At 67.4% G+C, this 56,454-nt stretch carries 56 protein-coding genes, 1 tRNA gene, 1 pseudogene and 1 riboswitch (2 of these 59 running past the window's edge); of the genes and pseudogenes, 36 read left to right on the top strand and 22 right to left on the bottom strand.

Annotation, left to right across the window (positions count from 1 at the left end):
- The 6 genes in view from VIM54_RS06300 to VIM54_RS06275 are tightly spaced (at most 21 nt apart) and all read left to right on the top strand, a layout consistent with a single transcriptional unit that may run on beyond the window.
- Positions 1–528: the 3' portion of a PHP domain-containing protein gene (locus VIM54_RS06300; RefSeq protein WP_331899928.1), read on the top strand. Its footprint begins 243 nt before the window's first position; the window shows 528 of its 771 coding nt (coding positions 244–771); the start codon falls outside the window, past its left edge; the stop codon is at positions 526–528.
- Positions 529–541: 13 nt separating this feature from the next.
- On the top strand, positions 542–2,035 hold the full coding sequence (locus tag VIM54_RS06295) for a glycosyltransferase (protein WP_331899927.1): 1,494 nt from the start codon (positions 542–544) through the stop codon (positions 2,033–2,035).
- The gene (locus VIM54_RS06290; RefSeq protein ID WP_331899911.1) at positions 2,032–2,238 is read left to right on the top strand and encodes a hypothetical protein; all 207 of its coding nucleotides are present in this window, start codon (positions 2,032–2,034) and stop codon (positions 2,236–2,238) included. Before VIM54_RS06295 ends, VIM54_RS06290 begins: the two co-directional genes overlap by 4 nt.
- A complete protein-coding gene (locus VIM54_RS06285; protein ID WP_331899910.1) occupies positions 2,235–2,615 on the top strand; it encodes a response regulator in 381 nt (126 codons plus the stop codon). Before VIM54_RS06290 ends, VIM54_RS06285 begins: the two co-directional genes overlap by 4 nt.
- Positions 2,600–3,001, top strand: coding sequence for a response regulator transcription factor (locus VIM54_RS06280; RefSeq protein WP_331899909.1), 402 nt, complete (start codon positions 2,600–2,602; stop codon positions 2,999–3,001). Before VIM54_RS06285 ends, VIM54_RS06280 begins: the two co-directional genes overlap by 16 nt.
- Positions 3,002–3,022: 21 nt before the next feature.
- On the top strand, positions 3,023–4,792 hold the full coding sequence (locus tag VIM54_RS06275; RefSeq protein ID WP_331899908.1) for a sensor histidine kinase: 1,770 nt from the start codon (positions 3,023–3,025) through the stop codon (positions 4,790–4,792).
- A 61-nt stretch (positions 4,793–4,853) separates the two neighbouring features.
- On the opposite strand, the gene VIM54_RS06270 is transcribed toward VIM54_RS06275, so the two are convergent.
- Positions 4,854–6,050, bottom strand: a complete 1,197-nt coding sequence (locus VIM54_RS06270) for an aminotransferase class I/II-fold pyridoxal phosphate-dependent enzyme (RefSeq protein ID WP_331899907.1) — start codon at positions 6,048–6,050, stop codon at positions 4,854–4,856.
- Between the two features lie 177 nt (positions 6,051–6,227).
- Here VIM54_RS06270 and VIM54_RS06265 point away from each other — a divergent pair, with 177 nt between their 5' ends.
- From VIM54_RS06265 to VIM54_RS06250, 4 genes are all read left to right on the top strand, one after another.
- A complete protein-coding gene (locus VIM54_RS06265; protein ID WP_331899906.1) occupies positions 6,228–6,770 on the top strand; it encodes a hypothetical protein in 543 nt (180 codons plus the stop codon).
- A 299-nt stretch (positions 6,771–7,069) separates the two neighbouring features.
- Positions 7,070–7,561 carry a PKD domain-containing protein gene (locus VIM54_RS06260; protein WP_331899905.1) on the top strand — a complete coding sequence of 164 codons (492 nt, stop codon included), beginning with the start codon at positions 7,070–7,072 and terminating at the stop codon, positions 7,559–7,561.
- Between the two features lie 106 nt (positions 7,562–7,667).
- Complete coding sequence (locus VIM54_RS06255; RefSeq protein ID WP_331899904.1) at positions 7,668–9,137, top strand: S1C family serine protease; 1,470 nt, start codon at positions 7,668–7,670, stop codon at positions 9,135–9,137.
- Between the two features lie 106 nt (positions 9,138–9,243).
- Positions 9,244–10,293, top strand: a complete 1,050-nt coding sequence (locus VIM54_RS06250; protein ID WP_331899903.1) for a glycosyltransferase family 2 protein — start codon at positions 9,244–9,246, stop codon at positions 10,291–10,293.
- A gap of 10 nt (positions 10,294–10,303) precedes the next feature.
- Here the strand turns inward: VIM54_RS06250 and VIM54_RS06245 are convergent, their stop codons facing one another.
- The 3 genes from VIM54_RS06245 to VIM54_RS06235 all read right to left on the bottom strand — a co-directional run bounded on the left by VIM54_RS06245 (position 10,304) and on the right by VIM54_RS06235 (position 18,384).
- Entirely contained in the window at positions 10,304–11,830 is a 1,527-nt protein-coding gene (locus tag VIM54_RS06245) for a CDP-glycerol glycerophosphotransferase family protein (RefSeq protein ID WP_331899902.1), read from the bottom strand.
- Positions 11,827–13,092 (bottom strand): CDP-glycerol glycerophosphotransferase family protein, encoded by a 1,266-nt coding sequence (locus tag VIM54_RS06240; protein WP_331899901.1) that lies wholly within the window; start codon positions 13,090–13,092, stop codon positions 11,827–11,829. The genes VIM54_RS06245 and VIM54_RS06240 overlap by 4 nt, the downstream gene beginning before the upstream one ends.
- 579 nt (positions 13,093–13,671) lie before the next feature.
- The gene (locus tag VIM54_RS06235; RefSeq protein ID WP_331899900.1) at positions 13,672–18,384 is read right to left on the bottom strand and encodes a DEAD/DEAH box helicase; all 4,713 of its coding nucleotides are present in this window, start codon (positions 18,382–18,384) and stop codon (positions 13,672–13,674) included.
- A 128-nt stretch (positions 18,385–18,512) separates the two neighbouring features.
- Between VIM54_RS06235 and VIM54_RS06230 the strand changes: the two genes are divergently transcribed.
- Positions 18,513–18,821 (top strand): helix-turn-helix transcriptional regulator, encoded by a 309-nt coding sequence (locus VIM54_RS06230; RefSeq protein ID WP_331899899.1) that lies wholly within the window; start codon positions 18,513–18,515, stop codon positions 18,819–18,821.
- 17 nt (positions 18,822–18,838) lie between these two features.
- Here VIM54_RS06230 and VIM54_RS06225 read toward each other — a convergent pair whose 3' ends face one another.
- The 6 genes from VIM54_RS06225 to VIM54_RS06200 form a co-directional block, all read right to left on the bottom strand.
- Positions 18,839–19,135, bottom strand: a complete 297-nt coding sequence (locus tag VIM54_RS06225; RefSeq protein WP_331899898.1) for a hypothetical protein — start codon at positions 19,133–19,135, stop codon at positions 18,839–18,841.
- A gap of 77 nt (positions 19,136–19,212) precedes the next feature.
- Positions 19,213–20,061 (bottom strand): hypothetical protein, encoded by an 849-nt coding sequence (locus VIM54_RS06220; RefSeq protein WP_331899897.1) that lies wholly within the window; start codon positions 20,059–20,061, stop codon positions 19,213–19,215.
- Positions 20,058–20,831, bottom strand: a complete 774-nt coding sequence (locus tag VIM54_RS06215) for an ABC transporter ATP-binding protein (protein ID WP_331899896.1) — start codon at positions 20,829–20,831, stop codon at positions 20,058–20,060. Before VIM54_RS06215 ends, VIM54_RS06220 begins: the two co-directional genes overlap by 4 nt.
- A gap of 1 nt (position 20,832) precedes the next feature.
- Positions 20,833–21,645: an ABC transporter permease gene (locus VIM54_RS06210; protein WP_331899895.1), complete on the bottom strand. Its 813-nt coding sequence runs from the start codon at positions 21,643–21,645 to the stop codon at positions 20,833–20,835.
- Positions 21,646–21,687: 42 nt separating this feature from the next.
- Complete coding sequence (locus tag VIM54_RS06205; protein WP_331899894.1) at positions 21,688–22,380, bottom strand: phosphocholine cytidylyltransferase family protein; 693 nt, start codon at positions 22,378–22,380, stop codon at positions 21,688–21,690.
- Positions 22,381–22,747: 367 nt separating this feature from the next.
- Complete coding sequence (locus VIM54_RS06200; RefSeq protein ID WP_331899893.1) at positions 22,748–23,440, bottom strand: hypothetical protein; 693 nt, start codon at positions 23,438–23,440, stop codon at positions 22,748–22,750.
- Between VIM54_RS06200 and VIM54_RS06195 the strand changes: the two genes are divergently transcribed.
- The 3 genes from VIM54_RS06195 to VIM54_RS06185 are packed head-to-tail and all read left to right on the top strand — an operon-like array spanning position 23,427 to position 26,230.
- Entirely contained in the window at positions 23,427–24,410 is a 984-nt protein-coding gene (locus tag VIM54_RS06195) for an ABC transporter ATP-binding protein (RefSeq protein ID WP_414673182.1), read from the top strand. The genes VIM54_RS06200 and VIM54_RS06195 overlap by 14 nt on opposite strands.
- Positions 24,386–25,957, top strand: coding sequence for a hypothetical protein (locus VIM54_RS06190; protein ID WP_331899892.1), 1,572 nt, complete (start codon positions 24,386–24,388; stop codon positions 25,955–25,957). Before VIM54_RS06195 ends, VIM54_RS06190 begins: the two co-directional genes overlap by 25 nt.
- A gap of 9 nt (positions 25,958–25,966) precedes the next feature.
- A complete protein-coding gene (locus VIM54_RS06185) occupies positions 25,967–26,230 on the top strand; it encodes a DUF3039 domain-containing protein (RefSeq protein ID WP_331899891.1) in 264 nt (87 codons plus the stop codon).
- Between the two features lie 24 nt (positions 26,231–26,254).
- On the opposite strand, the gene VIM54_RS06180 is transcribed toward VIM54_RS06185, so the two are convergent.
- Positions 26,255–27,511, bottom strand: a complete 1,257-nt coding sequence (locus VIM54_RS06180; RefSeq protein ID WP_414673184.1) for a nicotinate phosphoribosyltransferase — start codon at positions 27,509–27,511, stop codon at positions 26,255–26,257.
- Between the two features lie 147 nt (positions 27,512–27,658).
- Between VIM54_RS06180 and murI the strand changes: the two genes are divergently transcribed.
- From murI to VIM54_RS06155, 5 genes are read left to right on the top strand one after another with little or no spacing between them, the layout of a single operon-like run.
- A complete protein-coding gene (murI, locus tag VIM54_RS06175; RefSeq protein WP_331899889.1) occupies positions 27,659–28,522 on the top strand; it encodes a glutamate racemase in 864 nt (287 codons plus the stop codon).
- The gene (gene rph / locus VIM54_RS06170; RefSeq protein ID WP_331899888.1) at positions 28,519–29,277 is read left to right on the top strand and encodes a ribonuclease PH; all 759 of its coding nucleotides are present in this window, start codon (positions 28,519–28,521) and stop codon (positions 29,275–29,277) included. The genes murI and rph overlap by 4 nt, the downstream gene beginning before the upstream one ends.
- Complete coding sequence (locus VIM54_RS06165) at positions 29,274–29,960, top strand: non-canonical purine NTP pyrophosphatase (protein WP_331899887.1); 687 nt, start codon at positions 29,274–29,276, stop codon at positions 29,958–29,960. Before rph ends, VIM54_RS06165 begins: the two co-directional genes overlap by 4 nt.
- A gap of 36 nt (positions 29,961–29,996) precedes the next feature.
- Positions 29,997–31,223 carry an Nramp family divalent metal transporter gene (locus tag VIM54_RS06160; protein ID WP_331899886.1) on the top strand — a complete coding sequence of 409 codons (1,227 nt, stop codon included), beginning with the start codon at positions 29,997–29,999 and terminating at the stop codon, positions 31,221–31,223.
- Positions 31,224–31,267: 44 nt separating this feature from the next.
- The gene (locus tag VIM54_RS06155) at positions 31,268–31,819 is read left to right on the top strand and encodes a HEAT repeat domain-containing protein (RefSeq protein ID WP_331899885.1); all 552 of its coding nucleotides are present in this window, start codon (positions 31,268–31,270) and stop codon (positions 31,817–31,819) included.
- A gap of 9 nt (positions 31,820–31,828) precedes the next feature.
- On the opposite strand, the gene VIM54_RS06150 is transcribed toward VIM54_RS06155, so the two are convergent.
- Positions 31,829–32,551 carry a DedA family protein gene (locus VIM54_RS06150; protein WP_331899884.1) on the bottom strand — a complete coding sequence of 241 codons (723 nt, stop codon included), beginning with the start codon at positions 32,549–32,551 and terminating at the stop codon, positions 31,829–31,831.
- 246 nt (positions 32,552–32,797) lie between these two features.
- Between VIM54_RS06150 and VIM54_RS06145 the strand changes: the two genes are divergently transcribed.
- A complete protein-coding gene (locus VIM54_RS06145) occupies positions 32,798–33,067 on the top strand; it encodes a hypothetical protein (protein ID WP_331899883.1) in 270 nt (89 codons plus the stop codon).
- Between the two features lie 157 nt (positions 33,068–33,224).
- On the opposite strand, the gene moeB is transcribed toward VIM54_RS06145, so the two are convergent.
- The 4 genes from moeB to thiO are packed head-to-tail and all read right to left on the bottom strand — an operon-like array spanning position 33,225 to position 36,673.
- Positions 33,225–34,409: a molybdopterin-synthase adenylyltransferase MoeB gene (gene moeB, locus VIM54_RS06140; RefSeq protein WP_331899882.1), complete on the bottom strand. Its 1,185-nt coding sequence runs from the start codon at positions 34,407–34,409 to the stop codon at positions 33,225–33,227.
- Positions 34,406–35,197 (bottom strand): thiazole synthase, encoded by a 792-nt coding sequence (locus VIM54_RS06135; RefSeq protein WP_331899881.1) that lies wholly within the window; start codon positions 35,195–35,197, stop codon positions 34,406–34,408. The genes moeB and VIM54_RS06135 overlap by 4 nt, the downstream gene beginning before the upstream one ends.
- 2 nt (positions 35,198–35,199) lie before the next feature.
- The gene (gene thiS, locus VIM54_RS06130; protein WP_331899880.1) at positions 35,200–35,454 is read right to left on the bottom strand and encodes a sulfur carrier protein ThiS; all 255 of its coding nucleotides are present in this window, start codon (positions 35,452–35,454) and stop codon (positions 35,200–35,202) included.
- On the bottom strand, positions 35,447–36,673 hold the full coding sequence (gene thiO / locus VIM54_RS06125) for a glycine oxidase ThiO (RefSeq protein ID WP_331899879.1): 1,227 nt from the start codon (positions 36,671–36,673) through the stop codon (positions 35,447–35,449). Before thiO ends, thiS begins: the two co-directional genes overlap by 8 nt.
- A gap of 173 nt (positions 36,674–36,846) precedes the next feature.
- Here thiO and thiE point away from each other — a divergent pair, with 173 nt between their 5' ends.
- Positions 36,847–37,491 carry a thiamine phosphate synthase gene (gene thiE, locus VIM54_RS06120; protein ID WP_331899878.1) on the top strand — a complete coding sequence of 215 codons (645 nt, stop codon included), beginning with the start codon at positions 36,847–36,849 and terminating at the stop codon, positions 37,489–37,491.
- A 10-nt stretch (positions 37,492–37,501) separates the two neighbouring features.
- Here thiE and VIM54_RS06115 read toward each other — a convergent pair whose 3' ends face one another.
- The 3 genes from VIM54_RS06115 to VIM54_RS06105 all read right to left on the bottom strand — a co-directional run bounded on the left by VIM54_RS06115 (position 37,502) and on the right by VIM54_RS06105 (position 41,221).
- On the bottom strand, positions 37,502–39,103 hold the full coding sequence (locus VIM54_RS06115; RefSeq protein WP_414673181.1) for a bifunctional hydroxymethylpyrimidine kinase/phosphomethylpyrimidine kinase: 1,602 nt from the start codon (positions 39,101–39,103) through the stop codon (positions 37,502–37,504).
- Between the two features lie 9 nt (positions 39,104–39,112).
- On the bottom strand, positions 39,113–40,846 hold the full coding sequence (gene thiC / locus VIM54_RS06110) for a phosphomethylpyrimidine synthase ThiC (protein WP_331899876.1): 1,734 nt from the start codon (positions 40,844–40,846) through the stop codon (positions 39,113–39,115).
- Positions 40,844–40,951: riboswitch (TPP riboswitch) on the bottom strand. Its footprint overlaps the gene before it by 3 nt.
- Before the next feature lie 188 nt (positions 40,952–41,139).
- Positions 41,140–41,221: transfer RNA gene (locus VIM54_RS06105), tRNA-Leu, on the bottom strand.
- 138 nt (positions 41,222–41,359) lie between these two features.
- On the opposite strand from VIM54_RS06105, the gene VIM54_RS06100 reads away from it, so the two are divergent.
- The 4 genes from VIM54_RS06100 to VIM54_RS06085 are packed head-to-tail and all read left to right on the top strand — an operon-like array spanning position 41,360 to position 46,558.
- Positions 41,360–41,974, top strand: coding sequence for a sigma-70 family RNA polymerase sigma factor (locus VIM54_RS06100; protein ID WP_331899875.1), 615 nt, complete (start codon positions 41,360–41,362; stop codon positions 41,972–41,974).
- Positions 41,971–42,483 (top strand): hypothetical protein, encoded by a 513-nt coding sequence (locus VIM54_RS06095; protein ID WP_331899874.1) that lies wholly within the window; start codon positions 41,971–41,973, stop codon positions 42,481–42,483. The genes VIM54_RS06100 and VIM54_RS06095 overlap by 4 nt, the downstream gene beginning before the upstream one ends.
- A 10-nt stretch (positions 42,484–42,493) precedes the next feature.
- Positions 42,494–44,092 (top strand): S8 family serine peptidase, encoded by a 1,599-nt coding sequence (locus VIM54_RS06090; RefSeq protein WP_331899873.1) that lies wholly within the window; start codon positions 42,494–42,496, stop codon positions 44,090–44,092.
- Between the two features lie 6 nt (positions 44,093–44,098).
- A complete protein-coding gene (locus VIM54_RS06085; protein WP_331899872.1) occupies positions 44,099–46,558 on the top strand; it encodes a CHAT domain-containing protein in 2,460 nt (819 codons plus the stop codon).
- A gap of 13 nt (positions 46,559–46,571) precedes the next feature.
- Here VIM54_RS06085 and VIM54_RS06080 read toward each other — a convergent pair whose 3' ends face one another.
- Positions 46,572–47,774: an MFS transporter gene (locus VIM54_RS06080; protein ID WP_331899871.1), complete on the bottom strand. Its 1,203-nt coding sequence runs from the start codon at positions 47,772–47,774 to the stop codon at positions 46,572–46,574.
- A gap of 164 nt (positions 47,775–47,938) precedes the next feature.
- Between VIM54_RS06080 and VIM54_RS06075 the strand changes: the two genes are divergently transcribed.
- The 10 genes from VIM54_RS06075 (at position 47,939) to VIM54_RS06030 (ending at position 55,888) form a co-directional block, all read left to right on the top strand.
- A complete protein-coding gene (locus VIM54_RS06075) occupies positions 47,939–49,144 on the top strand; it encodes an acylneuraminate cytidylyltransferase (RefSeq protein WP_331899870.1) in 1,206 nt (401 codons plus the stop codon).
- Complete coding sequence (locus tag VIM54_RS06070; RefSeq protein WP_331899869.1) at positions 49,114–49,983, top strand: N-acetylneuraminate synthase family protein; 870 nt, start codon at positions 49,114–49,116, stop codon at positions 49,981–49,983. Before VIM54_RS06075 ends, VIM54_RS06070 begins: the two co-directional genes overlap by 31 nt.
- Positions 49,984–49,996: 13 nt before the next feature.
- On the top strand, positions 49,997–51,250 hold the full coding sequence (locus VIM54_RS06065) for a DUF6716 putative glycosyltransferase (protein WP_331899868.1): 1,254 nt from the start codon (positions 49,997–49,999) through the stop codon (positions 51,248–51,250).
- A gap of 110 nt (positions 51,251–51,360) precedes the next feature.
- Positions 51,361–52,593: a CpaF family protein gene (locus VIM54_RS06060; RefSeq protein WP_331899867.1), complete on the top strand. Its 1,233-nt coding sequence runs from the start codon at positions 51,361–51,363 to the stop codon at positions 52,591–52,593.
- Positions 52,590–53,450, top strand: a complete 861-nt coding sequence (locus VIM54_RS06055; protein ID WP_331899866.1) for a type II secretion system F family protein — start codon at positions 52,590–52,592, stop codon at positions 53,448–53,450. Before VIM54_RS06060 ends, VIM54_RS06055 begins: the two co-directional genes overlap by 4 nt.
- Positions 53,438–54,385, top strand: coding sequence for a type II secretion system F family protein (locus VIM54_RS06050; RefSeq protein ID WP_331899865.1), 948 nt, complete (start codon positions 53,438–53,440; stop codon positions 54,383–54,385). The genes VIM54_RS06055 and VIM54_RS06050 overlap by 13 nt, the downstream gene beginning before the upstream one ends.
- A gap of 25 nt (positions 54,386–54,410) precedes the next feature.
- On the top strand, positions 54,411–54,587 hold the full coding sequence (locus tag VIM54_RS06045) for a hypothetical protein (RefSeq protein ID WP_331899864.1): 177 nt from the start codon (positions 54,411–54,413) through the stop codon (positions 54,585–54,587).
- A gap of 5 nt (positions 54,588–54,592) precedes the next feature.
- Positions 54,593–54,994, top strand: coding sequence for a TadE/TadG family type IV pilus assembly protein (locus tag VIM54_RS06040; protein ID WP_331899863.1), 402 nt, complete (start codon positions 54,593–54,595; stop codon positions 54,992–54,994).
- On the top strand, positions 54,966–55,448 hold the full coding sequence (locus tag VIM54_RS06035) for a hypothetical protein (RefSeq protein WP_331899862.1): 483 nt from the start codon (positions 54,966–54,968) through the stop codon (positions 55,446–55,448). Before VIM54_RS06040 ends, VIM54_RS06035 begins: the two co-directional genes overlap by 29 nt.
- A complete protein-coding gene (locus tag VIM54_RS06030) occupies positions 55,445–55,888 on the top strand; it encodes a pilus assembly protein TadG-related protein (RefSeq protein ID WP_331899861.1) in 444 nt (147 codons plus the stop codon). The genes VIM54_RS06035 and VIM54_RS06030 overlap by 4 nt, the downstream gene beginning before the upstream one ends.
- Positions 55,889–55,930: 42 nt before the next feature.
- On the opposite strand, the gene VIM54_RS06025 is transcribed toward VIM54_RS06030, so the two are convergent.
- Positions 55,931–56,143, bottom strand: a complete 213-nt coding sequence (locus tag VIM54_RS06025) for a hypothetical protein (RefSeq protein WP_414673180.1) — start codon at positions 56,141–56,143, stop codon at positions 55,931–55,933.
- A 16-nt stretch (positions 56,144–56,159) separates the two neighbouring features.
- Here VIM54_RS06025 and VIM54_RS06020 point away from each other — a divergent pair.
- Positions 56,160–56,378, top strand: a pseudogene (locus tag VIM54_RS06020) (helix-turn-helix domain-containing protein); the annotation flags it as partial.
- Here VIM54_RS06020 and VIM54_RS06015 read toward each other — a convergent pair.
- Positions 56,375–56,454, bottom strand: partial view of an MFS transporter gene (locus tag VIM54_RS06015; RefSeq protein WP_331899860.1) — the final stretch only. The gene runs 1,387 nt beyond the window's last position; 80 of the gene's 1,467 nt are visible here — the last part of the coding sequence; the start codon falls outside the window, past its right edge; its stop codon occupies positions 56,375–56,377. The pseudogene VIM54_RS06020 and the gene VIM54_RS06015 overlap by 4 nt on opposite strands.

The raw sequence follows: 56,454 nt of genomic DNA, 5'->3' as shown, positions 1-56,454 counted from the left end.
GGTCTCATCGTGCACACCGGCGTCGAGGCGAAGATCCTCGACAGCGCGGGCACCCTGGACATCCCGGGCGACCTCGTCTTCGGACCGGGCGGCATCGACACCGTGCTCATCGCCGATCACCAGTTTCCGGGAACGGACGGCCCGTGGTCCCCGCGGGCGACGAGGGAGCGGTTGGATGCCGGGCTGTCGACCGGGGACGCCGTCGACCTGCTCGTGGGCGCCCTCGTCTCGGCGATGGCCCGCGTGCCGTTCGCGCAGCTCGCCCACTGCTTCTCGATCCTGCCGAAGATCGGCCTGAGCGAGGACGACCTCGGCGACGAGCACCTCGCGGCGTGGGCCTCCGCGGCCGCCGACACCGGCACCATCATCGAGATCAACGAGAAGTGGTCCTGTCCCGGCCCCCGCGCGATCCGCGCCGCCCGCGCGGCCGGCGCGCGTCTCGTCGCCTCCACCGACAGCCACGTCGCGAGCGATGTCGGACGCTACGACAGGGTCGTCGCACTCCTCCGAGAGGCACAATCATCATGAACGGATGGGCATCATGAACGACTGGGCGACCATCGGTCTGCGCACGCTCGAGGTCGTGCTGCTCGTGCTCGTCGCGACGGGCGCGCTTCCCGTGCTCGCCGCCGCGTACTCGTTTCTCGCCATCCCGCTGCACGCCGTCAAGAACCACTACGGCAAGGCGGCCCCGTACCTGCCTCGCGTCGCGATTGTCGTGCCGGCCTGGAACGAGGGCGCGGTCATCGGAGCCTCGATCGATCGGCTCATGGCACTCGAATACCCACGGGAGTCGCTTCGCGTCTACGTGGTGGATGACGCGAGCACCGACGAGACCCCGCGGGTGGTTCGCGCCAAGGCCGAGCAATATCCGGGCTCCGTCGTGCACCTGCGACGGGAGAAGGGCGGGGAGGGCAAGGCGCACACGCTCAACCACGGCATCCGCGTGATCCTCGAAGACGACTGGATGCAGGCCTTGCTCATCATGGACGCCGACGTGATCTACCTGCCGGACTCGCTTCGGCGCATGACGCGGCATCTCGCCGACCCGAGGGTCGGCGCGGTGTCCGCATACATCCGCGAGGGCAGCGCAGACAAGAACTACCTCACCAGGTTCATCGGCCTCGAGTACGTGCTCTCGCAGCCGGCTGCGCGTCGCGCGCAGAACGTGCTCGGCGCGCAGGCCTGCCTCGCGGGCGGGGCGCAACTGCACTCGCGGGAGAACCTGCTCGCGATCGGCGGCCAGATCGACACGTCCTCCCTCGCGGAGGACACCATCACCACCTTCGAGACGCAGCTGCGCGGCCGAACCGTCGTGTTCGAGCCGCTCGCCGTCGTTCTCGCGGAGGAGCCGGGGAGCATCGACGCGCTCTGGAAGCAGCGGCTGCGCTGGGCGCGCGGAAACGTCACGGTCACCTCCCGCTACAAGAGGGTGTGGTTCAGGCCGTCGCGCGAGCACAAGCTCGGCACGATCTCCTTCGGCGTGGTGTGGTTCAGCCTGTGGCTCCTGCCCGTGGCCATGATCCTGTCCTCGGCCGGCCTGCTCGGCCTCCTCGTGCTGGGCAGCGACCTCGCCACCATCGTCTTCCGCGCGCTCTGGATTTCCGCCGCTTGCACCTACGTGTTCACGCTCACCCTCGGGGCGCAGCTCGACTCCGTGCTCGCGCGAAACGCCTGGCGCGAGGTGCTCACCTTTCCGGGCATCATCTCGATGATCGTCATGCTCACGGCGTTCTTCCCCCGGCTCGTGGAGGTGCAGATCCCGGCCCTTCTCGGTCTCACGGTCACGCCCACCGGTCTCTTCTGGCTCACCGCGGCCATCTACATCTGGATTCCGTTCTCCATGGCCGGCGCGTGGCTCGCCCGCAAGGTCGAGCCGACACCGATCGGGCGATTCCTCTCGCCGCTGCTGATCTACCTGGTCGGCTACGGCTCGCTCCTCTGCGCCATCACCTTCGACTCGTACATCAAGGAGTTGAGGCACGCCGAAGCCCGATGGGACAAGACGGAGAAGACGGGGAGGGTGCTCGCATGACCACGGATTCGACCGGCGGGCACGGCAGACGCGGGCGCACCGAGCCGATCGTTCCCGCCGACCCCCGCAACCCGGGCGACGCCTTTCTCCAGCAGGAAATCGAGCAGAATCGCCGCTCGGAACGATGGCTCATCCCCAAGGCAATTCTGGCGCTCGCGGTCGTCGCGGCGCTCATCGTGCTTCGAGAGGTCTTCTTCGTATGAGCATTCCCACCGCGATCAAGACGAAGGTGAAGGTGCTCATCGTCGACGACAGCGACGACCAGCGAACGCTCCTGCGCCGGTACTTCGAACGGGCAGGCTGCGACGTGACCGTCGCCGCGTCCGCCGAGGAGGCGATCCTGTCCTATAGCCGTTCGACACCGGATCTCGCCGTGATCGACCTGGTGCTTCCCGGCATGAACGGGTGGGATCTCACCGAACGGATGAAGGCGGACCGCCCGGAGTGCATGATCGCCGTGAGCTCCGTGCTCGACGCCTCCCAATACCCGGCGAGCGATGCCGTGCTGCCCAAGCCGTTCACCGGCGCGCAGATCCGCAAGGTGCTTCGGGACCTCGTGCCGAAGTGGTCGGCAGAGTGAACGAGTCGGGTCCGGCGCGCGTCGTCATCGCGGACGACGACCCGGACATCCGCGCCCTCGTCGCCATCGCGGTGAAACGGGCCGGCCTCGAGCTCGTCGAGGCGGCCGCCGACGGTATAGCGGCGTGGCACGCCCTGCAGACCCACCGGCCCGATCTGGCGGTGCTCGACGTGTCGATGCCCGGCCTGACCGGTCTCGAGGTCTGCCGCCTGGCCCGGGCCGACGACTCGCTCGACGGCATCCACCTGGTTCTGCTCACCGCCGCCGTCGACGACCAGTCGAGGGCGGCCGGCACGGAGGCCGGCGCCGACGACTTCTTCGTGAAGCCGTTCAGCCCCAGGGAGCTCGCCCTCGCGCTCTCCGCCCTCATGACCAAGGACAACTGATCGCATGAAGAGAGTGATCGCATGAAGAGCGTGAAGCGGCTCTACGCCACGGCCATGAAACGGCTCTCGGTCGACACCCCGTCGCCGGCCCTCAAACAGTTCCCCACGACCGTGGTTTTCACCGTCGCGGCACTTCTCTCGTTCGTCGCCCCGGCGATCGTCGTTACCGGCCGGGCCGCGATCATCTCCGCCTGCGTCGTCATGGTCGGGGCGACGCTGCTCTCCGCATACTTCACCCGGCTCGGCCGGGTCACCCGGTGGGCGCTCATCGTGCCCGGGTTCTCGCTGCTCGCCATCGCGCTTCTGCGCGCGGGCACCGGTGGGGCCACCTCCCTCTTCTCCGCGCTGCTCATCCTGCCGGTGCTGTGGATCGCCTCCGAGAACGGTCGACGGTGGGTGCTCGTGGCGGTGGTGGGAACATTCTCGAGCATCATGCTGCCGTACGTGCTCTATTGGCGCGCCCCCGAGACGCAGAGTGAGTGGCTTCGAGGGGTGTTCGCCCCCCTCGTCTATGGCGTTGTCGCCGCGATCGTGAACGAACTCTCCCGGCAGGGCAGAAAGCAGATGTGGTCGATCACGAGGCTCGCTGAGGAGCGGGAGGGGATGCTGCAGGAGACCCTGTCGTTCGCCGGCAAGCTGCAGGAGAACGAGTTGAGCCTGCACGCGGCCGACCGCCTCACCCGGAGCGTGCTGGACGCGGTCACCGAGCAGTCGGTGATCGGCACCGACCTCACCGGTTTCATCGACGTGTGGAACCCAGGGGCGGCGGTGATGCTCGGCCTCACCGCCGACGAGACGCAGGGCAAGCGCTACGTCTTCGAGTTCCACGACGCCCACGAGCTCGAGGCCCGCTCGCGCGAACTCAACTATCCGCCGGGCGCGACGGTGCTCAACCCCGGGTTCTCCGCGCTAGTGGAATCGGCCAGACTCGGTCGCGCCGAGGTGCGGGACTGGACCTATCGGCGCCATGACGGGTCCGAGCTCTCCGTCAGCGTCGCCGTCACCCCTCGCGTGGACGAGGAGGGGGCGACGATCGGCTACATCTTCGTCGCGACGGATGTCACCCAGGCACTCGAGGTCGCGCGCCTCAAGGACGAGTTCGTCGGCCTCATCTCCCACGAGCTGCGCACCCCGCTCAGCTCCATCCTGGGCTATCTCGAGCTGATGCGCGACGACGACGACTCGCCGCTCTCGGACGAACAGCTCCAGTACCTGGGGGTCGCCGAGCGCAACGCCCATCGGCTCCTTCGACTGGTGGGAGACCTGTTGTTCACGGCCCAGGTCGCGTCCGGCAGGTTTCCGCTCGACCTCGGCACTGTCGCCCTCAGCGATGTGGTCACGGCCGCGGTGCAGTCGGCGAGGCCGGTCGCCGCGGCGGCAGGAATCGAGCTCCTGATCGAACTGCCGAGTGAGCCCGTCGTCGTGCGCGGCGACTCGGTGCGGCTCGGGCAGGCCTGCGACAACCTCATCTCCAACGCCGTCAAGTTCACGCCGAGGGGCGGGACGGTCACCGTCGCGCTCGGCTCCACGGCCGAGGACGCGATCGTGAGCGTTCGGGACACGGGCATGGGCATCCCGGCGTCGGAGCTCGACCAGCTATACGCGCGCTTCTTTCGGGCATCCACCGCCACCCGAAACGCGGTCCCGGGGGTGGGCCTCGGCCTCACCATCACCAAGGCGATCGTCACCGCCCACGAGGGCGAGCTCGATGTGGAGAGCCAGGAGGGCATCGGCACGCTGTTCAGCATGTCGCTGCCGTTGCCGAGGAAGCCGCTGCTCGATGCGGCCTAAGATGCGGCGGCCTGAGGCGCGGCGGCCTTGAGGTGCGGCGGCCTGAGGCGCGGCGGCTCTTCTAGCGTCGAAGGTCGGCGAGTTGGGCGGATGCGCGTTCGAGCACGTCCACGCGCTTGCAGAACGCGAATCGCAGGAGTGACGCGTACTCGCCCTTGTTCTCGTCGCTCACGAACGCGCTGATCGGAACCGCCACCACGCCGGCCAGCTCGGGGAGCTGCAGGCAGAGGGCGGCCGCGTCGGTGAACCCGAGCGGCGCGGCATCCGCGACCACGAAGTAGGAGCCGCTCGAGCGGCTCACCGCGAAGCCGGCCTTGGCGAGCCCGGCGGAGAGCACGTCCCGCTTGCGTTGAAGCTCGGCGGCGATCCCGGTGAAGAACGCGTCCGGCAGGCCGAGGCCCACGGCGATTGCCGGCTGGAAGGGGGCGCCGTTCACGTAGGTGAGAAACTGCTTCACGCTCAGGATCGGCTCCAGCAGCCTGTTGGGCGCCGTGAGCCAGCCGATCTTCCAGCCCGTGGTGTTGAACGTCTTGCCGCCGCTCGAGATGGTGACGGTGCGCTCCCACGCCCCGGGCAGCGTCGCGATCGGCAGGTGCCTGGTGCCGAAGGTGAGGTGCTCGTACACCTCGTCGGTCACGATGATGGCGTCGTGCCGGTGGGCGAGCTCCACCACGAGCTCGAGGATCTCGCGCGAGAGCACCGCCCCCGTCGGGTTGTGCGGGTTGTTGATCAGGATGAGGCGGGTGCGGTCGCCGACGACCCGGCGCAGTTCCTCGGGGTCGGGCTGGAAGTCGGGGGCGCGGAGGGCGACCGTGCGGTGCACGCCCCGGGAGAGGGCGATGATCGCTGCATAGGAGTCGTAGAACGGCTCGAGGGTGACCACCTCGTCGCCCTCCTCGACCAGGGCGAGGATGGTGGCCGCGAGGGCTTCGGTCGCTCCGGCGGTGACCAGAACCTCGCGGTCGGGGTCGGGGTTCATTCCGTAGAAGCGCTTCTGGTGGGCGGCAATCGCCTCCCGCAGCACGGGGTAGCCGAGCCCGGGCGGGTACTGGTTGAAACCGTCTGTGATTGCCCGGCGGGCGGCATCCAGCACCTCGATCGGGCCGTCCTCGTCTGGAAACCCCTGCCCGAGGTTGATCGCGCCGGTCGCTGTCGCGAGTGCGGACATCTCGGCGAAGATGGTCGGCCTGAGTTGGCCGTTCGATCCGAGCAGCATCGCGCCTCGCGCCGTGCGTTCCCAGGCTCCGGAGACTGTCATCCGCGGTTGTCTCCACTGTCGTTGATGGGCAAAATAACTGCTCCAACGGTACTCCGTCGCCGCTCGTCCCCACCGCACCCCGGCCGAAGTGCGGTAACAGGTGTGGAAAAAGCTGGCTGGGGCGCGCCTGCGTGCTCTACCTTGTGCAGCATGCGGAATTTCTCTCGCGTATCCCTCGTGGTCGTCGCGGTCGTCGCGATGCTCACCGGATGCGTGAGGGCGGAGCCAATTCCCACGCCGCCACCGACGTCGGCACCGACGCCCACGGCGACGCCGCTCTTCGCCTCGGACGCGGAGGCGCTCGCGGCGGCCACCGCGGCCTATGCCGCGTATGTGGCGATGTCGGACAAGATCTTGATGCAAGGAGGAGTTGATCCAGGGCGAATAGAAGAAGTGACCACCAACAATCAATTGACGGTCGAACTTAACGGCTACCGCGCTGCAGCGGAAAGAGGCTTGCACAGTTCAGGTGGCACGACCTTTGATCAAGTCGCGCTCGAGCGGTATGACACGACTAGCCCTGACGGACGGCGGGTCGTCGCTCTGTACTTATGTGAAGACGTTTCCAAAGTCGATGTTGTGGACGCTAACGGAATCTCGGTCGTTACATCGACTCGACCGAATCGAGTCAAGTACGAAGTTCAGTTTGACGAGTCTCCACGAGACTCAGGCGCGCTTCGCGTGTCACAGAAGGCCCCTTGGCGAGGTGGGCAATGTTGACAGTGGGTCGGGGGTTTGCTCTGCTAATGGTGATTCTCACTCAAGCCGGGATGCCTGCGCTCGCTGCGATGTCCGACGCCTCGTGCGGCGCGCTTGAGGCTCAGATCTCGGGGTGCCCTACAGTAAACGCCAACATCCACGATGGTGAGGCGGTGCTCGACGGGTCGGCGACCGGCCCAGGTGCCTCCGGAACGGGCCGAGGCAACTCCGCCGCTGGGGGCGCGGCGTGCCGACGTGCACCCGGGTGCGCCGGCGCACCCGCCCCGGTCCCGCCGCCGCCCCTCCGCGACGGCTACACGGTGACCTCGCCAGTGACGCTTCGCGACCTCGTCGGCTTTCGGCCCACATCCGGCATCGACTACATGCAACCGAACGGCTGGATGGTGGTGGGCCTCGACACCAACTTCTATGCGGTGACGAGCGTGCAGGAGCAGCAGGGCCAGCTTCTCGCGCACGAGGCGTCCGTGCGGTTCACCGCGCTGCGCTTCCACTGGTCGTACGGGGACGGTGCCACGCGCAGCACGACAGCGGGCGGCTCGCCGTGGGCAGCGCAAGACGCGGCCGAGTTCGACGCGACCTCCACCAGCCACATCTATCGCAGCCCAGGAACGTATTCGATCGACCTCACCATCGACTTCTCCGCCGAGTACCGCTACGCGGGCGGCGACTGGACCGCCATCGCCGGCTCGATCCCCGTGCAGGCCAACCGACTGGTGGCCACCGCCGGCGATGCGAAGACTGTCCTGGTGGGCTCGGATTGCGCCGTCAACCCCGCCGGACCGGGCTGCTGAGCCCTCCGGCACGAGTGGAGGCAAGGGTCGGCAGCCTCACAGCGCGTCCAAATAGAATGCTCAGGTTGCCAGAGGATGCTAGCAACGCTTGGAAGGAGCAGCCCCCATGACCGACGCACCGCAGGACCCAGCTTCCGGGTCCGACACCCCTGAATCTCTCTCCGAAACCGAAGCGCGACTGAACGCCGCGAGTGCCGGCGCGCCCGCCGAGGCGAACCAGAACCAGAACGAGACCACCCCGGTCGATGTCTCGTCCGCTGATGTTTCGACCCCGGCCGTCGGCCAGGCCGCCACCGAAGAACAGTTCTACGCGCCAACCGCCACGCAGCCCCTCGACCCGGCCCTCCAGACCGCGACGGCGCCCTCCACCGCCAAGCGATCGAACACGGTCGGGCTCGTCGCGGCTCTCGCCGTAGGTGCCCTCGTGGGAGGGGTCTCGGGTGCCGGGGTTGCGGCCTGGGCAATTACGTCCCAGGGCAACCAGGTCTCCTCCTCCAGCAGCACACCGCAGAACATCACGGTGAACGACACCGAGAGCGTGAACGTGATTACCGCGGTGGCGGCCAAGGCAGGCCCATCGGTCGTCACCATCTCCGTCTCCAGTAAGTCGGCGGCAGGCACCGGATCCGGCGTCGTGCTCAGCAAGGACGGCTACGTGCTCACCAACACCCACGTCGTCACCCTCGACGGCGAAATCGCAGACCCCGCGGTCAAGGTCACCACGTCGGACGGCCACCTCTACGACGCGACTGTCGTGGGCACTGACCCGATCGCGGACCTCGCGGTCATCAAGCTCAAGAACCCGAGCAACCTCACCCCGGCCGACTTCGCCGACTCGAGCAAGCTCAACGTCGGCGAGACCGCCATTGCGATCGGCGCGCCGCTCGGCCTCGCCAACACCGTCACCGACGGGATCGTGAGCGCCCTCAACCGCAGCATCTCGATCGCCTCATCGGCCGCGCCCAAGTCCGGTTCCGGTGACAGTTCGAGCCCGAGCACGAGTCCGTTCGACTTCTGGAACTTCGACAACGGCCAGGGCAACGGCAGCACCCAGGCTCCTGCCACGGCCGCCGCCACGATCTCCCTCCCGGTGATCCAGACGGATGCCGCCATCAACCCCGGCAACTCGGGTGGCGCGCTCCTGGACTCCAACGCGAAGGTGATGGGCATCAACGTGGCGATCGCCAGCGCGAGCGGCACGTCGTCCACCTCCGGCAACATCGGAGTCGGCTTCGCCATCCCGTCCAACCTCGCCCAGCGCGTGGCGAACGAGATCATCAAGAACGGCAAGGCCACGCATGGCCTGCTGGGTGCCAGTGTCACGGATGTCTCGTCCACCGACACGAGCGCGGTCGTCGGAGCAGTCATCAAGCAGGTCACCGGCGGCGGAGCGGCAGATAAGGCCGGGCTGCAGGCAGGCGACGTGATCACCCAGTTCGACGGTGTCGCGATCACCAGCAGCACCGACCTCACCGCTCAGGTGCGGTTCCTTCCGGCCGGCGCCACGACCGACCTCAGCTACGTGCGGGGCGGCAAGTCCTCGAACGCCACGGTGACCCTCGGCACCCTCGGCTGATAGTCGCACGAATCCAGGCACGGGCCCCTCGAGACAGCGGGGACCGTGCCTGTTTCGTGTCGGCTGGTAGGCTCGACCGACCGACCACCCAGCTGTATTGGACCCCATGACGCCCGAGGCACACGCCCTTCCCGGTGTGTCGTACGTGATCCCCGTGCTCAACGAGGTGTCGTACATCGGCGACGCGATTCGCACGGTTCTGGCCCAGGACTACGCCGGCGACGTCGAGGTGATCCTCGCCCTCGGCCCGTCGACGGATGGCACGGATGAGGTGGTTAACGGCTTCGCGGCCGCAGACCCCCGAATCGTCACGGTCATGAACCCGGACACCGACATCCCGGTCGGCCTCAACCTCGCGATCCGGGCGAGCAAATACCCGATCATCGTGCGCGTCGACGCCCACTCGGAGCTCGAGCCGAGCTACACCCGCCGGGCCATCGAGACCCTCGACCGCACCGGCTCCGCCAACGTCGGCGGTGTCATGAAGGCGCAGGGCAAGACCCCGTTCCAGTCTGCTGTCGCTCGGGCGTACAACAGCCGGTTCGGCCTGGGCGGCGGAAGCTATCACGGGGGAGCGGAGGAGGGTCCGGCGGAGTCCGCCTATCTCGGGGTCTTCCGCACGGAGGTGCTCAAGGAGGTGGACTACTTCGACGAGACCATCCGCCGTGGCGAGGACTGGGAACTGAACCTGCGCATCCGGGCCGCCGGCCACTCGGTATGGTTCGACCCATCGCTCGAGGTCACGTACTGGCCGCGGGAGAGCTGGACCAAGCTTGTGCGCCAGTTCTGCGCCACCGGCATCTGGCGGGGCGAACTCGTTCGCCGTTACGCCGGTCGCAACCCGTGGCGCTTCTTCGCCCCGCCGGCGCTCGTGCTCGCCCTGGTGCTCAGCGTCGTCGTGTTCGTACTGCAGGTGACGGGGGCGCTCACCGGATGGGCGAGCGTGCTGCTCTCCCTCGTTTACGCCGGCCCCGTCGCCTACCTGGTGCTGCTCCTGCTGCTGAGCTTCTCCCGGTCGGGAGGCCCGGCCTGGCCGGACCGCTGGCGGTTCTTCCTCGTTCTGCCGACGATGCACCTCAGCTGGGGTGTCGGGTTCATCATCGGCGTCATCCGGGGTGCCCGGGACACGACGGACACCTCCCGCACCGGAATCTGACCGCGCGGCCTCAGCCGATGATTCGTTCCTCGAGCAGCCGCCGCACCACGCGCTCCGCCGCCCCGCCATCGTCGCGCGGATTGAATCGACGCTGCCAGGCCCGATACTTGTCCGCGTAGCGCGCGCGTACGGCGTCGCGGTCGTGCACGAGGGTGACGAGCTCGGCGGGATCCGAGACGACGGGCCCCGGCGCGACGGCGCTGAGGTCGAAGTAGAAGCCACGAAGCTTCTCGCGGTAGTGCACGAGATCCGGGGTGAAGAAGAACAGCGGCTTGCCGGTGACGGTGAAGTCGAACATCACCGAGGAGTAGTCGGTGATGAGGGCGTCGGCCACGAGGAACAGTTCGGAGATGTCGGGGTAGCCGGTCACGTCGAGCACGTTGCGGGCCTTGAGATCCGCGCCGGGGAGGAGCGTGCGGGAGTGCCCGCGGATCAGGGTCACGTAGCCGGCACCGAGGTTCTCGGCGAAGCGCGACACATCCAGGTGGTCGACGTGGTCCGGGCGGTCGTCGCGCCAGGTGGGCGCGTAGAGCAGCACCGTCACGCCGTGCGGAATGCCGAGGCGACGTCGAACGGCCGACGCGTCGCCGGTGAGGAGCACGTCGTCGCGCGGATAACCCTCCTGCCAGACCGGTCCCAGAAACGCATACGCCGAGCGGAATACTTTGGTCGAGTACGGATTCTGGGCGAGCAGGATGTCCCACCGGGCGCGCTCCCGCAGGGTCGCGATCGCGGGGCGGGCGCCGAGGCGAAGCCTGCTGAGCGCGAGCTTCTTGAGCATCGTGCCATGCCAGGTCTGCAGCACCGTCTGGTACGAGCGCTTGCGGAACCGCTTGCGCAGCCAGTCGTTGATCACGAGCAGCCGGGCCGAGCCGCGGATGCGCCACCAGTCCTCGCTGCCCTCGATGAGCGCGATCGCGCCATCCGGCACCGCCACCGAGGCGTCCGCGACGCTCCAATAGCGGGCGATGTCCGGTCGCAGCCTGGCGAGCTCGCGGTCGATGGCGAGCGGGTTGCAGGACGCGTTCTGCCCGTAGAAGCTCTCGAAGAACACGGCGTCGAGCGGCTCGAACCTCGCGGAGCGGTAGTCGGCCTCGAGCGACGCCTGCTGAAGCGGCCCGCGTTCCCGGTCGCTGAGGGGGGCGGAGAAGCGCAGGCCGAGGCCGTCCTCCCGGTCGTCGAAGGCCACCCGGGTCACGCCCTCGACGAGTTGGGGGGCTGGGAGGTCCGCGTCGAGGTCGATGTGGAGGGGGGAACCGTCTGCGGACAGCAGGTTGGCTTCGTATTGGCCGGACCGGGGTGGAAGGGCCGGGCCTCCCCACAGTGAGTCGAGCAGGGGGAGGGTGGCGCTCCAGCGACCGCTCGCGACGGCGACGGGGGCGCTGAGCGTCTGCCGGGAGCCGCGCACTTCGAGCACTGCCGGCGTGCCAACGCTCACGGCGCCCTCGAAGGCGATGGCCGGGGCCGGCGATGTGAGAACGGTGACCGAGTCGACGATCGCCAGCCCGACCGTGGGCCCCCGCTCGATCCGTGTCATTTCTGCGCCTTCAGCCGGAGGAGTATCTCGGAATACACTCTCTCAGTATTCCGGCCGTCCTGAAACGCGAAGTGCCGCGTCGCGAGGTCGACGGTATGGTCACGCACCTCGCCCGCCCAGCCGGGATCGCCGTCGAGCCGACGGAGTTGGGCGAGCAGCGCGGACCAGGAGCGCACCTCGCGACCGCCGCTGAATTCACGGTACGGCTCGTAGAATCCGCGGGACTCGGAGTACGACTCCTCGTCCGGGGCGAGGAAGAGGATGGGGCCGCCCGTGAGCGAGTAGTCGAGCGCGATCGACGAATAGTCGGTGACCAGCACGTCGACGGCGGGTAGCACCGGGGTCACGTCGGCGAGCCTGGCCGAGTCGAGCAGCACGACGCGATCGGATGCCGCCGCGCCCGCCCGGTAGTCGCCGACGCTGTGCGGGTGCGGTCGCAGCACCAGGAGGGAGTCGCTCGCGCGAAGGTACTCGTCGATTCCGAGCCAGTCGTCGGCGCTGGGAATTCCGGGGTCCGCGTCGCCGTCCCGCCAGGTGGGTGCGAACAGCACGATCGTCGACTCCGTGCGCGGGAGGTCCATGCGCGGGAGGCCGATCCGCGTGAAGAGGAGCTCCCTGGCGCGCGCCGACCGCTCGGCGGGGGTGCCGCGGGAGAGCACGTCGTCCCGGGGGTCGCCCGTCACGGCGATCCGGTGCGCCGGCAGACCGAAGGCGGTGCGAAGCCGCTCGGCGGCCAGGGGCGATGCCGCCGGCATGAACGAGATGCCGGCGAATCCCGCACGATAGGCCCGGCGGAGCGGCCCACGCAACTGCCGCGCCCCTGGCAGGCGGGTGCGCATCGTGGCCGGTGAATCGAGCTGGATGAGTTTGAGCGGGATGCCGTGCCACAGTTGCACGACGAACCCCCCGCGGGTGCCGTAGCGGTTCACGTCGCCGAAGCCGTGGGTGACCACGAGAACCCGGGCCCGGAGCGTGAGCCAGAGACCTCGGGCGCTCGACTTCAGCGTCGCGTCGAGACCGAGCTTCCGGGCCTCCGCGAGCTCCCGGTCGTCGCGGGCGAGCCAGTCGAGGCGCGGCGGGGTGGGCTTCGCCCGCGCGAGGAGGAAGAGTTCGAGGGCGCCTTCCCCGACGCCCGAACCGCAGCCGACCACCCAGCGGTCGTCTGACCGGGGAACAGCGAGGCTGGCGAGGGCGCCGAGCGCGTAGAGGGGGAGCGACAGAAGCTTCTTCGCATTCCCTGACGCAAAGTTGAACCCGGACACCAGTGGAGCCTAGCAGCAGGGCATGCGGCCGATCGGGGGCTCGGTTCTCCGGCATCCTCGGCGATGCGGGGGTTGCAGCCAGCAGGGACTGGTTTAATCAGACGGTTCCAATACTCCGCGACGCAAAAACAGCTCAACGGATCATAAAGAACCTGATCCGCTCCCGCCTCCACCGGCGCGAGCTGGCGCGCCGAGGGCCGGCAGTGTCCAGCCTGGCGCCCGACAGGGTGCAGATTGCCGTGTACTTCGCCGACACGAAGGTGAATCTCTACCAGATGCGCCAGTGGTACGCGCCGCTCGCCGAACTCTCCAAGACCCGCCCGGTGGCGATCATCGCGCGCTCGCCTGGCGCGGCGCTGGCCCTGATCGAGGAGTCGCCCGTGCCGGTCGTCTACCTGCGCACGGTGAGCGAACTGGAGAATTTCGTGGCCAGCCAGGCTCTCCGCATCACGTTCTACGTCAACCAGAACAGCAAGAACTTCCAGATGTTTCGGTACGGGCGCATGTGGCACGTCTTCATCAACCACGGTGAGAGCGACAAGATGTACATGACGACCAACCAGTGGAGGGCGCAGTTTGTCACTCGACGAGATCGAGCGACGGCAGGCCCTTCACGATTCGCACGGTCTCGACGCTCACAGTCACGATGCTCTTCAGCAGGTCGAGGATGTAGCGCGGGTTGTCGTGCTCGAGCCCCCAGTCGTTCGGGTCGTTGACGATGCCGCTCGCCTTGTCCTTCTTCACCTGGTAGCGCTCGAGAATCCACTCGATTGCCGAGCGTGACCCGAGCATGTACTCGTGCGCCTCATCCGGAATGCCGGTGAGCGTGAGGTTCTCGTTGTAGACGATCGTCGACTTGTCGATATTGGGCCGCTTGCCGGCGAACCGCATCTTCGTCACCCGCAGGTCGGTAGTGGCGCCGGTCGATACCTCGTCGAGTGGATACTGCGAAACGCTCTCGTACCCAATGTGCAGGTCGGAAAGCCTCTTTCCAGCCGTCGCGAACTCCCAGAACCCCTTCACCTTCGGGATGCGCGGCAGCATCTTCTTGAGGTCCGCCGCGTACTCCTCGCGGTACTCCGGCGAGTGCAGGATCCCGTACACATAGTAGAAAATGTCGTCCTTGGAGACGGATGCCCCGAAGCTGGCCCGGTATTCCATGAGGATCTCGTCGGTGATGTTGTCGACGCGGGTGAAGGGTTCCTCGTCGAACAGGCTGGGCTGCTCGCCGCGGGGCTCGTAGGTGTACCGCGGGAAGTATTGTCCGCCGCTTCCTGCACCTGTGACGTGGAGGTCGGGAATCAGGTTGGTAGCGAGAACGGAAAACGGCACCGCAGAGCCACGCCCCACATAGTAGAAACCGTGCGAACCAAGACCGGGCGACGGGAAGACACTTTCGAGCTTGTAGACCATGTCGTTGAGCTTGCGATCGAAGTACACGGCTTGCTTGTTGAAGGGTCGGTACGTCGCTGGCTGCGCGCGCTCGGCGTCGAACGAGTGACGGATTCCGCGAGCAACTCTGGACTTATCTGCCCGATTCCAGCTGATTCGTGTCTCGTCGAAATTGATAACAGCGTCGACCTCGTCGGCGCTACGTCCGGAGTTCGCGAACAGAGCAACCTGTTCGTTGTAAAAATCGATCATCGACTTGACGTTGAGTTCAACCGCCGCCTTCGAGGAGCTGTAGGTCCAGACGTCCCGATTGGTCTTCAAGCCAGATGAGTAGCTTTGAAAAAATCCGTTGGCACTTTGGCCCTTGTTGCCTATCTCTCGGAATTTGAGGAATGTCGAATCTCGCTGACTGGACCAATCTCCTTCAGCATTCGGCGAGAGATGAGTCCACGGAACAGCTGAGATGTCCGCCTGCTCCGCGAGGATTCCCAGTTTCTCGGCAGTCGTCAAGTAGTCGCCGATGTCGCGGTAGTAGAGCTTGCCGTGCTCCGGAGCATCCGGATTCTTGATGAGGATCGAGATTGCAATCGTCGCCCTACTAGCTGGGCCGAAAGTCTGGCCGCCCTCCTTTCTGGCCTGCTCGCCCGATGTGCGCGTGTTCCCCCGCAGGTTGAACACGTACAACGAGCTGAACTCCTCGACGAGGGTCTTTCGCAGTCCATCCGCGGTGTTGCCGTCGATGAATCCGCCGTTGCTCACGTACCCGACGACCCCGCGGTCGCCGATGCGGTCGCTCGCCCAGCGGATCGCTCGGATGTACGAGTCGTAGAGGCTGTTCTTGTTCTGCGCAGTCGAGAGCCTGGCGTAGGTCTGCTCGATGCGCTTGTCGAGGGTCTTGTATTTCAGGTTCGCGTTGTTGTCATTGGCGCTGTCCTGGCCGGCCGAGTAAGGCGGATTGCCCACGATCACCGTGATCGGCAGCGCGTTCTGCTTCACGACGCCCGCGTTGTTCGCCTCGAAGACGCCCGTGGCATCCAGCTCGTCGTCGTCCTCAGTCATCTGGAAGGTGTCGGTGAGCAGGATGTTGTCGAACGGCACGTAGTCGCCGCCCATTCTCGAGTGATAGACCTCCTCGATGTTGACCGCCGCGACGTAGTAGGCGAGCAGGTTGATCTCGTTGGCGTGCAGCTCGTGGCGGAACTTGCGCGGCAGGTCGGCATCCGAGATCAGTCCCGACTGCATGAGCCGCGCAATGAAGGTGCCAGTACCCGTGAACGGGTCGAGCACGTGCACCCCCTCGGCCGAGAGCGAGGAGTCGAACTCGGTTCGCAGAACGTGTTCGACGCTGTGCAGGATGAAGTCGACGATCTCGTTCGGCGTGTAGACAATGCCGAGACGCTCGCTCGCCTTGCGTAGCGCGACCGAGAAGAAGCGCTGGTAGAGCATCTTGAGGAAGGTCTGCTTGCCGGCGGCATCGGTGATCCCGCGCACGTTGACGCGAACACTTTCGTAGAAGGACTCGAGCTCGGCAGTTTCCGATTCGAGATTGCTCCCCTGCAGCAGAGACAGCATCGACTGCATCGCCGTGGCGACGGGGTTGTGCCCGGCGAAATCGAAGTCTTCGAACAGCGCATCGAGCACGGGCTGCGTGATCAGGTGCTGCGACAGCATGTCGAGCGCATCCTGGGAGGTGACGCTCGGATTGAGGTTGTCCTGCAGGCCCTTCACGAATCGATCGAAGCCGGCCCGCACCGTCTCGTCGGTGTCGATGAGTGCCCCGATGCGCAGTGTGTGCTTCGCCGCGACATCCGCAACATTGGTCGCCCAGTTCTCCCAGTAGAGGCGCTCGCCGACCTTCTCCACGATCTTCGCGTAGATGGCCTCCTGCACGTCCTGGATCGCGGAGAGGTCGAGCGGCGTCTGGGTCCACTCGCCGTCCTCGTCGACGTGGCCATAGCCGTCACCGCCGATGACCTGCACCCGCTCGCCGCTCTTATTGTTGAGGTCGAGCTGCTCGATCTCCGCCTCGAACCGCTCGTCATGGGAACGGAGCGCGCGCAGAACATCCCAGACCACCTTGTATTTGGCGTTGTCGTTCAATGCCTGCACGGGGTCGACGCCGGCGGGGACCGCGATCGGAAGGATGATGTAGCCGTAGTCCTTCTCGGGCGACAGGCGCATCACGCGACCGACGCTCTGCACAACGTCGATCTGGCTGTCGCGCGAATTGAGGAAGATCACTGCGTCGAGGGCCGGCACATCGACGCCCTCACTCAGGCAACGCGCATTGGTGAGGATGCGAGCGACGTTGCCTTCTGTCTCAGCCTTCAGCCAGTCGAGGTGACTGTTGCGTTCGAGCACATTCATGGTGCCGTCAACATGCCGCGACTCGAGAACCAGTGGGTTGTTGGGGTCCTTCAGGGCGAGGGGGATCGACGAGTTCAGATCCAGCAGGTTCGAGACCTTCTGGGAGTCCTTGATCGAACGGGAGAATGCGACTGCGCGCCGCATCGGGGCGCGGTCCGCCGGCCAGGGACCGAGTCCCTCCACTCCGCGCTTACCCAGCGCGTTGTAGATGCCCTTGATGCGAGCCGCGTCGTCGAGGTTCAGTTCGCCCTCATGCTGGAATTGCTGCTGGAACTCTGCCGTCACGGCCTCTTCGCTCACGGCGAGTACCAGAACCTTGTAGTCCGTAAGCAGGTTCCGTTCGACGGCGGTGCCGAAACCCAGGCGATGGAACTCGGGTCCGAATAGCGTCTCGTCATCCATGCTGCTCAGCACGGCGCTCGCATCCTTGGCCTTGGCCTTGACCCCGTCGCCGTAGATCTTCGGCGTCGCGGTCATGTAGAGACGACGGTCGGCGTGGATGACGGTGTCATCGTGAACTCGAACGAAGTTGGATTCGTCGCCAGGAGCCAGAGTCACTCCCGTGGTCCGATGGGCCTCGTCGCAGATCACCAGGTCGAAATGTGCCAGTCCCGATGCCTGCGCGTCGCTCACAACCTGAATCGACTGGTAGGTGGAGAAGTAGACGGTGAGACCGTCGGGATTGCTGCCCCGGGTAATCTCGGCGAGCAGCTTCTCGGAGTTCGTGGTCGCCGGAAACGCGAGGTCGCTGACCGAGTAGTCCTCGGAGTTCTTGCCGACCTTGCCGTCGGAGCAGATGGCAAAGGCGCGGATGGCGTTGGCCGACTGCGCGGTCCACTCCTTGAGCGACTGGGAGAGCAGCGCGATGGATGGCACGAGGAAAAGCACCGATCCGCCGGGCTGAACAAGCGCCTCGGCGATACGCAGGCTCGTGAAGGTCTTGCCCGTGCCGCAGGCCATGATCAGCTTGCCGCGCTCGTGTGAATCAAAGCCGACGACGACGTCTCGCAGTGCCTCGATTTGATGCGGGCGCAAGGCCTTCTGCCTGAGCACCTCGATCGAGTCCGGGTTGGTGAGCGAGTAGGTCGACCAGTCGATCTCGGAGTTGGCGAGATCATCCGTTCCGAGCCGAGTCGTCGGAATCTGCTGGTTTCGAAGTGCCTCCTCGGCGTGAGCCGACCACTTGTCGGTCGTGGAGACAATCACCCGGGAGTTGAAGCCCTCTTTGCCCGACGCGGTGAAGAACGAGTCGATGTCGCTCTTCTGCAGATAGTGGGTCGGAGCATAGAACTTGCACTGGATGGCGCACAATGCTCCGGTGTAGCGCTCGCGAGCGACGAGGTCGATGCCGGTGTCGGGCTTTCCCTCTCGCCCCGGCCACTCCTGCCAGAGCCAGACATCCTCGTAGACCCCTGCATAGAGCGGGTCGGTCAGTAGGAACTTCTGCACGAGTTTCTCGAAGAGAAAACCCTTGGTGCGGGTATTCGCAGCCAGCGCAGTGTACTCGTCGAGAAGCTCGTGGATGGTCGTCATTGAATTCCCCCAGGCTGCGTCGAAGCACGAGCCAGGGCCGCGCAAATTACTTCTTCAATGCTAGAGGTATTAATGCCTCAGCGTTCTAACATCTGGTAGTTCGACAACGCGGCAGATAGCAATGGGGTATGCCTCAACCGATCTCCGAAGCCACCCGCATCCTGGGCGAGCGAATCCGGAATCGGCGCCTGAAGCTCGCGTGCAGCCAGGAAGAGATCGCGAATCTCGCGGGGATGAACGTGTCCAACTTTGGCAAGATCGAGCGCGGTCTCGGCAACCCGAACTTTCATACACTGGTGCGCATCGCGTCAGTGCTGGGGATCGATCCCGGTGTCCTGGTCGCAGGAATCGGCGCGGACGCGTTGCCTGACTTGGCGGAGACCTTCACTGCTGCGGACTTCATCCGGGAGCGACGCCGACGCGAGCATCAGGGCTGAGATCGCGCGACCCTGCCTTAGAAACTCACTCGCCACAAGAACTCCTCACCTGACGGCCTGAACCAGCGCACGACGAGCACGGTGCTGAGAGCCAGATCCCGCGCCGCGATCATGACCTCGAGGCTCTCGCCCGGCTCGAGAGTGGATGGCGCTGTCGCGGGCATCACTCCTGCTCCCAACAGGCTCAGGGTCACGCCGTTCACGGGCTCGCTGCCGCGGTTTGTGAGGCGATACCGGCGCGGCCCGGAATCCCGCTCCACGTGGAATGGCACGGGGTAGGAGGAATCGAAAATGGGGGAGCGCGGGCCGGTCATAGCTCGAAAGCTACTCACGGCATCCGACTGTCTTGGCAAATGTTCTGCGGGCAGCGACCGGTGAGGGAGAGGTGGTCCTACGCCTTCGGCGGCCTGAGCGCCTTCGGTGGGCGCGGTGTCTTTGGTGGGCGCGGGGTCTTCGGGGCCTTCGACTCAGAGGCGGCGCCTCCGAACCGGGGGAGCGCGATGCGCGAGCGAGCGGTCTGCACTCGCACCGGTCGCACCTTCGGTTCGAGCACGAGGGGGAACGACTCGGGGGCCGGCCCGAAGGCGTCCCGCGCACTGGTGACGACCTTGCGACCGAGCATGTGGTTGCCGGTACCGCCGATCACCGCGCCGATCCCGAACGGGATCGCCCGTCCGATGACGCTCGCCCCCTGGGTGGCCGCGAACCGTTTCACGAACACCCGCTTCACGCGGGCGCCGACCTGTCCCATCGCCGCCTGCGGAAGACTCTTCGTCACGAGCTCTCCCCAGAACCGCCCCCGGGACGGACCGACGCCAGCGGCCTGACCGGCGAGCTGCTTCACCAGGTCGGAGCCGGCAGTGCCGAGCATCATGGTCATCACGAGGGTTCGCGCGCGCTCCGGATCCTCGACCGCGATGCCGTGCACCTCGGTCACCGACTGGGCGAAGAGGGCGCTCGTCTCGAGGAAGCCCGCCGTCTCCACCCCGCTGAGGGCGAGCGAGATGCCGAAGCCGACGCCGGGGATCACGGCGCTCGCCCCGACGGCGGCGCCCCCGGTCGTGACCGCCGTGAGGTAGTGGCGCTCGAGGATGGTCACGATCTCCGCCGGCGTCGCGCCCGGATGCCGCTGCCGAACGCCCCGCACGTGGGCGAGCACGAGCGGGCGCTGCACCGAGAGCAGCCTGTCGATCCCCGCCTCCACCGGAGCGGGAGGGCGAGCGCCGAGGGGGAGCGTCACGGCGTGACTCCGTACTCATCGTTGTAGCGGTCGAGCACCTCGTCGATGGACGCGTCGAGCACGAGCGCGCCCTTGTCGAGGTACAGGCCCCTGGTGCAGAAGCGGCGCAGGTCTCTCTCGTTGTGGGACACGAAGAACAGGGTACGCCCGCCCGCCAAGAGCTCCTCGATGCGCCGGTAGCACTTCTCCCGGAAGCCCTTGTCGCCCACGGCGAGCACCTCGTCCACGAGCAGGATGGGCTCCTCGAGCCGCGAGATCACCGAGAACGCGATACGCACCTTCATGCCGCTCGACAGGTGCTTGTACGGGGTGTCGAGAAAGTCGCCGATCTCCGCGAACTCGATGATCTCATCGAACTGGGCGTCGATCTCGGCGCGCTTCATACCGTGCAGCCCGGCCGTGAGGTACACGTTGTCCCGCACCGTGAGGTCGTCGACGAAGCCCCCGGTGATCTCGATCAGCGGAGCGACACCGGCGTGCACGCCGATGCTGCCCTCGTCGGGGAACACCACCTCGGCCACGAGCTTGAGCAGGGTGGACTTGCCCTGCCCGTTGCGCCCGACCACGCCGATCGCCTCGCCCGGCGCGACGCTGAACGACACGTTGCGCAGCGCCCAGAACTCGCCGGGCCGGGCTCGGCGTTGGGAGCCGGCGAAGAGGTCCTTGAAGCTGCGGCGCGAACGGCGGTTGCGCTTGAACCGGATGCCGACATCCGAGACGGTGATCACGGGGGCCTTCACCGCCGTTGCGGGAGTGCTGAGATCCGTCACGTCAGATCTCCTTCAGCACGGTGGCGATGGTGCGGCGGAAGACGAGCAGGCCGATGCCGAGGATGGCCACGGAGATCACGGCGCTGATGCCCACGTCGAACCAGCTCAGCTCCTGCGGAAAGAACGCGGAGCGATAGAGGGACAGGATGCCGGACATCGGGTTGAACGCGGCGAAGGGGCGGAAGTCCTTCGGCACGTTCACGACGCCGTAGACCACCGGCGAGGCGTAGAACATGAAGCGCAGGCCCAGCTTTACCGCCCGCTCGAGGTCGCGGAAGAACACGACGAGCGGGGCGACGATGAGGCCGATGCCGAGGGTGAGCACGGCCTGCATCGCCACCGCGAGGGGAACGAGCAGCACCTCCCAGTGCAGCCGGGCCGGATCGGGGGTGCCGAGCGTGAGCAGGGCGAAGAACACGATCACGGGCAGGCTCACCACGAATTCGATGCCCTTGGAGAGCACGAGCCGGGCGACCCAGATCGTGCGCGGGATCTTCGTCGACCGGATGAGCTTGGCTTCCTTGGTGAACGCCCTGGTCGAGTCGGAGATGCTTCCGTTGAACCAGGTCCACGGCAGGAGAGCGGTGAGCAGAAACACGATGTACGGTTCGTGCCCGACCCCGCGGTGGAAGATCACGGTGAACACGAACCAGTAGATCGCCGCCATCACCAACGGGTCGAGGATCGACCAGAAGTAGCCGAGGAACGAGGTGGAGTAGCGCACCTTGAGGTCGCGCGTGGTCAGCAGCCACAACGAATGGCGGTAGCGCGCGAACGCCGACCGTGTCGGGCGTGCTTCAAGAGCTGCACTCACGCGATACGGGTCCCTAGAAATCAAGCACCCCCGCGCCTCGCACTAGACGAAGAGGTTTGCCCGCTCCAGGTCTTCCGCGAAGTCGATCTCTACGGCGTAGAGGTCGGAGATGTCTACCGGCTCAAATCGTAGCTTGTCCTGCTCGATGGCCAGCTCAATGCCGCGCTCGAAGTAGTCCTGGTCATCGACGCGGCCCAGCTGACGCAGCAGCGCCGCCTTGTCGGCGCGAGCGACGTAGTTGATGCCGACGGCCTCGCCCAGACCGCCCTTGACTGTCTTGGAGAGCTCGTTGATGTATCCCTCGGCGTCGACGGTGTACTTGACCTCTTCATCCGAGACGCGCTCGGTGTTGACCGACACGAAGGACTGGTCGCGAGCGACCATCTTCGCCGCCCGCTCGAGGGCCTCCGGGTCGAAGACGACGTCTCCGTTCATCCACAGGACGCCGCCCGCCGACGACGCGCGCAGCGCACGCATGAGGCTCTTGGAGGTGTTGGTCTGGTCGTACTGCTCGTTGTAGACGAACGAGGCGTTGGGGAAGGCCTCGATGATGTGCTCGAGCTTGTAGCCGACGACGATGGTGACCTTCGCGGTCTTGCCGAAGGCGTGGTGGATGTTGTCGAACTGCTGCTGCATGATGGTGCGGCCATCGTTGAGTGCGGTCAGCGGCTTGGGCAGCGAGCGGCCGAGACGGCTGCCCATTCCTGCGGCCAAGATGACGATCTGTGTGCTCACGATTGGTCTCCTCAATTGACTGTTGTCCGACTGGGGCGCGGTGTCAATACCGAAAAGGTTTACCGTCTGTTCATCCCCAGACACTTGTCTGGACACATCGTTGTGCTCGGGCAAGCCTACCCGGTAGCCCCCGATTCCGACAGGGAAGCTCCTGTGGATGTTCTCAATTCGTGACAGAACCCCCAGTCGACGCTCAGGCGCACAGGTGCCGTTGATACGGTTAGCAGGTGGATCCAGAACCCGAGAAGAAGCCAGATGCCGAGCCGGTTGATCTGGCGCGTGAGGCGACTCCGAGCGACGGCCCGATGGCGCCCGTGGCGCCCATTTCCGGCGCGCCTCGCGCCCCTCGGACGCCCAGGACGCCCCGTCAGCGCTCCACAGCCGGTTCCGCCGCCCGGGCGACGCCGTCGGCCAAGTCCTCGGAGGGGGAGGCCGTGACCGAACCTCCGTCCAAGGCGACCGGGTTCTCGTCGAGCACGAACGTACCGGCCGACCCTGATCGGGCGAATGCCGACCCGACGAGTGCTGAGCCGACGACTGACCAGCCGACCTCGGCATCCCGACCGGCCCGGCGGCCCAGTGCCCGCTCGACGAGCGCCGCGAAGGCTCCCCGGGCGGCTCCGGCAAAGCCGGCGCCCAGCGCGTCGGCTGCCACAGCCGCGCCGCCAGCCGCTGCTCCCGCATCAGACGATGCGGCGACGGAAGAGAAGCCCACACCGAGCGCCGCCGCGGCCCGCAAGCCCGCCGCACCGCGCCGGCCGGCAACGGCCAGGAAGCCGGTGGCGCCACGAGCCACCGCGTCCCGCGCGCCCGCCACACCGCGGAAGACAGCGTCGAGCGCCGCGACTCGCGCGGCCCAGGCGGCCCAGGCGGCCGAAGCATCCGAATCAGCGAAGGTGCAAGCGGACTCGGTCGCGACTCCCGCAGAAGCGCTCGACCCGCCCACAGTGACCGCGGAGACCCCGGTCGTCGACCCGCCGGTCGCCGTCGCGACCGCCGTGGTCGAGGAGCGGCTGGTCGATGCGCCGCTCGTGGAGGATCCGCTAGTGGAGGACCTCATCGTGGAGGATCCGGTCGTGGAGGACACGGTCGTCGAAGACCTCGTCGTCGAGGCACCGTTCGTCGCGCCGGCGCCGGCGCCGGCCAAGCGTCCCGTCACCAGAAAGCCGACGACGCCCGCCAAGACGCCCGCCAAGACGCCCGTCGAGGCGCCCACGAAGGCCACGACCAAGGCAGCGGCGCGCAAGCCCGTGCCGGAATCCGTCGACTCCCGCGTCGTGCTTGAGCTGCACGACCTCGTGAAGAGGTTCGGCGACACGGTGGCGGTGGACCATGTGAGCCTCTCGATTCCCACCGGGTCGATCTTCGGAATCGTCGGCCCGAACGGCGCAGGCAAGACCACCACGCTGTCCATGGTCACGGGGCTGCTGCGGCCGGGCGGCGGCACTATCGCGGTGCACGGCGCCGATGTCTGGACCGACCCCGTCGTCGCCAAGCGCAACATGGGAGTACTGCCCGACCGCCTGCGGCTCTTCGACCGGCTCACCGGCGGCCAGTTGCTCTACTACGCGGGAATCCTCCGTGGGCTCGACCCGCAGACGGTGAAGAAGCGGTCGGCCGATCTCGCCTCGGCCTTTGGCCTCGAAGACGCCCTCGACCGGCTCGTGGCCGACTATTCGGCCGGGATGACGAAGAAGGTCGCGCTCGCGTCGGCCATGATCCATTCTCCGCGGCTGCTCATCCTCGACGAACCATTCGAGTCGGTCGACCCGGTCTCGGCGGCGAACGTCACCGAGATCCTGCAGAACTATGCGGCGGCGGGGGGCACAGTCGTGCTCTCGAGCCACAGCATGGACCTAGTGCAGCGCATCTGCGACCACGTCGCCATCGTGGTCTCCGGTTCGGTGCTCGCTTCCGGAACCATGGACGAGGTTCGGGGCATCGGATCGCTCGAGGAACGCTTCGTGGAACTCGCCGGCGGACGCAAGACAGCGGAGGGCATGGAGTGGTTGCACAGTTTCTCGGACTGAAGCTTCGACTGCTCGCGAACATCTTTCGCCGCAGTCCCATGCAGGTGATCGGCATCGTGATCGGGCTCGCCTACGGTCTCGGCACCGCGGCACTCGCGGTGGTCGGCTTCCTCGCGCTGAGGTTCGCCGATGTCGGTTTCGCCACGAGCGTGTCCGTCACCCTCGGTTCGCTCATCGTGCTCGGCTTCCTGCTCGTGCCCCTCGCCTTCGGCACCGACGACACGCTCGACCCCCGCGCGTTCTCGCTCCTCGGGATGCCGACCACCCGGCTCGCGGCCGGCCTGGCGCTCTCCGCGCTCATCGGTGTGCCGGCCCTCGCGATCGCGATCATCGCGATTGCCCAGGTGTTCACCTGGACCCGAGACCCCTTCGCCGCGTTTCTCGCGCTGGTCGGGGCCGTCGTGATCGTGGCGACCTGCGTGCTCGGCGCGCGCGTGACCACGTCTGTTGCGGCGTTCCTTCTCGCCACTAGGCGCGCTCGCGAAGCCACCGGGCTCATTGCCCTGCTCGTGATCGTGTCGTTCTCTCCGGTGGTCGTGCTGCTGGCGACCGTCAACTGGGCGCGCGACGGGCTGCGGGTGCTCCGCTCCATCGCGTCGGTGGCCGGCTGGACGCCCCTGGGCGCCGTCTGGTCGGCGCCCGCAGAGGCGGCCGCGGGCCAGCCCTGGCTGGCGCTCGCCAAGCTCGCCATCGCCCTCGTCTTCCTGGGCGCCCTCTGGCTGGGCTGGCGCGCGCTCGTCGCGTGGATGCTCGTGACGCCGCAACGCGAGTCGCGCAAGAAGAACTACGCCGGGCTGGGCTGGTTCGACCGGATGCCGGGGACGCCGGCCGGAGCGATCGCCGCCCGCAGCATTACCTATTGGCTCCGCGACGCGAGGTACCACACGTCGCTCGTGGCCATCCCGGTGGCGCCCATCGTCTTCGTGGTGGCCCTCTCGGTGGCCGGCGTGCCGTGGAACGTGCTCGCCCTCATCCCGGTGCCGGCGATGTGCCTGTTCCTGTCCTGGTCGATCCACAACGACATCGCCTACGACAACACGGCGATCTGGCTGCACGTGGCCTCCAACGTGTCCGGGCAGGCGGACCGCCTCGGTCGGGTGGTGCCGGCGCTGTTGATCGGCGTGCCGCTCGTGTTCATCGGGTCGCCGATCGCCGCATCGCTGTATGGGGACTGGGCGGTGCTTCCGTCGCTCATCGGAGTGAGCTCGTGCATCCTGCTCGCCGGGCTCGGCTTCTCCAGTGTGATCTCGGCGCGCTTCCCGTACCCCTCGGTGCGACCGGGAGACAGCCCCTTCAACCAGCCGCAGGCCAGCGGAACCGCGGCGGGCCTCATCCAGTCGCTTTCCTTCTTCGCCGCCATCGTCGTCTCGGTGCCGACGCTCGCCTTCGCGGCGCTCGGACTGTTCGTGAACCCGGCCTGGCATGTCGGCTCGCTCGTGGCCGGCCTGCTGATCGGTCTCGCCGCTCTCGTGCTCGGCATCCTCGGGGGCGGGGCGATCTTCTCCCGCCGAGGGCCCGAGCTGTTGGCCTTCACGATGAAGAACTAAAATCGAAGCATGAGCGGTGACACACAGCAGGGCGGCGGCGGCACAGACACGCTTGACCGCGAACTCGAAGAGCTGCTGAACCAGGAGCAGGTGGAGGACGGCGACCACGATCGCTACTCGCACTACGTGCAAAAAAACAAGATCCTCAAATCGGCGCTGAGCGGCAAGCCGGTGATCGCGCTGTGCGGCAAGGTGTGGACGCCCGGGCGCGACCCGGAGAAGTTTCCGGTCTGCCCGACCTGCAAGGAGATCTACGAGTCGATGAAGGAGTAGCGCGCTACTCCCTCGCGCGGTGGCCTACTCGTAGCGGGTGGGAATCGCCGGGTCTCCGCGGCTGAGCCGGAACGCGTCGGCCGGCAGCTCGGCCATCGCCGACGCACGGTGCTCCCTGGCGAGGGCCGTGCCCGCGGCGCCCCGGTAGCGCTCGACCGGGGTTCCGGCGTTCATCAGGGGCACCAGGAGCGGCCGGTGCCGGCTGGTCGCCCTCTCCGGCTCGCCGACATGGATCACTTCGGCCGTCGCGCGACCCGCCTCGTCCAACTCCCGCACGGGAAACTTGCGGCCGCCGACGGTCGCCTTGTGCGCGGACCTCTTGGCCACGGAAAGCCACTCGCCGTCCGAGCCTTTTCGCGCCACGAGCTTGTAGACCATGCCGGCCGCGGGGGAACCCGAACCGGTGACGACGGAGGTGCCGACACCGTAGGAGTCGACCGGGGCGGCGCGCAGGGCGGCGATCGTGAACTCGTCGAGGTCGTTCGTCACGGTGATCCGTGTCTTCGTCGCCCCGAGGGCGTCGAGTTGCCTGCGCACGGCGGCCACCTGCTCGGGCAGGTCTCCGCTGTCGATACGCACGGCGCCGAGGCCCGTGCCTGCCACGCGGACGGCGAGATCGACGGCCGCCGGCACGTCGTAGGTGTCGACGAGCAACGTCGTTCCCGCGCCGAGGGCCGCGACCTGGGCGCGAAATGCGTCCTCCTCGGTGTCGTGCAGCAGGGTGAAGGAGTGCGCGGCCGTGCCCATGGTCGGGATGCCCCAGCTGCGGCCGGCCTCCAGGTTGCTCGTGGCGCCGAAACCCGCGATGAAGGCCGCGCGGGCAGCGGCCACGGCACTGCGCTCGCCCGTGCGCCGCGATCCCATCTCGGCGAGGGGCCGCCCGCTGGCCGCGGACACCATCCGTGCGGCCGCACTCGCGACGGCGCTGTCGTAGTTGAGCACGCTCAGTGCGAGGGTCTCGAGAAGAACCGCCTCGGCGAACGTGCCGTCGACGACGAGGATGGGGGAGCCCGGGAAGTAGAGCTCGCCCTCCTGGTAGCCCCAGATGTTGCCGGTGAAGCGGTAGTCGGCGAGCCAGTCGATGGCCTTGTCGTAGACGACCTCGTTGTCCCTCAGCCACTCCAGTTCGGCATCCGTGAACCGGAAGTCGGCGATGAGGTCGAGCAGCCGTCCCGTGCCGGCCACGACCCCGTAGCGGCGACCGCCCGGCAGATGCCGCGCGAACACCTCGAAGACGCATTCCCGTTCGTGGGTGCCGCTTCGGATGGCCGCATCGACCATGGTCAGCTCGTACTGGTCGGTCAGGAAGGAACTCACGGGGTGCGGAGCGCTGGTCACCGTTCCAGCCTAGCCAGAGCGGGTGCGTGGGCGCTGCCGTGCCGCCGCCGGCCAGCGGACGACGCCCGGTCGCGGCTAAACTCGACTCCCGTGGCTGATCCTCTGACAAACTCCGACGCCCCGATCGGGATCTTCGACTCCGGGGTCGGCGGCCTCACGGTCGCCCGGGCGATCATCGACCAGCTGCCGAACGAATCCATCCTCTATGTGGGGGACACCGCTCACTCGCCATACGGTCCGAAGCCGATTGCGGACGTGCGCCGCTACACCCTCGCCGTGCTCGACGACCTCGTCGCCCAGGGCGTCAAGATGCTCGTGATCGCCTGCAACACCGCGTCGTCGGCGATGCTGCGCGATGCCCGCGAGCGCTACACCCAGGCCCTCGGGATTCCGGTGGTCGAAGTGATCCAGCCTGCGGTGCGCGCCGCCGTGCGCCAGACGCGCAACGGTCGGGTCGGCGTGATCGGTACGGTCGGCACGATCGGTTCGAAGGCCTACGACGACGCGTTCGCGGCCGCCCCGCACCTCGACCTGTTCACCCAGGCCTGTCCGCGGTTTGTGGAGTTCGTGGAGGCCGGCGTCACGAGCGGCGCCGAGCTGTTCGATGTGGCCGAGCACTACCTCTCGCCGCTCAAGGCGGCCGGGATCGACACCCTCGTGCTCGGCTGCACCCACTATCCGCTCATGTCGGCGGCCATCCAGTACGTGATGGGGGAGGACGTGACCCTCGTCTCGAGTGCGGAGGAGACGGCCTTCGACGTGTACCGCACCCTCGTCAAGCACGGCATCCAGCGCACCGCGGCCGCGCCGCCCGTGCACGTCTACGAGGCCACCGGTGACAGCCAGGCCCAATTCACCTCGCTCGTGACCCGCTTCCTCGGACCGGCGGTGTCGACGGTCGACCTCGTCGAGACCGGCACCATCCACCTCCCAGCTAAGGACGCCATCGCATGAGCACCAGCCAGGCCACCGACACCGCACGCGGTCCCCGCAGCGACGGACGCGAACACGACGAGCTGCGCGCGATCACGATCGAGCGCGGCTGGAGCGACCAGGCCGAAGGCTCGGCGCTCATCTCGTTCGGCCGCACCAAGGTTCTCTGCACGGCATCCTTCACCAACGGCGTGCCGCGCTGGATGACCGGCAAGGGCAAGGGCTGGGTGACGGCCGAGTACTCGATGCTCCCGCGCTCCACCAACGACCGCATGGACCGGGAATCGGTGAAGGGCAAGATCGGCGGGCGCACCCACGAGATCTCCCGCCTGATCGGCCGGAGCCTGCGAGCGGTCGTCGACATGAAGTCCCTCGGCGAGAACACCATCGTGATCGACTGCGACGTGCTCCAGGCCGACGGCGGCACGCGCACCGCGGCCATCACCGGCGCCTATGTGGCGCTCGCCGACGCGCTCGAGTGGGGCCGTTCCAAGCGATTCATCGGCCAGAACGCCAAACCCCTCATCGACAGCGTGTCCGCCGTGTCGGTGGGCATCATCGACGGCGTTCCCATGCTCGACCTGGCCTATGTGGAAGACGTGCGGGCCGAGACCGACATGAACGTCGTCGTCACCGGCCGCGGCCTCTTCGTGGAGGTGCAGGGCACGGCCGAGGGGGCGCCGTTCGACCGCTCGGAGCTCAACGCGCTCCTCGACCTCGCCCTCGGCGGAGCCGCCGACCTGACGAGGCTCCAGGTGGAGACCCTGGGCCGATGACCACTCTGCCGACGACGAGCGTGCCGACGACGAGCGGGCCGACGGAGAGCGGGCCGGTGAAGCTCGTTCTGGCAACGCACAACGCCCACAAGGTCGTCGAGCTGCGCCGCATCCTCGGGGCGTCCCTCGACGGCATCGAACTCATCGCCTACGACGGACCGGAGCCGGTCGAGGATGGCGAGACCTTCGATGCGAACGCGCTGATCAAGGCGCGCGCGGCATCCGAGCACACCGGGCTCCCGGCGATCGCCGACGACTCTGGCATCGCCGTTGCCGCTCTCGGAGGAGCCCCCGGCATCAACTCCGCCCGCTACGCCGGCACCCGCAACGACGCGGACAACGTTCGGCTGCTTCTCGCCAACCTCGTCGGGCACGAGGAGCGCGGCGCCCAGTTCGTGTGCGCGGCCGCCCTCGTGGTGCCTGCGCCGGTCGGCGCTGTCGGCCCGGACGGGCCAGCGGAGGATGCCGCGAGTTTCGAGTGGGTGGAAACCGGGGTCTGGGCGGGGACCGTGCTGCACGAAGCGGTCGGCGGCGGCGGCTTCGGCTACGACCCGGTGTTCAAACCGGCCGGCTACAACGTCTCGTCCGCCGAGCTCCACGCCGACGAGAAGAACGCCATCAGCCACCGCGCCCGCGCGTTCGCGGCCCTCATGCCCGTCGTTCGGGAACGATTGGTGCCCTGAGCGGCGCGCGGCGCCGCTGAGGATTCGGGTGGGGCAATGAATCAGGCAGCGGTGCGCCCGGTGACACGAGGAGTGTGGCTCCTCGGACCGGCATTCGTGGCCGCCATCGCCTACGTCGACCCCGGCAACGTCGCCGCGAACCTCACCGGCGGTGCCCGCTACGGCTACCTTCTCGTCTGGGTGCTCGTGGCAGCCAATCTCATCGCCGCCCTCGTGCAATACCAGTCGGCCAAGCTCGGGCTCGTCACGGGGCGAACGATGCCCGAGCACCTGGGCGAGCGACTGCGCACGCCGGCGAGGATCGCCTTCTGGGGGCAGGCGGAGCTCGTCGCGGCCGCCACCGACATCGCCGAGGTGATCGGCGGCGCGATCGCGCTCAACCTGCTCTTCGGCCTGCCGCTCTTCGTCGGCGGCCTCATTGTCGGTGTGGTCTCGATGGCCCTTCTCGCGCTGCAGAGCCGGTACGGCCAGCGGCCGTTCGAGACCGTGATCATCGGCCTGCTCACGGTGATCGCGGTCGGCTTCCTCGCCGGACTGTTCATCAGCCCGCCGGACGGCCTCTCCGTGCTCGACGGCCTCATTCCGCGTTTCGACGGCACCGGATCGGTGCTGCTCGCGGCGAGCATGCTCGGCGCGACCGTCATGCCGCACGCGATCTACGTGCACTCCGCCCTCGCGCGAGACCGCCACGGGCGGGCCGGCACCGCGGACGATCGGGCGCGCCTGCTGCGTGCCACCAAGTGGGACGTGGTGATCGCGCTCGGCCTCGCCGGGGTGGTGAACATCGGGATGCTGCTGCTCGCCGCCGTCAACCTGCGAGACGTCGCCGGCACGGACACGATCGCGGGCGCGCACGCGGCGATCGGCTCGGCGCTCGGGCCGGGCATCGCCCTCGTCTTCGCGATCGGCCTTCTCGCCTCCGGCCTCGCGTCCACGTCCGTCGGCAGCTACGCCGGGGCGACAATCATGGCCGGTCTGATCAAGCGATCCATTCCGGTCTTCGTGCGGCGGGGGGTGACCCTGATCCCCGCGCTCATCGTGCTGGCCGTGGGGGTGAACCCGACCTGGGCGCTCGTGATCAGCCAGGTCTTCCTGAGCTTCGGCATCCCGTTCGCCCTCGTGCCGCTGCTCCGGCTCACCAACGATCCGGCGATCATGGGGGAGAGCGCCAACCGCCGGCCGGTGAAATGGGCGCTCGGCGTGGTGGTCGTTCTTGTCGTCGCGCTCAATCTCGCGCTCATCGTGCTCACCATTGCCGGGTAGGCGAGCGGCGAGCGCCCGCGCCGCGGGGTACCGTTGGAGTCGCCATGAACAACACTGACCCAGCTTCCGACGTTCCCCTCGACGACTCACCAGCCCACAGGATCGCGGTCGCCGTCGAGCGCTTCGGGGAGAAGAACGTCGCCGAGCGCGCGGCATCCCTGCTTCGCGGTGGCAACGAGGGCGAGGAATTCCTGCTCTGGGTGGGCGGCCGTCACGCGCAGGGCGTGCTCGACGGGGCACCGCCCCTGTACTGGCCGGAGGTCTGGGGCGCGCGCGCCCTCAACTACGTATGGGACGAGTCCTGCGAGTCCGCCGTGATCGCCGGGCTCTCCGACCGGGCCTGGCGCGTGCGCGAAATGTGCGCCCGCGTGTGCCTCGGGCGAAAGATCGGCGGACCTCAGTCCCTCTCGCCCCTGCTCTCCGACGAGAACGAGCGAGTTCGGATCGCCGGCGCCCGGGCCATCGCCGAGGTCGGGGACGCCGAGAACGCCCCGGCCCTCACGGCGATGCTGCGGGATCCGGAAAAGGAAGTGCGCCGGGCCGCGCAGCAGTCCCTCGTTCGCCTGGCGAAGCGGCTCGACCGGCCGCTCGCGTAGCCTCCGTCGCTACTCGGCCTTGCGGTCGAAGTACTTCGCGTCGATCGTGACGTCTGCGTCGGTCGGCAGTGCCGCCGGCTGGCGGCTGGCCCTCTTCGCCTTCACCGTCGACTGGATGTAGTGGTACACCGTGGGGATGAGGGTGAGCACGACGGCGGCGAGCAGGATCACGTCGATGTACTTCGACACGAATGCGGCGACCGGGGGAATGAAGCCGAGCAGGTACCCGCCGAAGGTGAGGCCGGCCGCCCAGATGACCGCGCCGATCAGGTTGTACATCGAATACTTGCGGTAGTTCATCTTGCCGATGCCGGCGGCGACCGGGGCGAAGGTACGCACGATCGGCACGAAACGGGCCAGCACGACGGCGAATCCGCCGAAACGCTCGAAGAATGCGTTGGTTCGCTTGACGTTCGCGACGCTGAAGAGTCCGGTCTCCTTGCGTTCGAAGATGCGCGGACCCGCCTTCTTGCCGATGAGGTAGCCGACCTCGCCGCCGAGGAAGGCGGCAAGTCCGATGGCCGGCACGACCAACCAGATCGGTATGCCGATTCCGGGGTGGAAGGCGAGGAGACCCGTGATGATGAGGAGCGTGTCACCCGGCAGCAGGAATCCGACAAGGAGTCCGGTCTCGGCGAAGATGATGAAGCAGACACCGACCAGCGCGTACGGCCCGAAGGCGTGGATCAGCGATACGGGGTCGAGCCAGGGGATGAGGCCGGAAGATAGCAAGGGGGAAAGCTCCAGTCGTCTGTACTAGACAGGGTAGCCGGTGAGCCGGTGGACGGGATGGGGATAACCTCCCAATCCACCTCGGTGCGGCTCTTGCAAAGTTATTCCAAACATTGCATAGCTACTAAAACGCTTATGGACGTACGGCTTCGCGCGGAATCTGAGCGTCGCGCTACAGAGGTGGGCCGACGAGTTCCGGTATCTGCTGCGCAACTGCGACCTCAGCAGGTTGATGAGATTGTTCGGATGTACGGAGAGATGAAGTCAGTCAAAGGGCTTGCCCGACACCTCGACATCCACCATCACACGGTTCGCAAGCACCTGCTCGACCGTGGTGTTGAGATTGAGCAGCCTAGACAGATGAGTGAGGACGAACTCGCACTCGCGACTCACCTATATATAGACAAACAACTGACCGCGGCGCAGATCGGGCCGAAGCTCGGGTTCACCGCGAGCACCATCGTGAAGGCGCTTAACCGGACGGGTGTGAAGATGCGACAGCAAGTGGCCAGATAGTGGCGGCTAGCCTGCCAACCAGGTAGGACTCGCGTAAATGGCGGAACGGGTTTGAAGTTGGGACGAGCCCCGTTGCTACGGGCTACGGCAGATCTTCTTCTGAACAACTTGAATTCAGCAATAATTCTGTCTCCATGAAGAATCCCTGTGCGCGGCACTAGTACCCATGGCGCGTCGGCTCGGTCTCGTGAAGCCAAGCGAGAACCCCGCCGGATAAGTGCTTCACGCGGGTATAGCCCTGACCCCTGAGTTCCGCCAGCGCGATTGCCGAACGCGTTCCTGCCTTGCAGTAGAGCACTAGGTCGCGATCGCGTGGCAGCTCGGAGAGGACCTCTCCAGAGACAATGCGGTCCAGAGTAATCAGCCGTGACCCCGGAATTGCCACGAGATCGTGCTCGCCCCTCTCACGCACATCGATGAGTTCGAAGTTGGCGTCACCGATTTCCCCTCGCGTCAGGAGGAGTGCCACAAGCTCGTGTACCCCGATTTCGTCATCGGCTGACGCCCGTACTGCAGCGACGCCACAGAACAGTTCGTAGTCAACCAGCTCGGTTATTGGCGCGATCGATTCGTCTTTTCGTATTGTGAGCTCCCGCCAGGTGGCATTCTGGGAGTCAAAGAGAAGAACCCGTCCGAGCAGGATGCGCCCGACACCAGTGATGAGTTTCACGGCTTCTGCGACCATCATCGAACCGATGACTCCGCAGAGCATGCCGAGGACTCCGCCCTCGCCGCAGCTTAGTGAGGCGCCTGCGTGCGGAGCTTCGGGGAACAAGTCACGATAGGTCGGCCCGTGACGCTCCCAGAAGACGCTCACCTGGCCTTCGAAGCGGTAGACCGACCCCCAGACATATGGCTTACCGAGGAGCGCAGCCGCGTCGTTCACGAGGTAGCGGGTTGCGAAGTTGTCAGAGCCGTCGATGATTAGGTCGTAATCGGCGAACAGCGCAAGCACCGTGCTTGAATCGAGCCACAACTCATGGCATCGCACAGTCACGGCGGGGTCGAGTTCGCCTAGAGCCCTCGCGGCAGATGCGAGCTTCGACCCTCCCACACTCGAGACATCGTGAATGATCTGCCGCTGTAGGTTGCTTGCATCGACCAGGTCGTCGTCGACGATGCCGATCGTGCCGATCCCGGCGGCGGCCAGATATAGCAGCACTGGCGAGCCGAGGCCGCCCGCGCCGATGACGAGAACTCGAGCATTTTTGAGCCGACGCTGGCCGAGCGACCCAATCTCGGGAATGATCACGTGCCGTGAGTAGCGTTCCGCCTCTGCAGGAGTGAGTTCAGCTGCCGGTTCGACCAGTGGTGGGAGAGGTGTGGCGTTACGCGCGTTCACAGGTCGGGGCGCCCGTCCATCGCCGAGGAGGCCTGCGCATGCTGCCTTTTGGGGATACGTCCGGCTTGCAATGCGAGCCGACCGGCGATGACAGCGTGCCGGAATGACTCCGCCATCTTCACCGGATCCTGTGCCCGCGTCACGGCCGTGGCCAGCAGCACAGCGTCGCAGCCGAGTTCCATGGCGAGCGCGGCATCCGATGCAGTGCCGATTCCCGCGTCGAGCACCACAGGCACTTGGGCACGGGACACGATCAGTTCAATGTTGTGGCGGTTGAGAATACCCAGTCCGGTGCCTATAGGCGAGCCGAGCGGCATCACTGCCGCGGCGCCGAGCTGTTCGAGCCGCAAGGCCAGGACCGGGTCGTCGTTGGTATAGGCGAAAACAGTGAAGCCGCGTGCGACGAGTTGCTCGGTGGCATCGACTAGCTCGACTGCGTCGGGCAGCAGCGTCTGCTCGTCGGCGATCACCTCGAGCTTGATCCAGTTTGTCTCGAGGGCCTCCCGGGCGAGTTCGGCCGTAATTACTGCTTCGCGCGCAGTGAAACAACCGGCGGTGTTCGGCAACACCCGGATGTCGTAGTCGACAAGCAATTGGAATAGCGACCCGGCCGTACTCGCGCTGTGACGGCGCATGGCCACGGTGGTGAGTTCCGTTCCCGAGGCCAACAATGCTTCCCCGAGGCCGGCTAGGTTCGGCGCGCCGCCCGTTCCCATGATTAGACGTGAGTTCAGTGTGACCCCGTCGATGATCAGTGAGTCGTGGTGCGTTGATGTCGTGATGCTCATACTTAGCCTCCTTGTGCCGCTGTGACGATCTCGATGTCATCGTCGGCCATGAGAACGGTTGTGCTCCACTGGCTCCGCGGCACGACTTCCGCATTGCGCGCGACCGCGATGCCCAGCCGTCTGCCGTCGGCCGCGCGCCCAGCGGCGGTGATCTGCCGACCGGTCTGCTTGCCCACAAGTTCGGCGACGGTCTGGCCGTCTTCCAGCGGGTGGGCCGCGCCGTTCAGGATGATCGTGGCGGTGTCGGGTTTAAGCACGGGTGTGCTCCTTCACAGAGTGCGGCGAGAAACGGTCGGGGCGGAACCGGTGCCAACGAGGGTCGCCTGAGTTGTCGAACAGCTGGACGCAGATTTGTGCGGCAACGGGCGTCAAGAGCACCCCGTTCCTGAAAAAGCCGGTCGCGATGATCAGACCCGGGATGTCGAGGCCATTGGCCCCGGACGACACGCGACCGAGCAGCGGGGCATTGTCTGGCGTACCCGGCCGAGCGCGGGTGGTCACCTCAAGCAGCTCCAACTCGGCGATGGCGGGGACGAGGGCCTGGGCGTCACGTAGAAGCTGGTAGACACCGCCGATCGGCGCGACGTCGGTGCCGTGCTCGCGCTGGGTGGCGCCGAGCACCAATGTCCCATCTGACCGCGGCACCAGATACACAGAATTGCCGCGGACCAGCCCGCGGATAGTCTCTGTCAGGAACGGCTGGAGGGGGCCGGGTACTCGCAGCCGCAGGATGTCTCCGAGGACGGGCCGCAGCGGCAATTCAAGCCCGCCTGGCAGACCGCCCAACGCACCGGCTGCCAGAGCGTTCGCCACGACGACCTCATTCGCGGCCACCGTAGATCCGTCGTGAAGGACGACCCCAGTGACGCGCGAATGCGAGTCGCCCAGCTTCCCGTGCAGCAGGCGCACCGCATTCTGCCTGATCGCTGGCTGGTGGACCCAACCGCTCCGCCGGGCGAGCTTGGCAAGCGCAGACTGAAGGCAGGCGGCGAGCAGCCGAGGGTCGACCTGGTGGTCTTGCGCGACGCGGCAAGCGGCCGAGATGTGGGGGCTGAGCAACGGCTCGATTTCCCTTGCTTCACGAACGAGCAGCGGGCTCGCATTCAAGCCGTGCGCGACCTGCAGCCCCCTTAAGTCGGTCAGAGTGCGGCGGTCTGCTGCGTCGACGCCGACCACGAGGGTACCGGTCTCACGATATCCGACCGTCGCGGCATCTACTCCGAGCGATTCAACAAATGAGGGATAGAGGGCGGCTGAGGCCAGGGTCAGCTCGAGAAGATCTTCTTCCTGAAAGAGCAATTCGCTTACAGCGGCAAGCATGCCCGCTGCAGCATACGTCGCACCACGTGCGGGAGCCGCGTCGATGACGGCGACCGTGCGACCGGAGAGCGCTGCGGCCCACGCGATTCCCAGGCCGACGATGCCCGCACCGATCACTGCCACATCGACCGTGCGCCCATCGGTTGTGCCACTCATCGTGCCTTATCCCCACCATGCGGCGCTGTGGCAAGAGCTCGAACAACCAAAGCTCTCGAGCCCGATCTGTCTCTCTGGCGTAGCCCACGACCCCGAGTCGACCGCGCACCGCGGCGCGCAGAGTTCTCCTCGCCCCGATGGTGGGCAAAGAGACACACCCTAAGGTTGAAGGCGTGACGAAGAACCTTGGCCGCCTCTACCTGTGCACTGACGCCAGGAAGAACAAGGGCGACTTCGCCGAATTCATTGACGCGGCGTTCGGTGGTGGAGTCGACATCATCCAGTTGAGAGATAAAACACTCGAGGCCCGTCACGAACTCGAACTCCTCGAAATTCTGCGCGACACAGCCGAACGGCATGGTCGACTGTGGGCAGTGAATGACCGTGCAGATATTGCGGTGCTTGCGCACGCTCCGGTGCTCCACGTCGGCCAGGACGACCTGCCGGTGGACACGGCCCGGCGGCTGCTCGGCGACGACACAATAATTGGGTTGTCGAGCCACACGACCGGGCAGGTCGATGCGGCGATGTCCGCCGGAGGCCCCGACTACTTCTGTGTGGGCCCGGTATGGGCAACGCCGACAAAACCGGGGCGAGCAGCGGTGGGGCTCGACCTGGTACGTCATGCAGCCGCCCACTCGCACGTTAGCGCTGGCACGCCGCCGTGGTTTGCCATCGGCGGTATCGACCTCGATCACATCGACGAGGTCGTTGAAGCCGGGGCCAGCCGTGTGGTGGTCGTGCGGGCGATCACCGAAGCGGACGATCCAGCCGACGCGGCGAAGCGCTTGCTCGACAGGTTGCCTCCGCTGGGCTGAACACCGCATCTCACACCCTAGCGTGCAGGCGTGGGGCGTCGAAGAAGTCCAGCTCGAATTGCGATGACTGTTCAAACACTGTTTTCATGTTTTGCCTCTCCCCTGGCGCAGCCGCAGCCGCAGCCGCATTGACGAAAGTGATAGCGCGGCGAGCCGATTCAACGAACGCCTCGTCGGAGTACGTTTCAAGCCATGCCGCATACGGGTGTGCCTCGTTACGGCCCTGTGCCAGGAATTCGGTCTGAAGCCGCTCTCCCACCTCCGCGTATAGCCAGAAGCAGGGAAGAACCGAGGCGACGACTACCGCGTAGCTGCCCTGCACGCTCACCGCCAGCAGGTGGTCGAGATACCCCTTCGTGACAGGGCCGGGCGCCGGCTGCGGATGATCGCCTACCCAGCTTCGATGAAGCTCAGCCTCGACTTCGAGGCATAGCTGGGCGGAGTTTGCCCAGAAGCGTTGCTCTTCTTCAGTCGGTGCCAGCCTGCTCGCGCGGGTGAGCACATGGGAGTACGTGTTGAGGTAAACCGCATCCTGGGCGAGGTAGTAGGCGAAGTCGACGCTGTCGAGGGTGCCGTTACCGAGGGCAACGATAAAGGGCAACTCAAAGATCCTCGAACGGATCGAGGTGATTCCCGCCCATAGAGACTCGCTGAATTCACGGCCACGGGGCGCTGGCCCGGCGAATAGGTGATGGAAATGGTGGATCGGGCCGTTGCCGCCGCCCACCTCGAGTGAATCCGCGTGAGCCAGCGCGTCGTTCAGCCACTCCTTCACACGACAGAGCGACGCAGCCCAATCACCGGTCTGCGCCTGCACTGTCGCGATGGCGGAAGAGAGCGAGCAGCCCGTACCGTGCGTATTATTCGTAACCACACGGGGCGAAACGAACTCCACCACAGTGTCAGCGAGCAACCCGTTGGAGTTGACCAGGGCATCCGGGCAGTCTGTACCGGTCAAATGGCCGCCCTTCACCAACACTGTCACACCGGTCACCGTCGAGAGTCGCTTGCCCTGCTCCAGTGCTTCCGCCCAATCTGCGGCAGGTTCCTCCTGGAGGAGTACGGCGAGTTCTGGCAGGTTGGGCGTCACCAGATCAACGAGTGAAACGAGGTTGCGTAGCGACTGCTCGGCCGATGCCGCCAGCAGCCGGTCGCCGCTGGTCGATACCATCACGGGGTCGAGCACCACGAGCGGAGGGCGTGTGGCCTGCAGCCAGGAGCTCACCTCATCGATCACGGCAAGGTCGACGAGCATACCAATCTTCACGGCGTCGATCTGTACGTCATCACTCACGGCGTCGAGCTGCTGCCGCAGAAACTCCACCGGCGGTGTGTGCACCGCCAGAACGCCTCGCGTATTCTGTGCCACGAGAGCGGTCACGACGGCCATTCCGTACCCACCATTCGCGGCGATGCTCTTGAGGTCAGCCTGAATACCGGCGCCCCCTGTCGGATCGGTACCGGCAATGCTGAGCACTCTCGGCGTGGCCCTGAGTTGCAGGCCAGAGGCGTGCTTGTTCACATTCGACATCCGTTCGCCTGTGCCGAAGAGCGATGCTCGAGAGGTACGTGGAAGCTCGGATACATCAGCGGGGCCGAAACAGCCGGTCACCGGGCTGGGTTAGCGTGCGCCGACGACGGGTTCTGGGAGATAGACCTTGCCACCAGATTCACGGAACGCGGCTGACTTCTCCTCCATCCCTGCAACGATCTGCTGTTCCGACATCCCTCCGAACTGATCCCGGATATCCTGCGAGATCCGCATAGAGCAAAACTTCGGACCACACATCGAACAGAAATGAGCCGTTTTCGCCGGCTCTGCCGGCAGGGTCTCATCGTGGAACTCCTCGGCCGTGACCGGGTCAAGGGACAGGGCGAACTGATCGCGCCAGCGAAACTCGAAACGCGCTTTCGACAGTGCGTCATCGCGCTCGTGGGCGCCGGGGTGGCCCTTCGCCAGATCGGCCGCGTGAGCGGCGATCTTGTATGTGATCACACCCGTTTTGACGTCTTCCTTGTTCGGTAGTCCCAGATGCTCTTTAGGGGTCACATAGCAAAGCATCGCGGTTCCATACCGGGCGATCTCGGTGGCTCCAATCGCAGAGGTGATGTGGTCGTAACCCGGAGCGATATCCGTGACTAGGGGACCGAGCGTGTAAAAGGGTGCACTGTCACACAGCTCCTGCTGACGTTCAACGTTCTCCCGAACCAAATGAAACGGAATATGGCCGGGCCCTTCTACCATCACCTGGACGTCATACTTCCAAGCCCGTTTGGTCAGTTCCGCGAGAGTGTCGAGTTCAGCGAACTGGGCCGCATCATTCGCATCCGCGGTTGACCCAGGCCGTAAACCGTCGCCCAGCGAAAACGCCACATCATAACGAGCGAAGATCTCACACAACTCATCAAAATGGGTGTACAGGAAGTTTTCCTGATGGTGCGCCAGACACCATCCAGCCATGATCGACCCGCCACGAGAAACGATCCCCGTCACACGATTCGCGGTCAAGGGAACATACCGGAGCAACACACCGGCATGGATCGTCATATAGTCCACACCCTGCTCACATTGCTCGATCACCGTGTCTCGGTAAATTTCCCACGTGAGCTCATTCGCTTCACCATTCACCTTTTCAAGCGCCTGGTAGATCGGTACGGTACCGATGGGTACCGGGGAATTACGAATAATCCACTCCCGCGTCGTGTGGATGTCATCACCAGTCGACAGATCCATGACCGTGTCCGCACCCCACTGGGCAGCCCACTGCAGCTTGTCCACCTCTTCGGCAATCGAGCTGGTCACCGCCGAGTTTCCGATGTTTGCATTGATCTTTACAAGGAACGCTTTGCCGATGACCATCGGCTCGGACTCCGGATGGTTGATGCTGTTGGGGATAATCGCCCGACCCGCAGCGACCTCAGACCGAACCAACTCCGCATCGCAGTTCTCTCGAAGCGCGACAAAACGCATCTCCGGAGTGATCAGGCCCTGCCTTGCATAGTGCATCTGGGTGACCGTCCTACCGGGTAAGGAGCGACGCGGCACAGGTCGGTCACCCTCCCACTCGGCGGATGCGGCGCCCCTGCGGATCGCCGCACGCCCATCATCGTGCAGATTTCGCTCGCGCCCGGAATACTCTTCGGTGTCACCACGCGCCTCGATCCAAGCTGAACGAAATGGCGAAAGGCCGCGCACAGGATCGCTCCCCGGCCCCTCGGTGCGATATACCGTGAACGGCAGGTTTTCTTGGCCATTCGGCGACGCCTCAAGCGCAATCCGTGTGACGGGGACACGAATTCCGTGCTCGACGTCCTGAACGTATGCGAGCGTGTGGGATGGGCTAACGGGTTCCATTCGAGGACTCCTACTTCCTTCGCCGGCATTACCCGGACAGGTTCAACGGTCGCAGGCCGCGTCAGCCTGATCTCAGCCCATGCAAGGGCACCCGTGTGGATGGAGTCACCATAACATCTCTGGGCCGCCGCAAGCCAAGCAGCGCTCGCGCTAGCAATTCATTTATCCGTAGATGAACAGGTAAGCGCGCCGCAGGTCGAATCAAAGCCCCGTCGCGCTGCAAGCACGATCGCGAAGACACTCTGATTCGGTTTCCGACTTCCGATCGCTATACCGGTCGCTATTCCGATCGGTGCGGAAGAAGGGACTCGAACCCTCACGCCTTTCGGCACAGGTACCTAAAACCTGCGTGTATACCAATTTCACCACTCCCGCGAGTGCCGCTCAAGTGTATCCGGACCGCCCGGGTGCCCGCCTCATTAGCGACCGAGCGGTGAACTCACGACAAATTCTCCGTGGCGTGTATCAGGAAAAGCATTGCCCTCCTCCTGTCGGGTGATGAGAATTCAAACCATGAACGATAGCGACGCCATCCGCAGCCGGCCCGACGGCCAGCGGCTGGAGTCGTCTGTCATCTGGGATGATGCGGCGGTCGCCTTCGACCGCTGGCTCAGGGGGGCGCCCGGAGCGATGGATGAGTTAGTCACCACCATGACACCCGTTCTCTGGCATGTCGTTCGCGCGTACGGTCTGACCCGGGACCTTGCGCAGGACGTCATCCAGACGACATGGCTGACGCTCGTCCAGCGCTCCGGGTCGATAAACGACTCGCACGCGATCGCCGCCTGGCTCATGACCACGGCGAGGCGGGAGGCCTGGCGCGTCGCCAAGCGGGGGGCGACGCAGATCCCGGTAGCGGACGAGGTGCTCCATGCCGCGCTCGACGACGAGTCCTCCGCCGAAGACGTGGTTCTCGCCCGCGACGGGGACAGCCGGTTGTGGGCGTGCGTGAAGGGCCTCTCCGAGCGGTGCCAGCGGCTGTTGCGCATTGTCGCGTTCGAGCAGCGCCCCGACTACACCCGGATCGCGCGCGACCTCGGCATGCCGATCGGCAGCATCGGGCCCACTCGCGGCCGGTGCCTGTCCAAACTGCGGGAGGCTCTCGAGTCGAGCGCGGGCGCGCGATGACGACCACCGATCCGCGTTTCCCGCACGACGACAGCGTCCTCTTCGCGCGCCTGCGCCGGATGTGGAATCGCCGCGACCCGGTGCCGAACGACCTCGTCGATTCGGTGCTCGTCGCGCTCGCGACCGAGGGCCTGGTCGAGGAGTACGCGCTGCTCACCATGCTCGAGACGGGTGACCGGCTCGCCGGAGTGCGCGGCGGGGGCGACGACGCCTCCCGCCACACGCAGGTCTTCGAGTTCGCCGACGGAACGGTGACGGTGATGCTCCGGGTGAGCGCCCTGAATGAGCGCCGTCGCCGCGTGGACGGCTGGCTCGCGCCCGCCCGGCCCATCTCCGTCGTTCTCCAGCACGGGGACGAGGAGTGGACGGCGTCGGTGAGCGCCGAGGGCAGGTTCGAGTTCAACGACGTTCCTGCCGGATCCGTGCGCCTGTTGCTGCGGCCTGACGCCGGCGGCAGAATCGACGACACGGCGCGCCAGGGGTTCGCCACACCGCAATTCGACCTGTAGGGAGTTGGCAATGAGAGACCACAACGATGATTCGCGCCGGCCGACGAGCGAACTGGACTGGCGCTCGCGGTATCCGCTCTTCCCCGGTCGGCTGCTCGATCCGTCGGCGGTCACCGTCGACGGCATCCGCGCCTTCCCCACCGTGTACGTGCCGCAGCGGCTCATCGTGTCGACTCTTCGCGGTATCGACTCGGTGCTCGGCGCGCTTCGCGAGGCGGCGCAGGGGCTCGGCTGGCAGGTGGCGCCGGACGAGAAGTTCGGCGAGCGGATCGTCGAGGAACCGGAGGGGGCGCGGGCCGAGCGCATCACCAGGTATCCCTGGGCCACCGGTCCGCTCGGGGTGTCCCGCCTGCTCATCACGGTGGCGAAGGACACCGCGACGGTCTCTCCCGATGCCTGGACCCTCCTGCAGCGGGCGCGCGCGCTGCCCGGCAGGCCGGACCTCCGCGGGATCGGGCTCGACCACGTGCTCACCCTCGACTCGTCGCTCTCGTCCAACCCGTTCCACTCGACCAATCCGTTTCATTCCACGAATCCGGCCGACTCGAGCGTCGACGTCGGCGCGATCGCGAGCTACGGCGTGCAGGGCAGCGGCGGGCTCCAGCCGGTGGCCTTCGCGGGCGCCGCGCCGCGCCGTCGCGGCGACGACGAGCGCAGCAACCGGCGGCCGGTCGTGGGCACCGTCGACACCGGATGCGGCAGGCATCCGTGGCTCGACGGGATCGTGCGCACCGACGTGGGACTCGACGGCGGGCCGATCGGGTACGCCTCGCCCGCCAACGACCCGGAGGTGCATCCCGACCTCGTCGGACCGCTCGACGGCGCGATCGACGCCGACTCCGGCCACGGAACGTTCATCGCCGGGCTCATCCACCAGGCCTGTCCGGACGCCGATATCGTGGCCTGGCGGGTGGTGGACTCCGACGGCACGATCGTGGAATCCGACCTGGTCGCGACCCTCACCGACATAGGGACTCTCGTGCAGCGACACGCGGCCGGGCGGGCGGACGGGCTCGCGCTTGACGTGCTCAACCTCTCGATGGGGTACTACCACGAGACGCCGAAAGACGATCTCTTCGACCCGACCATGTATGAGCTGCTCGCCTCCCTGGGCCGCTGCGGCACGGTGGTCACCTGTTCGGCCGGCAACGATGCGACCGAGCGGCCCATGTTCCCCGCCGCGTTCGCGCCCTGGGCCGGGGGTGGCAACCCGAATCTGCTCGACCCGGCGGCCGTGCCGATCGTCACCGCGGGCGCCCTCAACCCCAACCGGTCGACCGTGGCGCTCTTCAGCAACACGGGGCAGTGGGTGAGCGCGTGGGCGCCGGGAGCCGCCGTGGTCAGCACGATGCCGTCATTCGAGGGCGGAGGGCTCCCGTTGGCCAGGACGGTGGCCGACGGCCACACGAGGGAGTCCATCGACCCCGACGACTTCCGCGGCCTCTTCGCCGTCTGGAGCGGCACCTCGTTCGCCGCTCCGCTCGTGGCCGGTGCCGTCGCGGCCGCGCTGGATGACATCCTCGCCGAGGCGGGCGAGTCGTCGTCCCCGGCGGAATCGGTGGAGCGTGCCGTCAAGGCCATCCACGAGGCGACCTCGATCGCGCCATAATGAGGCATGCTGTCGGCGGCGGTGCTCTACGAACGAGGTGTCGAGCACGGCAACGCCGGGCGTCACGCCGCGGCGAGACGCGTGCTCGAGGAGGCGGTGCGACGCACCGAGGATCCCGACCTCTTGGCGCGCATCGGCGGCACGATCGCCTACATCGTCTCGGAGACCGGTGACGCGGACGGCGGCATCGCGCTCTGCCGGTCCGCGCTCGACACGGAGCGCATCTCCTCGCGCACCCGCGCGATCCTCACCAGCCAACTGGGGCTGATCGAACTTCGCCGGGGCGACGGCGCCGCCGCCCTGCCTCTGCTGACCTCGGCGATCCTCGAGCTGGGGGACGACCCGGCCCGGCTCGGCCGAGTGCACCTCAATCGCGGCCTCGTCTACCTCGAGCGCGGCGAGGTCGCGAGTGCTCTCGCCGACTTCGCACAGGCGGCCGAGGCCTTCGTGCGAAGCGACGAGCCGGTGGAACTGGCCAAGGCCCTCAACAACCAGGGCTACGCGGCGATGCTTGCCGGGGACCTGATCGCCGCCCTGCGCCTCATGGACGAGTCGCGGCCGGTGCTCGCGGCCCTCTCGCCGGTTGCACTCGCCACCTGCGACGCCGATCGGGCGGAGGTGCTGCTCGCCGCCGGGATGACCAGCGAGGCGACCGAGCTGCTCGGGAGCGTCGCGCGCACCTACGGTGCCCGCGGACTCCGGCAGGCGCAGGGCGAGGCGGAACTGGTGCTGGCCAGGGCGCTCGTGCTCGAGGATGCGCCCCGCGCGGCCGCCGTAGCCCGACGCGCGGCGAGACGGTTCCGTGCCCGTGGCGCTGAGGGGTGGGCCCTGCGCGCCGACGCGTTCGCCATCATGGCGGCGGTGCAGGCCGGTGGCAGGTCCGGTGCTCTCACCGAGCGGGCCGATGCCGTGGCCGAGCGACTCGCCGCGAGCCATTTCGACAATGACGCGACCGCGCTTCGCCTGCAGGCCGTGCGGCTGCGGATTCGGGGCGGTCGTCTCGACTCGGCCCGTCGCACCATCGCCGGGGTGCGCCTTGCGGCCGGCACCCGCGTGACGACCCGGTTGCTCGCCCGCGAGGTCGGCGCCGAGCTCGCGGTCGCCGAGGGTCGTCCCCGTCGGGCGCTCGCCATCGCCCGCACCGGCCTGGACGAGCTGGGGGAGTGGCAGTCGACCTTCGGCAGTCTCGACCTGCAGAGCTCGCTCGTGGTGCACGGACGCCGCCTGGTGCTCGACGGCCTCCGCATCGCCGTGTCGAACGGCCGCGCGGCCGAGGCCTTCGAGTGGTCGGAACGCACCCGCAGCCTGTCGAGCCGCATCGTGCCGCTGCGTCCGCCCTCCGATCCGCGCACGGCCGACGATCTCACTGAACTGCGGCAGCTGCGCGCGCTCGACCCCTCGCCGCAGTCCGCCGACGGACGGCGGGAGGCGGCGCTGCGCGAGGCCGTCCGGCGCCGGCAGTGGGGGGATCGCGGCTCCGGCAGCGTGGCCGCCCTCGCCGGAATCGACGACGTGCAGCGGGAACTCGCCTCGAGCGGGGCGGTGCTGCTCTCCTACCTCTGGGCGGGGGAGTCGCTCACGGCTCTCGTGCTGACGCCGGACGCTGCCACGATGACTGACCTCGGCCCGTGGGCGCCCATCCGCGGGATTCTCGATGGACTCCTTGCCGACCTCGACATGGCCGCGGCGACGCTTTCGCCCGCGCTGGAACGAGCCGTTCGCGCGTCCCTCCGGGAGCGGCTCGACCGGCTCGCGGCCGCCATCGTGCTGCCCGTCGTGCCGCACCTGGGCGAGGGCAGGATCGTTCTCACCCCACCCGGGGTGCTCTCCGGGGTGCCGTGGTCGATGCTCCCGCCGCTCGCCGGCCGCTCGATCACCCTTCCGACGTCGGCGACTCGCTGGCTCGAACAGCGGCGGACCGTCCTGACGCTGGCGACGGCGGGCTTCTCCGCCGGCCCCGGCGTGGAGCGGGCGGTCGACGAGGTGACGGCGGCGGCCGCAAGCTGGGCGAGCTCGGACGTGCTGCTCGGCGCCGAGGCGTCGAGCGAACGGGTCTCGGCACTCGCCGAACGGGTGGACGTGCTGCACGTGTCCGCGCACGGCAGGCATTCGGCGGACAACCCTCTGTTCTCCGGCATCGAACTCATCGATGGGCCGTGGTTCGGCTACGACATCGGCCAGCTGCCGCGCGTTCCATCGGCGGTGGTGCTCTCGGCGTGCGAGCTCGGCAGGAGCGCCGTGCGCGGGGGGCTAGAGGCGCTCGGGATGTCGCAGGCCTGGCTGCACGCGGGGGCGCGCTGCGTGATCGCGTCTCCCGCGATCGTCGGCGACTCGGCGGCGTGCGACCTGCTGTCGGCAGCGCACGACCTGCTGGCCGCAGGTGCGGCCCCGGCCGACGCGCTCGCCGCGGCCTCGGCCACGGTGGGTTTCTCATCGTCGTTCCAGTGCTACGGCGCCGGCTGGTGAGCACCGCGCCCGGCTAGAGGTGGTCCTTCTCCGCCTCGACCCGGGGAACGAGCGGCACGGCCAGGGCCGGGCACGCCGCCACGACGAGGAAGGCCAGCGGGAAGCCCACGAGCCCGATGAGGGCGCCGACGAGCGGCCCCACCGCCGACGCCGCGACGAACTGGCCGGTGTTCTGCACCCCGAGGGCACGACCGGACCAGGCGGCCCCCGACATCTCCGCGACCGAGGTGAAGGCGAGACCGTTGTCGGCCACCGTCACGGTCATCGCGATCACGAGCACGATCGCGCCGAGCAGCCAGCCGGCGCCACCGACGGCGGCGAGCAGCAGCATCACGACGCACGCCGAGACCGCCACCCAGCGCAGGGGGCGAACCCGGCTCGCGACCCGGTCGCTCAGCACGCCGACGCCGATCCGGCCCACCGCTCCCACGAACTGGGCGGATCCGACGAGGATGCCGGCCGCGAGCGCCGGCACGCGCAGCTCAGTCACGAGCCAGACGAGGCCGAAGGTGGAGAGCGTGAACTGCGGCACGACGAGCAGCACCGATACGGCGTGGATGCGCCAGAGGAATCCGCTCGAACGGTACGGATTGCGCGGTCGTTCACCGGTCACCGTCGCGGCGGGCCGTGGCGGGTTCACGATTCCGATGGCGCAGGCGACGGCGAGCACCGCGGTGAGCGCGAGCGGCACGATGAGGGCGGTCCCGATGCCGCCGGCCGACGCGATCGACGGCACGGTCACCGCCGCCACCGTTACGCCGAGCGGCTGCGCCATCTGCCTGATTCCCATCGCGAGCCCGCGCCGGTCCTTGGGAAACCAGCCGACCACGACCTTCCCGCTCGCCGAGTTGGTGCTCGCCGACGCGGCCCCGCCGAGCAGCAGGAACACTCCGAGCGACAGGTACCCGGGCGAGACCGCCGCGCCGAGGGCCGCGAGGGAGGTGAGCGCGAGTCCGCCGGCGATCACCCACTTCTCGCCCACCCGATCGGCGAGGGCGCCCCAGGCGATGAGGGTGAGCACCATGCCCATCGTCGGCGCGGCGGCCAACAGCCCGGCCTGGGCGAGGGAGAGCCCACGCTCGGCGTGCAGGAGGGGGATGAGGAACGCGGGAGTCGTGACGAAGACGGTGCCGGCGGTCTGCGCGGCCACCCCGAGGACGAGCGCGGTCCAGGCGCGCGTCGCGTGCGGAAAGGGGGCCGTGGAGACCGTGGTCATGTGCGCGTCTTCCTTCCGCATCCGCCCGCCAGCTCGTTCCGGCGGCCGGCTCCGACGCCGTTTGGTCAGCGGACCGTCACACGGCGTTCACACTGCGGCCAATTCGAGGCAGCATCGGCTTCCTAGTCTCGCAGGATTATGACTGAGATTCCGACGGTGAAGCGATGAGCGTCGTGGCCATCATCCCGGCGCGCGGCGGCTCCAAGGGCGTGCCGGCGAAGAACCTCGCCCGGGTCGGCGGGGTGTCGCTCATCGTGCGCGCGGTGTCTGCTGCACGGTCGAGCAGGCTCATCGACCGGGTGGTCGTGAGCACGGATGACCCGGCGATCGCCGCGGCCGCCCGGTCAGCCGGGGCCACCATCGTGAACCGCCCGCCGACTCTCTCGACCGACCTCGCGACCTCCGAGTCCGCGCTCCTGCACGTGCTCGAACGGCAGGGCGCAAATCCGGACATCGTCGTCTTCCTCCAGGCCACCTCGCCGTTCATCAACACGGCGGAGCTCGATGAGGCGATCGAACGGGTGCGCAGTGGGGTCGAGGACGTGGTGTTCTCCGCCGTGGAGACGCACGCCTTCCTCTGGCGCATCACCGATGCCGGCGCTGTCGGCGTCAACCACGACCCCTCCGTGCGGCAGCGGCGTCAGGATTGCGAACCGCACTACCGGGAGACCGGGGCGTTCTACGTGTTGCGGGCCGAGGGCTTCGCCCTGGCGAGACACCGGTTCTTCGGGCGCCTGGGCGTGACGATCGTGGACGAGCGCACCGCCATCGAAATCGACACCGTCGACGAGCTCGAGATGGCGAACGCGCTCGCGCCCCTCGTCGATCCATCGCTCGAACCGCATCCGATCGACGTCGACGCGGTCGTCACCGACTTCGACGGAGTGCACACCGACGACCGGGTGCTCATCGGCGCCGACGGCTCCGAGTTCGTCACCACCAATCGCTCGGACGGCCTCGGCGTGCGGCTTCTCCGGGAGAGCGGGATGCCCGTGCTGATCCTCTCCACCGAGGCGCACCCCGTGGTATCTGCCCGAGCCGCGAAGCTGCGGGTGGAGGTGCTCCAGGGCGTGCGTGACAAGGCGGCGGCGCTCACCGGCTGGGCCGAGGATCGCGGCATCCCGCTCGAGCGGATCGCCTACCTCGGAAACGACGTCAACGACCTCGGCTGCCTCGCCATCGTCGGCTGGCCGATCGCGGTGCCGGATGCGATGCCCGAGGTGATCGCCGCCGCCCGCGTGGTGCTCGGCACACCGGGCGGCTACGGCGCCGTGCGCGAGCTCGCCGACCTGATTTTGACGACCCGCAGTTCACGGATCAACGAGCAATTGGAGGAACCATGGTTGTGTCCATCGGCAGTTCAGAAGTAGGCACCGGCGCGGTGTACGTCATCGCGGAGATCGGGCTGAACCACAACGGCGACGTGGATCTCGCGATGCAGCTGATCGACGTGGCCGCCGACGCGGGCGCCCAGGCGGTCAAGTTCCAGAAGCGCACCCCGGAGATCTCCACGCCGGAGCACATGAAGAACACGCCGCGCGAGACGCCGTGGGGTCTCATGACCTACCTCGAGTACCGCTATCGGGTGGAGTTCAGCCGCGAGCAGTACGTGGAGATCGGCGACTACGCGACGTTCCGCGGCCTGGACTGGTTCGCCTCCCCGTGGGACGAGCCATCCGTCGACTTCCTCGAAGACCTCAACGTCTCCGCCCACAAGGTTGCCTCGGCGTCCGTCACCGACCTCGGCCTCCTCGAGGCCCTCGCGGCGACCGGCAAGCCCGTGATCCTGTCGACCGGCATGTCCACCCTCGACCAGATCGACCGGGCGGTGGCCGTGCTCGGCACCGACAACCTCGTGATTCTGCACGCCACGTCGACCTACCCGCTCCCGCCGGAGGAGGCGAACCTCCGCATGATCACCACCCTCCGCCACCGCTACCCCGGCGTGCCCATCGGCTACTCCGGCCACGAGCGCGGCCTGCAGATCTCCATTGCGGCCGTCGCCCTCGGCGCCGTCGCCGTCGAACGGCACATCACGCTCGACCGCACCATGTGGGGTTCAGACCACGCGGCCTCGCTCGAACCGCAGGGGTTCACGCAGCTGGTTCGCGACATCCGAATCGTGGAGGAGGCGCTCGGCGACGGAGTCAAGCGCATCTTCCCCGGGGAGTTGGCGCCGCTCGCCAAGCTTCGTCGCGTTCCCGCTTGACGACACCGACCCGTTGACGACACCGACCCGCATTCTCGCGATCGCGGACTCCGACTCCTACATCAAGTGGGGGGCCGCCCTTCTCGACCGCGCGCCGGCCGAGTGGGAGAAGACCCTCGTGGTGGTCGCCAGCCCGGTGATGCCGAGCGCCGACCAGCTGTCCGCAGCACTCGCCGGCAGCGAGTCCAACGACTCGCGGCCGGCGATCCTGGACCTGTCGGCTCTCGCCGTGCGGATCGGCCGCCTGCAACCGGATGTCGTGCTCGTCTCGGTGCGCGGGCCGCTCGTGAAGGTGGTGGTGCGCGCCGTCGTGGGGGCGGCAACGCGGCGCCCGGTGATCGTCACCGGGCTGCCAGGCATCTCGGTGCCGGCCACGAAGATGGCGATCGCGCACCGCGCCCAGGCCGACCTCTTCGTGCTGCACAGCCGGCGGGAGACCCGCGAGTTCGCCGAGCTCGCCGAACGCATGGGGATCGACCAGCGGTTCGGGCTGGCGACCCTGCCGTTCCTGCCGCGCCGCACGCCCGGCCGGCGGCCGGACGGCGACGTGATCTTCGCCGCGCAGGCGAAGGTTCCGTGGGAGAAGGCCGACCGCCTCGCCCTGCTCAGCTGGCTCGCCGAGTCGGCTCGCCGGCATCCGTACCGTCGCCTGGTCGTGAAGGTGCGCGCGGCGGTCGGCGAGGCGCAGACACACGCCGAGACCCACGACTATCCGAGCCTGATGGCGCAGCTGAAGCCCCCGGCGCCCGGCAACCTGGTCGTGGCCGGTGGCGCGATGTCCGACCATCTCACCGGGGCCGCCGGCCTGGTCACGGTGAGCTCGACGGCGGCGATCGAGGCGGTGGCGCTCGAGGTGCCGGTGCTCGTGATCGAGGATTTCGGCGTGAGTGCCGCGCTCATCAACACGGTGTTCGAGGGCAGCGGGCTGCTCGGAAACTGCGCGGACCTCGTGGACGGCCGCTTCAAGCGGGCCGACCCGGCCTGGCTCGACGACAACTACTTCCACGGCGCGGCCGGCGACGACTGGGTCGACCGCACAATCGAGCTACTCGCCCTGCGCGAGGCGGGCGAGCTGCCGCTCAAGTCGCTGAAGCGCGGCACGGCGGGCGGGGTGGTGCGGCGCGCGTGGGACCGCAAGCGAGCCCTCGGCCGGTTCGATCGCTCTCTCGCCGGCGCGATCGCCCTCGTCATCGGCACGCCGGTGCGCATCCTGCTGCTCGCGGTGCGCAAGTTCAACCGGGATCGCAAGCGGGCCGTGCGACTCTGACCCCCAACTCACGCTGACCCCCAACTCACCCGACCCTTAATTCACCCTGACACGTAGCGGCCTGTGGACAATCGGCGCGGCTGGCCGCTCGCTCGGCCCACACTGTCGGCATGTCGAGGGCCGTCACGATCATCACCGAACGGGTGCGCGAGAGGGTGCGCCTGGATGGCGTGGACCTCGGCAACGATCGCGCGCTCGCTGACCGCTACGTTCGGGATGAGGTTCAGCGGTACAGCGAGCGCGCCCTCGGCGGAACCCTGCCGATGCTCGCCGACGAGGGAGCGGCCACCCGGCAGATCGTCGCCTCGATCGCCGGCTTCGGCGCCCTTCAGCCCTACCTCGATGACCCGGAGATCGAAGAGGTCTGGATCAACGGGCCCGCGAGGGTATTCGTCGCCCGCAACGGCGTGCCGGAGCTCGCCGACGTGGTGCTCACCGGCACGCAGGTTCGCGACCTGGTCGAGCGGATGCTCCAGTCGTCCGGGCGGCGGGTCGACCTGAGCAGTCCATTCGTCGACGCGTCCCTGCCAGACGGATCGAGGCTGCACGTCGTGATTCCGGACGTGACCCGCGCACACTGGGCGGTCAACATCCGCAAGTTCACCAGGCGCATCCGCGACCTGCAGACCCTCGTCTCACTCGGATCGCTCACCCACCAGGGGGCCGAGTTCCTTCGGATGTGCGTGCTCGCCGGACAGAACATCCTCGTCTCCGGGGCCACCCAGAGCGGCAAGACCACCATGCTCAACAGCCTCCTCGCGTCGGCGCGCCCCGGGGAGCGCATCGTCACCGTCGAGGACACCTTCGAACTCGACCTCGCCGCCCGCGACACCGTCGCGATGCAGTGCCGGCAGCCGAGCCTCGAGGGCACCGGCGAGATCACCCTCCGCCGACTCATCAAGGAGGCCCTGCGGATGCGCCCCGACCGGCTCGTGGTCGGCGAGGTGCGCGAGGCGGAGTCTCTCGACCTGCTGATCGCGCTGAACTCCGGCATCCCCGGCATGTGCTCCATTCACGCGAATGGGGCGCGGGACGCCCTCGCGAAGCTGTGCACGTTGCCTCTTCTCGCCGGCCGTAACATCGACTCCGCCTTCGTGGTGCCGACCGTCGCCTCGTCGGTGGATCTCGTCGTGCACTGCGAGTTGGCGCGCAACGGCAAGCGACGGGTGACCGAGATCGTGGCGCCGAGCGGACAGGTCACCTCTGGCGTGATCGAGGCCAGCACGATCTTCGCGAGCGACCGCGGCGTGCTGGAGCCGACGGGAAGCTACCCCACCAAGTCCGCGAAGTTCGTTGCCGGTGGATTCGACCTCGCCTCCGTTCTCGGCACGGTGCGCTCGTGACCGTCGCCCTCGGTCTGCTGCTCGGCCTGGGCATCGTCCTCTCCCTCTCGCCGATGCTCTGGCCCGCATCCGAAGCGACGGCGGCCCCGCCTCGGCTTGCGCGGCTGCTCACGGAGCGGCTCGCCCAGGCCGGACTTCACGCGGTCTCGCTTCCCGCCCTCGGGGCCGCGTCGGTGCTCGCGGCGGTGGCCTCGAGCGCCCTCGTCTTCGCCTTTGTGCCGGTGCTCAGCATCGCCGTCATCGCCGGTGGCGTCGTGCTTGCCCTTCCGCTGTCTATCGTGGGCTGGCGAGCGCGAAGCCGACGACGCCAGGCCAGGGTGGTCTGGCCGGATGTGGTGGACCACCTCGTCTCGGCCGTCCGCTCAGGACTCGCCCTGCCCGACAGCGTCGTGGCCCTCGCGCACTCGGGGCCACCGCAGACCCGCGAGCAGTTCGCCGCCTTCGAACGGGAGTACCGGGCCACCGGCAACTTCGCGCTCTGCGCCGACTCGCTCAAGGCGAGGCTCGCCGACCCGGTCGCCGACCGCATCCTCGAGACGCTCCGGATGTCGAGGGAGGTCGGGGGGAGCGAGCTCACGATCGTGCTCAGGAATCTCGCGTCCTACCTGAGGGCGGAAGCGGCGATCCGATCGGAGGTCGAGGCGCGGCAGTCCTGGGTGCTGAATGCCGCCAAGCTCGGGGTGGCCTCTCCGTGGGTGATCCTGGTGCTGCTGTCGACCCGTCCGGAGGCGGCGGCCGCCTACAACACTCAGGGCGGGGTCGTGCTGATCGTGGCCGGGCTCGCCGTGACCGCCGTGGCCTACCGAGCCATGCTCGGGTTGGCGAGGCTGCCGGAGGAGCGACGATGGTTCAGTTGACAGCGCTCGGCGGCTGGGCGGTGTTCGCCGGAACGGCGTTGGGCGTCGGTCTCTGGTCGCTCGTGAGCCTCGTCCCGCAGCTCGGCCGGCCGCGTCTCGCCGACCGTGTCGCCCCGTACCTCATCGACGTCTCGTCCGGTGCGCGCGAGCTGCTCGGCAGGCGGTCTGCCGACCCGCTTCCCGTCTTCTGGGCGCTCCTCACACCGGTTGCCGCGTGGGCCCGTGCGGCGCTCGGCTCCCTCTTCGGCGGCTCGGCCACGGTCCAGCTGCGGCTCCGGCAGTCGGGGAGCGCGCTCTCCGTGGAGGCGTTCCGTTCTCGCGAACTCGGCTGGGCGCTCGGTGGGGCCGTCGCCGGCGCATTCGCCGCGCTGGCGTTCGGGCGCGCGCAGTCTCCACCGGCTCCCGTCTACGCCATCATCGTGGCCGGCTCCACTGTCGGCGGGGTGCTGCTCCGTGACTTCCTGCTGCAGCGGGCGGCACGGCAGCGCCTCGAACGGCTCTCGAGCGAGTTGCCCACCGTGCTGGAGTTCCTCACCCTGAGCCTCTCGGCGGGGGAGGGCATCCTGGACGCGATCCGCCGCGTCGCGCGGGTGAGCCACGGGGAACTCGCGGCCGAGTTCGGAGCGGTTGTCGCGGCGGTGAACACCGGCCTCCCGCTCGGCGAGTCACTCGCGGCGCTCGCCGACGGCGTGCGCCTCCCGGCGCTCACCCGCTGTGTCGAACAGATCACCGGCGCGCTGGAGCGCGGAACGCCGCTCTCCGACGTGCTGCGAGCCCAGGCCCAGGACTCGAGGGACGAGGCGAAGCGCGAGCTGCTCGAGATCGCCGGCAAGAAGGAAGTGGCGATGCTCGTGCCTTTGGTCTTCCTGATCCTTCCGGTGACCATCGTTTTCGCCATCTTCCCGGGAATCTTCGTGCTCCAACTGGGCCGGTGACGGCCGCAAGAGAAAGGAAGAAATCATGTCGAGAGTTCGTCGGATGATGACCGGCCTGGCCGCGGAGGAACGCGGCGACGTGCCGGGCTGGGTGCTCATCACGCTCATGACCGCGGGCCTGGTGATCATCATCTGGGCCCTCGCGGGACCCGCGCTGAGCAGCGTGTTCCAGCAGGCGATCGAGCGAGTCACCGGTTTCTGATCGCCGTGCGTGCTCTCCGGTCGGTACTGCGCCGCGACGACGGCTCCGCCCCGGCCGAGTTCGTCATGGTCGGGGCGCTGCTCACCGTGCTCACCCTGTCGGTGATCCAGCTCGGGCTCGCGCTGCACATCCGCAACACAGTGCTCGATGCGGCGGCTGAGGGAGCCAGATTCGCGGCCCTCGCCGACAACGGGCTCCAGGACGGCGCCGCTCGCACTCGCGATCTCATCACGGCAGCGCTCGGCGCCGGCTATGCGGCGGGCGTCTCGGCGGACTACGGAAGCTACCTCGGACATCCGGCCGCGGTCGTCACGGTGCGCACCCCACTGCCCCTCATCGGCCTCGTCGGAATCGACGGCGGTCTGGAGGTGACCGGTCATGCCTCGGTGGAGACTCTGGGCCGATGAGCGGTGGGCCGATGAGCGCTGGGCAGATGAGCGCGGGTCGACCTCGCTGGAGTTCGTGACGGCCGGCCTGCTGCTGCTTCTCCCGCTCGTCTACCTCGTGCTTTCGGTGTCGTCCATCCAGGCCGGCGCCTTCGCCGTGGAGGGTGCGTCTCGCCAGGCCGCCCGCGTGTTCGTGCAGGCCGACTCCGCCGAGGAGGGCCGGCGCGAGGCAGAGCGGGCGATCGACTTCGCCCTCGCCGACTACGGGGTCGACGCCCGCTCGGTGAGCGTGACGATCGGCTGCAGCCCGCGCCCTGAGCGCTGCCTCACCCGGTTGGGCACCGTCACTGTGACGATCGAGGGGTCGGTGCCGCTGCCGCTGCTCCCACCGGTGCTGACCGGCAATTTTCCCCTGGCCATTCCCCTGCACGCGAGCGCGACGCAGCAGGTCTCCCGATTCTGGGGCACCCGGTGAGGGGCAGGCTGCGCGACGTCCGCGGCGAGGAGGGGTCGATCCTGCCGCTCACCATCTTCTACGGCTTCCTCTCGCTGGTGCTCATCCTGCTCGTCGTCGCGGCGACCTCGCTCTACTTCGAGCGCAAACGGCTCTTCACGCTCGCCGACGGCGCGGCGCTCGCTGGTGCCGAGGCGTTCGCCCTGGATGACGTCTCGCTCGCCTCGGGTGGCCCGCGTCCTCAACTGCGGTCGACGGAGGTCGCCGCCGCGGTTCGCGGCTACCTGGCCGCCGCGCCGAATGACGTCGGCTCGCTCGCGGTGGAGCGTGCCGTGACGACCGACGGGCGAAGCGCGACCGTCGAGCTCTCGGGGTACTGGCGCCCACCCGTGCTGACCGTGTTCGTGCCGGAGGGGTTCCGCATCGAGGTGACCGCGGTGGCCCGGTCCGTGTTCTTCTGAGCCGGTCTGTGTTCTGAGCCGGTCAGTATTCCTTTGGGTGGGCTAGGTGTTCGCGGCATCGCCGTGGCCGACGAAGGCGAGGGTGGTGCCGATGCCGATCATCATCACGCCGCCGGTCGCGCTCAGGTGCTCCACCCGGCGCGGGGACCGGCCGAACCAGTCGCGCGCGGCCCCAGCGGCGAGTGCCCACACGCTGTCGCTCGCGAGCGCGATGCCGACGAAGATCGCCCCGAGCAGGATCATCTGCGCCGGCACGTTGGGTTAGCTTCAGCGCGCGCGCGGCAGGACCGACGGCCGCCCTTTCATAATGGCACCCGCCAAAGTCCGTCTCGCGATTGCGTCGATGGGGAAACCGGAGACGAACGTCGGTGACCTGTGTCGTGAGCTCGGCATTTCCCGACAGACCCTGTATCGACATGTTTCTCCGCATGGCGACGTTCGACCAGACGGGGAATGGGTCCTCACCAGGAAATCAGTAGGGCCTGATTAGTTTCGCCGCACGAATGACGCCTCGGCTTCGACTGGCACCGGTTTTCTAGCCGCGAGGTTGCGGGTGACGGCTTCGG

It is taken from the genome of Lacisediminihabitans sp., assembly GCF_036569425.1.
In the GTDB taxonomy this organism is placed as follows: domain Bacteria; phylum Actinomycetota; class Actinomycetes; order Actinomycetales; family Microbacteriaceae; genus Lacisediminihabitans.
The sequence above is the reverse complement of the archived record's forward strand: the minus strand, read 5'-3'. Positions and strand labels throughout refer to the sequence as shown.

Bases quoted from the DNA above. Each gene is read 5' to 3' on its own strand.
- VIM54_RS06035 (WP_331899862.1), top strand. From the start codon at position 54,966: ATGCCTCGGTGGAGACTCTGGGCCGATGAGCGGTGGGCCGATGAGCGC.
- thiC (WP_331899876.1), bottom strand. From the start codon at position 40,846: ATGGAACCCGTTAGCCCATCCCACACGCTCGCATACGTTCAGGACGTC.
- VIM54_RS06060 (WP_331899867.1), top strand. From the start codon at position 51,361: ATGTCGAGGGCCGTCACGATCATCACCGAACGGGTGCGCGAGAGGGTG.
- VIM54_RS06230 (WP_331899899.1), top strand. From the start codon at position 18,513: ATGCCTCAACCGATCTCCGAAGCCACCCGCATCCTGGGCGAGCGAATC.
- VIM54_RS06295 (WP_331899927.1), top strand. From the start codon at position 542: ATGAACGACTGGGCGACCATCGGTCTGCGCACGCTCGAGGTCGTGCTG.
- VIM54_RS06075 (WP_331899870.1), top strand. From the start codon at position 47,939: ATGAGCGTCGTGGCCATCATCCCGGCGCGCGGCGGCTCCAAGGGCGTG.
- VIM54_RS06145 (WP_331899883.1), top strand. From the start codon at position 32,798: ATGTACGGAGAGATGAAGTCAGTCAAAGGGCTTGCCCGACACCTCGAC.
- VIM54_RS06290 (WP_331899911.1), top strand. From the start codon at position 2,032: ATGACCACGGATTCGACCGGCGGGCACGGCAGACGCGGGCGCACCGAG.
- VIM54_RS06095 (WP_331899874.1), top strand. From the start codon at position 41,971: ATGACGACCACCGATCCGCGTTTCCCGCACGACGACAGCGTCCTCTTC.
- VIM54_RS06080 (WP_331899871.1), bottom strand. From the start codon at position 47,774: ATGACCACGGTCTCCACGGCCCCCTTTCCGCACGCGACGCGCGCCTGG.
- VIM54_RS06185 (WP_331899891.1), top strand. From the start codon at position 25,967: ATGAGCGGTGACACACAGCAGGGCGGCGGCGGCACAGACACGCTTGAC.
- VIM54_RS06250 (WP_331899903.1), top strand. From the start codon at position 9,244: ATGACGCCCGAGGCACACGCCCTTCCCGGTGTGTCGTACGTGATCCCC.
- VIM54_RS06245 (WP_331899902.1), bottom strand. From the start codon at position 11,830: ATGACACGGATCGAGCGGGGGCCCACGGTCGGGCTGGCGATCGTCGAC.
- VIM54_RS06135 (WP_331899881.1), bottom strand. From the start codon at position 35,197: ATGAGCATCACGACATCAACGCACCACGACTCACTGATCATCGACGGG.
- VIM54_RS06045 (WP_331899864.1), top strand. From the start codon at position 54,411: ATGTCGAGAGTTCGTCGGATGATGACCGGCCTGGCCGCGGAGGAACGC.
- VIM54_RS06255 (WP_331899904.1), top strand. From the start codon at position 7,668: ATGACCGACGCACCGCAGGACCCAGCTTCCGGGTCCGACACCCCTGAA.
- rph (WP_331899888.1), top strand. From the start codon at position 28,519: ATGAGCACCAGCCAGGCCACCGACACCGCACGCGGTCCCCGCAGCGAC.
- VIM54_RS06275 (WP_331899908.1), top strand. From the start codon at position 3,023: ATGAAGAGCGTGAAGCGGCTCTACGCCACGGCCATGAAACGGCTCTCG.
- VIM54_RS06165 (WP_331899887.1), top strand. From the start codon at position 29,274: ATGACCACTCTGCCGACGACGAGCGTGCCGACGACGAGCGGGCCGACG.
- VIM54_RS06085 (WP_331899872.1), top strand. From the start codon at position 44,099: ATGCTGTCGGCGGCGGTGCTCTACGAACGAGGTGTCGAGCACGGCAAC.
- VIM54_RS06050 (WP_331899865.1), top strand. From the start codon at position 53,438: ATGGTTCAGTTGACAGCGCTCGGCGGCTGGGCGGTGTTCGCCGGAACG.
- VIM54_RS06090 (WP_331899873.1), top strand. From the start codon at position 42,494: ATGAGAGACCACAACGATGATTCGCGCCGGCCGACGAGCGAACTGGAC.
- VIM54_RS06100 (WP_331899875.1), top strand. From the start codon at position 41,360: ATGAACGATAGCGACGCCATCCGCAGCCGGCCCGACGGCCAGCGGCTG.
- thiO (WP_331899879.1), bottom strand. From the start codon at position 36,673: ATGAGTGGCACAACCGATGGGCGCACGGTCGATGTGGCAGTGATCGGT.
- VIM54_RS06235 (WP_331899900.1), bottom strand. From the start codon at position 18,384: ATGACGACCATCCACGAGCTTCTCGACGAGTACACTGCGCTGGCTGCG.
- VIM54_RS06200 (WP_331899893.1), bottom strand. From the start codon at position 23,440: ATGAGGTCCTCCACTAGCGGATCCTCCACGAGCGGCGCATCGACCAGC.
- VIM54_RS06160 (WP_331899886.1), top strand. From the start codon at position 29,997: ATGAATCAGGCAGCGGTGCGCCCGGTGACACGAGGAGTGTGGCTCCTC.
- VIM54_RS06155 (WP_331899885.1), top strand. From the start codon at position 31,268: ATGAACAACACTGACCCAGCTTCCGACGTTCCCCTCGACGACTCACCA.
- VIM54_RS06285 (WP_331899910.1), top strand. From the start codon at position 2,235: ATGAGCATTCCCACCGCGATCAAGACGAAGGTGAAGGTGCTCATCGTC.
- VIM54_RS06225 (WP_331899898.1), bottom strand. From the start codon at position 19,135: ATGACCGGCCCGCGCTCCCCCATTTTCGATTCCTCCTACCCCGTGCCA.
- VIM54_RS06070 (WP_331899869.1), top strand. From the start codon at position 49,114: ATGGTTGTGTCCATCGGCAGTTCAGAAGTAGGCACCGGCGCGGTGTAC.
- VIM54_RS06270 (WP_331899907.1), bottom strand. From the start codon at position 6,050: ATGACAGTCTCCGGAGCCTGGGAACGCACGGCGCGAGGCGCGATGCTG.
- VIM54_RS06180 (WP_414673184.1), bottom strand. From the start codon at position 27,511: ATGGTCGATGCGGCCATCCGAAGCGGCACCCACGAACGGGAATGCGTC.